The organism is Streptomyces sp. NPDC006365 (assembly GCF_042870755.1).
Lineage (GTDB): Bacteria > Actinomycetota > Actinomycetes > Streptomycetales > Streptomycetaceae > Streptomyces > Streptomyces xiangluensis.
Genome location: NZ_JBIAHS010000002.1, coordinates 672847 through 730517, shown reverse-complemented (window position 1 = coordinate 730517; position 57671 = coordinate 672847). Strand labels below are relative to the sequence as shown.

General features: G+C 69.2%; 42 protein-coding genes and 2 pseudogenes (2 of these 44 only partly in view). 24 read left to right on the top strand and 20 right to left on the bottom strand.

What is annotated here, in order from left to right:
• Positions 1–1562 carry the 5' portion of an N-6 DNA methylase gene (locus ACFYO0_RS08340; protein ID WP_388672492.1) on the bottom strand. It extends 448 nt beyond the left edge of the window, so 1562 of the gene's 2010 nt are visible here — the first part of the coding sequence; the start codon lies at positions 1560–1562; the stop codon falls past the left edge of the window.
• Positions 1563–1652: 90 nt separating this feature from the next.
• A complete protein-coding gene (locus tag ACFYO0_RS08335; RefSeq protein WP_388672774.1) occupies positions 1653–3887 on the bottom strand; it encodes an N-6 DNA methylase in 2235 nt (744 codons plus the stop codon).
• A 365-nt stretch (positions 3888–4252) separates the two neighbouring features.
• On the opposite strand from ACFYO0_RS08335, the gene ACFYO0_RS08330 reads away from it, so the two are divergent.
• From ACFYO0_RS08330 to ACFYO0_RS08320, 3 genes are all read left to right on the top strand, one after another.
• Complete coding sequence (locus tag ACFYO0_RS08330; RefSeq protein ID WP_388672490.1) at positions 4253–4864, top strand: hypothetical protein; 612 nt, start codon at positions 4253–4255, stop codon at positions 4862–4864.
• Between the two features lie 223 nt (positions 4865–5087).
• A complete protein-coding gene (locus ACFYO0_RS08325) occupies positions 5088–6731 on the top strand; it encodes a ribonuclease HI (RefSeq protein WP_388672488.1) in 1644 nt (547 codons plus the stop codon).
• A 129-nt stretch (positions 6732–6860) separates the two neighbouring features.
• Positions 6861–10241 (top strand): HelD family protein, encoded by a 3381-nt coding sequence (locus ACFYO0_RS08320; RefSeq protein WP_388672486.1) that lies wholly within the window; start codon positions 6861–6863, stop codon positions 10239–10241.
• A gap of 170 nt (positions 10242–10411) precedes the next feature.
• On the opposite strand, the gene ACFYO0_RS08315 is transcribed toward ACFYO0_RS08320, so the two are convergent.
• The 6 genes from ACFYO0_RS08315 to ACFYO0_RS08290 form a co-directional block, all read right to left on the bottom strand.
• Positions 10412–11152, bottom strand: coding sequence for a Tellurium resistance (locus ACFYO0_RS08315; RefSeq protein WP_388672484.1), 741 nt, complete (start codon positions 11150–11152; stop codon positions 10412–10414).
• 126 nt (positions 11153–11278) lie between these two features.
• Positions 11279–12421, bottom strand: a complete 1143-nt coding sequence (locus tag ACFYO0_RS08310; RefSeq protein ID WP_388672482.1) for a DUF475 domain-containing protein — start codon at positions 12419–12421, stop codon at positions 11279–11281.
• Between the two features lie 49 nt (positions 12422–12470).
• Positions 12471–13046 (bottom strand): TerD family protein, encoded by a 576-nt coding sequence (locus tag ACFYO0_RS08305; RefSeq protein ID WP_119104410.1) that lies wholly within the window; start codon positions 13044–13046, stop codon positions 12471–12473.
• 124 nt (positions 13047–13170) lie between these two features.
• Complete coding sequence (locus ACFYO0_RS08300; protein ID WP_386356559.1) at positions 13171–13746, bottom strand: TerD family protein; 576 nt, start codon at positions 13744–13746, stop codon at positions 13171–13173.
• A 113-nt stretch (positions 13747–13859) separates the two neighbouring features.
• Positions 13860–14318: a peroxiredoxin gene (locus ACFYO0_RS08295; RefSeq protein WP_388672479.1), complete on the bottom strand. Its 459-nt coding sequence runs from the start codon at positions 14316–14318 to the stop codon at positions 13860–13862.
• A 146-nt stretch (positions 14319–14464) separates the two neighbouring features.
• Positions 14465–14902 carry a DUF3052 domain-containing protein gene (locus ACFYO0_RS08290; protein WP_328771960.1) on the bottom strand — a complete coding sequence of 146 codons (438 nt, stop codon included), beginning with the start codon at positions 14900–14902 and terminating at the stop codon, positions 14465–14467.
• Between the two features lie 479 nt (positions 14903–15381).
• Here ACFYO0_RS08290 and aceE point away from each other — a divergent pair, with 479 nt between their 5' ends.
• Together aceE and ACFYO0_RS08280 are read left to right on the top strand one after the other, a co-directional pair.
• Positions 15382–18129, top strand: a complete 2748-nt coding sequence (aceE, locus tag ACFYO0_RS08285; RefSeq protein WP_388672476.1) for a pyruvate dehydrogenase (acetyl-transferring), homodimeric type — start codon at positions 15382–15384, stop codon at positions 18127–18129.
• 448 nt (positions 18130–18577) lie between these two features.
• Positions 18578–19333, top strand: a complete 756-nt coding sequence (locus ACFYO0_RS08280) for a potassium channel family protein (protein WP_388672474.1) — start codon at positions 18578–18580, stop codon at positions 19331–19333.
• 70 nt (positions 19334–19403) lie between these two features.
• On the opposite strand, the gene ACFYO0_RS08275 is transcribed toward ACFYO0_RS08280, so the two are convergent.
• Positions 19404–19712 (bottom strand): small hydrophobic protein, encoded by a 309-nt coding sequence (locus ACFYO0_RS08275; RefSeq protein ID WP_388672472.1) that lies wholly within the window; start codon positions 19710–19712, stop codon positions 19404–19406.
• A gap of 279 nt (positions 19713–19991) precedes the next feature.
• The gene (locus ACFYO0_RS08270; RefSeq protein WP_388672471.1) at positions 19992–21614 is read right to left on the bottom strand and encodes an MFS transporter; all 1623 of its coding nucleotides are present in this window, start codon (positions 21612–21614) and stop codon (positions 19992–19994) included.
• Positions 21615–21769: 155 nt separating this feature from the next.
• Here ACFYO0_RS08270 and ACFYO0_RS08265 point away from each other — a divergent pair, with 155 nt between their 5' ends.
• The 4 genes and pseudogenes from ACFYO0_RS08265 (at position 21770) to ACFYO0_RS08250 (ending at position 25397) form a co-directional block, all read left to right on the top strand.
• Positions 21770–22408: a TetR family transcriptional regulator gene (locus ACFYO0_RS08265; protein WP_388672468.1), complete on the top strand. Its 639-nt coding sequence runs from the start codon at positions 21770–21772 to the stop codon at positions 22406–22408.
• Positions 22409–22569: 161 nt separating this feature from the next.
• Positions 22570–23790, top strand: coding sequence for an alpha/beta hydrolase (locus ACFYO0_RS08260; protein WP_388672466.1), 1221 nt, complete (start codon positions 22570–22572; stop codon positions 23788–23790).
• A gap of 58 nt (positions 23791–23848) precedes the next feature.
• Positions 23849–24721, top strand: coding sequence for a DUF4429 domain-containing protein (locus ACFYO0_RS08255; RefSeq protein WP_388672772.1), 873 nt, complete (start codon positions 23849–23851; stop codon positions 24719–24721).
• A 21-nt stretch (positions 24722–24742) separates the two neighbouring features.
• Positions 24743–25397: pseudogene (locus tag ACFYO0_RS08250) on the top strand (LuxR C-terminal-related transcriptional regulator).
• Positions 25398–25634: 237 nt separating this feature from the next.
• Here the strand turns inward: ACFYO0_RS08250 and ACFYO0_RS08245 are convergent.
• Together ACFYO0_RS08245 and ACFYO0_RS08240 are read right to left on the bottom strand one after the other, a co-directional pair.
• Positions 25635–26651: an aldo/keto reductase gene (locus tag ACFYO0_RS08245; protein ID WP_388672464.1), complete on the bottom strand. Its 1017-nt coding sequence runs from the start codon at positions 26649–26651 to the stop codon at positions 25635–25637.
• Entirely contained in the window at positions 26651–27115 is a 465-nt protein-coding gene (locus ACFYO0_RS08240; RefSeq protein WP_388672462.1) for a MerR family transcriptional regulator, read from the bottom strand. The genes ACFYO0_RS08245 and ACFYO0_RS08240 overlap by 1 nt, the downstream gene beginning before the upstream one ends.
• Before the next feature lie 97 nt (positions 27116–27212).
• On the opposite strand from ACFYO0_RS08240, the gene ACFYO0_RS08235 reads away from it, so the two are divergent.
• Both ACFYO0_RS08235 and ACFYO0_RS08230 read left to right on the top strand, forming a co-directional pair.
• Complete coding sequence (locus tag ACFYO0_RS08235) at positions 27213–27683, top strand: GNAT family N-acetyltransferase (RefSeq protein ID WP_388672460.1); 471 nt, start codon at positions 27213–27215, stop codon at positions 27681–27683.
• A gap of 19 nt (positions 27684–27702) precedes the next feature.
• Positions 27703–28518, top strand: a complete 816-nt coding sequence (locus ACFYO0_RS08230) for a serine hydrolase domain-containing protein (protein ID WP_388672458.1) — start codon at positions 27703–27705, stop codon at positions 28516–28518.
• Here ACFYO0_RS08230 and ACFYO0_RS08225 read toward each other — a convergent pair.
• The 4 genes and pseudogenes from ACFYO0_RS08225 to ACFYO0_RS08210 form a co-directional block, all read right to left on the bottom strand.
• A complete protein-coding gene (locus ACFYO0_RS08225) occupies positions 28490–30757 on the bottom strand; it encodes an MMPL family transporter (protein WP_388672456.1) in 2268 nt (755 codons plus the stop codon). The genes ACFYO0_RS08230 and ACFYO0_RS08225 overlap by 29 nt on opposite strands.
• Positions 30758–30895: 138 nt before the next feature.
• Entirely contained in the window at positions 30896–31465 is a 570-nt protein-coding gene (locus ACFYO0_RS08220; RefSeq protein ID WP_194049506.1) for a maleylpyruvate isomerase N-terminal domain-containing protein, read from the bottom strand.
• Between the two features lie 53 nt (positions 31466–31518).
• Positions 31519–32620: pseudogene (locus ACFYO0_RS08215) on the bottom strand (IS630 family transposase).
• Positions 32621–32703: 83 nt separating this feature from the next.
• On the bottom strand, positions 32704–33357 hold the full coding sequence (locus ACFYO0_RS08210; RefSeq protein WP_388672454.1) for a pirin family protein: 654 nt from the start codon (positions 33355–33357) through the stop codon (positions 32704–32706).
• 197 nt (positions 33358–33554) lie between these two features.
• Here ACFYO0_RS08210 and ACFYO0_RS08205 point away from each other — a divergent pair, with 197 nt between their 5' ends.
• The 6 genes from ACFYO0_RS08205 (at position 33555) to ACFYO0_RS08180 (ending at position 39634) form a co-directional block, all read left to right on the top strand.
• Positions 33555–34622 (top strand): RNA-guided endonuclease TnpB family protein, encoded by a 1068-nt coding sequence (locus ACFYO0_RS08205; protein ID WP_388672770.1) that lies wholly within the window; start codon positions 33555–33557, stop codon positions 34620–34622.
• Between the two features lie 45 nt (positions 34623–34667).
• Positions 34668–35873: a fatty acid biosynthesis transcriptional regulator FasR gene (fasR, locus tag ACFYO0_RS08200; protein WP_388672452.1), complete on the top strand. Its 1206-nt coding sequence runs from the start codon at positions 34668–34670 to the stop codon at positions 35871–35873.
• An 89-nt stretch (positions 35874–35962) separates the two neighbouring features.
• Positions 35963–36877: an ACP S-malonyltransferase gene (locus tag ACFYO0_RS08195; protein ID WP_388672450.1), complete on the top strand. Its 915-nt coding sequence runs from the start codon at positions 35963–35965 to the stop codon at positions 36875–36877.
• Between the two features lie 16 nt (positions 36878–36893).
• Entirely contained in the window at positions 36894–37925 is a 1032-nt protein-coding gene (locus ACFYO0_RS08190; RefSeq protein WP_388672448.1) for a ketoacyl-ACP synthase III, read from the top strand.
• A 102-nt stretch (positions 37926–38027) separates the two neighbouring features.
• Positions 38028–38276, top strand: coding sequence for an acyl carrier protein (locus tag ACFYO0_RS08185; RefSeq protein ID WP_119106693.1), 249 nt, complete (start codon positions 38028–38030; stop codon positions 38274–38276).
• A gap of 86 nt (positions 38277–38362) precedes the next feature.
• Positions 38363–39634: a beta-ketoacyl-[acyl-carrier-protein] synthase family protein gene (locus ACFYO0_RS08180; RefSeq protein ID WP_388672446.1), complete on the top strand. Its 1272-nt coding sequence runs from the start codon at positions 38363–38365 to the stop codon at positions 39632–39634.
• Between the two features lie 118 nt (positions 39635–39752).
• Here the strand turns inward: ACFYO0_RS08180 and ACFYO0_RS08175 are convergent, their stop codons facing one another.
• Positions 39753–40247 carry a DUF3145 domain-containing protein gene (locus ACFYO0_RS08175; protein ID WP_386356620.1) on the bottom strand — a complete coding sequence of 165 codons (495 nt, stop codon included), beginning with the start codon at positions 40245–40247 and terminating at the stop codon, positions 39753–39755.
• A gap of 289 nt (positions 40248–40536) precedes the next feature.
• On the opposite strand from ACFYO0_RS08175, the gene ACFYO0_RS08170 reads away from it, so the two are divergent.
• Positions 40537–41466 carry an SGNH/GDSL hydrolase family protein gene (locus tag ACFYO0_RS08170; protein ID WP_388672444.1) on the top strand — a complete coding sequence of 310 codons (930 nt, stop codon included), beginning with the start codon at positions 40537–40539 and terminating at the stop codon, positions 41464–41466.
• A gap of 40 nt (positions 41467–41506) precedes the next feature.
• On the opposite strand, the gene ACFYO0_RS08165 is transcribed toward ACFYO0_RS08170, so the two are convergent.
• A complete protein-coding gene (locus ACFYO0_RS08165) occupies positions 41507–43951 on the bottom strand; it encodes a glycoside hydrolase family 3 protein (protein ID WP_388672768.1) in 2445 nt (814 codons plus the stop codon).
• A gap of 125 nt (positions 43952–44076) precedes the next feature.
• Here ACFYO0_RS08165 and ACFYO0_RS08160 point away from each other — a divergent pair, with 125 nt between their 5' ends.
• On the top strand, positions 44077–44664 hold the full coding sequence (locus ACFYO0_RS08160) for a TetR/AcrR family transcriptional regulator (protein ID WP_388672441.1): 588 nt from the start codon (positions 44077–44079) through the stop codon (positions 44662–44664).
• Positions 44665–44765: 101 nt separating this feature from the next.
• Positions 44766–46022 (top strand): pyroglutamyl peptidase, encoded by a 1257-nt coding sequence (locus ACFYO0_RS08155; RefSeq protein ID WP_388672438.1) that lies wholly within the window; start codon positions 44766–44768, stop codon positions 46020–46022.
• A gap of 21 nt (positions 46023–46043) precedes the next feature.
• On the opposite strand, the gene ACFYO0_RS08150 is transcribed toward ACFYO0_RS08155, so the two are convergent.
• Together ACFYO0_RS08150 and ACFYO0_RS08145 are read right to left on the bottom strand one after the other, a co-directional pair.
• On the bottom strand, positions 46044–46853 hold the full coding sequence (locus ACFYO0_RS08150; protein ID WP_388672434.1) for an EI24 domain-containing protein: 810 nt from the start codon (positions 46851–46853) through the stop codon (positions 46044–46046).
• 79 nt (positions 46854–46932) lie between these two features.
• A complete protein-coding gene (locus ACFYO0_RS08145; protein WP_388672431.1) occupies positions 46933–47796 on the bottom strand; it encodes a hypothetical protein in 864 nt (287 codons plus the stop codon).
• Between the two features lie 154 nt (positions 47797–47950).
• Here ACFYO0_RS08145 and ACFYO0_RS08140 point away from each other — a divergent pair, with 154 nt between their 5' ends.
• The 4 genes from ACFYO0_RS08140 to ACFYO0_RS08125 form a co-directional block, all read left to right on the top strand.
• Positions 47951–50497 (top strand): M14 family zinc carboxypeptidase, encoded by a 2547-nt coding sequence (locus ACFYO0_RS08140; protein WP_388672428.1) that lies wholly within the window; start codon positions 47951–47953, stop codon positions 50495–50497.
• Between the two features lie 49 nt (positions 50498–50546).
• On the top strand, positions 50547–51791 hold the full coding sequence (locus tag ACFYO0_RS08135) for a serine hydrolase domain-containing protein (RefSeq protein WP_388672425.1): 1245 nt from the start codon (positions 50547–50549) through the stop codon (positions 51789–51791).
• 112 nt (positions 51792–51903) lie between these two features.
• A complete protein-coding gene (locus ACFYO0_RS08130; RefSeq protein WP_388672422.1) occupies positions 51904–57087 on the top strand; it encodes a family 43 glycosylhydrolase in 5184 nt (1727 codons plus the stop codon).
• A gap of 205 nt (positions 57088–57292) precedes the next feature.
• Positions 57293–57671, top strand: the 5' portion of a protein-coding gene (locus tag ACFYO0_RS08125; protein WP_388672418.1) for a SpoIIE family protein phosphatase. Its footprint extends 2054 nt past the window's final position; 379 of the gene's 2433 nt are visible here — the first part of the coding sequence; the start codon lies at positions 57293–57295; its stop codon lies beyond the right edge, outside the window.

Genomic DNA, 57671 nt, shown 5'->3' with positions numbered 1-57671 from the left:
ACCGAAGCGGTCGGCAGCTTCTGGATTGGTTTGGACTCCTCCAGCGCCGCCAGACTCTCCTCCGTGACCTCGAAGCGCAGCTTCAGCGGCCGCTCAACCGTGATCCGCTGGTACCCGAAGTCCTCGTTGGCGAAGACCTTGACCTTGCCGTGGAGCGGGTGCTCGGGGTCCTTCGCGACCTGGACGGCCTCCGCGTACAGCCGAGTGATGTCGCCGATGTGGTCGGGGCGGCCGTTCGTCCCGTCGCCGAGCTCCTTGCGCTTGTCCCCGAGCGACTTGCGCATCTTCACCCACTGGTCGCGCGCGTCGAGCAGGACGACCTTGCCCTTGTGGTCGGCGTCCTTGCGGTTGGTGAGGATCCAGAAGTACGTGGAGATGCCGGTGTTGTAGAAGAGCTGGTCCGGGAGGGCGACGATCGCCTCCAGCCAGTCGTTCTCCAGGATCCAACGTCGGATCTCCGACTCACCAGACCCCGCCGCACCGCTGAACAGCGGGGAGCCGTTGAAGACGATGGCGATGCGGGAGCCGCCCCCGCCGTTCACGTCCACCGGCTTCATCTTCGAGATCATGTGCTGGAGGAAGAGCAGCGAGCCGTCGTTGATGCGCGGCAGGCCCGCGCCGAAGCGGCCGGCGTCGCCGAGCGACTTGTGCTCGTACTCGACCTCCTCCTTGACCTTCTTCCACTCCACGCCGAACGGCGGGTTGGCGAGGACGTAGTCGAACTTGCGGCGGGCGTGGCCGTCGTCGGAGAAGGAGTTGCCGAAGCGGATGTTCTCCGGGTCCTGGCCCTTGATCATGAGGTCGGAGCGGCAGATCGCCCAGGACTCGGGGTTGAGCTCCTGCCCGTACACCTCGACCGTCGCGTCCGGGTTGAGGGCCTTGATGCGGTCGTCGGCGGCGCTGAGCATGCCGCCCGTGCCGCAGGCCGGGTCCATGACCGTACGGACGACACCCGGCAGGCTGAGGGCGTCCGCGTCGGGCGCCACCAGCAGGTTGACCATCAGCTTGATGACCTCGCGCGGGGTGAAGTGCTCACCCGCGGTCTCGTTCGACTGCTCGGCGAAGCGGCGGATCAACTCCTCGAAGATGTAGCCCATGTTGTGGTTGGGCACGACGTCGGGGTGCAGGTCGAGGTCGGTGAACCTGCCGATGACCTGGTAGAGCAGGTTCGCGCTGTCGAGCTTCCTGACCTGCTGGTTGAACTCGTACTTGTCGAGGACCTCGCGGGCGTTGTCCGAGAAGGCGCCGACGTAGATCTGCAGGTTCTTCGCCGCGTTCTGCGGGTCGGCCGCGATCTTCCGCAGCGTGAGGTCGCTCTTGTTGTAGAAGGAGTGGCCCGAGGCCTTGCGCAGGAAGTGGTCGGTGTCGATGTCCTGGCCCGCGAACCTGGCGACGGTCTCGACGACCTTCTCGCGCGTCGGCTCCAGGACGCACTCCAGGCGTCGCAGCACGGTGAACGGCAGGATGACCTTGCCGTAGTCGGACTGCTTGTAGTCGCCGCGCAGGAGATCGGCGACGGACCAGGCGTGGTTCGCCAACTCCGTGTGCTTGCTGCTGTTCAAGAGGTCCCGGCTTCCTTCCGAAGAGCGCCGTCCGGGTGTGGGACGGCAGGAATCAAGTGTGGTCGTGTGCGGTCGGACGTGTGGGGCTTTTCAGGCGGAACGGCTGTCCGGCTCCGGGGTGTTCGAGGCATCCGGGGCGTCCGGTGGCAGGAGTACGCCGGCGGTGAGGCCGGTGGTGAGGGTGGCCGCGGTGTCGGCGGCGAGGTCGGCGGTTCGGCGGACGGCCGCGCGCAGCTCGTACACGCGGCGGAAGGCCTCCCCGTAGCGCCGCTGTTCCTCCAGGGGCAGCAGCGGTACCCGGAGTCGGCCCGGTGTGACGTGCACGAGGGTGCTGCCCGTGGACGCGGAGGCGATGTTGTCCTCGGCGCCGAGGAACCCGGCCAGGAACCACGGGTCGAGGCGGGCCGGGTCGGGGCGCAGGAGGTGGATGTGCGGGCCGAGCAGGGCTCCGGCGTCCCGGTCGTCGGCGACCCGGGTCATCGCGGCCCCGTCGCCGCCCGCGACGGCTCGTACGAGGACGTCCCCGGCGGCGACGGGCTGCGTGGCGTCCGCGTGGATGTCAACGGCCCCGCTGGACGGGGGGTTTGCGGCCGAGATGTCCTGGGCGGTGATGACTGGCCGGTCCACGGTGGGCGCGGCGCCGCCCTTGGAGCCTCGTGTGCCGGGCGTCGCCGCCCGCAGCACGGTCAGGGCCCCGCCGCGTGCCAGGTCGGAGACGGTCGCCGTACGCCACTCGCGGGCCGAGTCCCCGGACGGCAGCCACCCGCCGGACGCGGAGGCGGCCGCCAAGGCGGCGACCTGCTCTGCCAGTTGCTCGTGCAGGTCGTGGACGCGGCGGGCCAGGGCGGCCGGGTCGAGGTCGGCCGCGGTCGCCCGCACATGGCGGGCCGGGGTGACGTCGACGACGTCGTCGAGGAGGTCGACGAGCGGCACCGCGCGGGCGACGCCGGGCTCGTCGGCGTAGGTGTCGGGGGCGGCGGTGAACGCGGCCCACTGGGCGAGGACCCGGTCGGTCAGCCCCGCCCAGTCGAAGGAGGAGGCAGAGGCGGAAGGGGCAGGGGCAGAGGAGGCGGCGGAAGAGGAAGAGGCGGATCGGCGGGGGCGTGAGCCGCCGCGGGCACCGGCGCCGGCCGTGGCCGTATCGGTGGCGGACGGAGTGCCCGCGGCGCCGTCCCGCTGCTCGCCCTCCCCGTCGACGAACAGCACCGTCGTACGGTCCGTGCCGCCCGGCTCCGGGCGTTGGAACACCCAGATCTGCAGGCCGATGTGGAGCGGATACGCGGCACGCGCGGGAAGTGAGACGACGGCGCGCAGGGCCCCGCTGCGGATGAGTTCCGCGCGGACGCGGCGGCCGGAGGCGCGGAAGGCGAGCGCGGGCGGCAGCAGCATGACCGCGTAACCGCCGGGCTCCAGGTGCGCGAGGGCGTGCTGCACCCAGGCCAGTTCGGACTCGAAGCGCGGCGGGAGTCCGTACGCCCACCTCGGGTCGTAGGCCAGCTCGTCGTGACCCCAGTCGCGGTCGGCGAACGGCGGGTTGCACAGAACGGCGTCCACGGTGACGTCGGGGAAGGCGTCGGCACGCAGGCTGTCGCCGACGCGGATCGCCGTCTCGGCCTCGGGTGCGGCGAGCAGCAGCCGGACCGCGGTGCGCCGTCCCTGGACAGGGAGCGAGTCCTGCCCGAACAGCTCCTGTGCGCCCTGCCGGGCAGCGGCGGCGAGGAGCGTACCGCTGCCGCAGGCAGGGTCGAGGACGCGGGACGTGCCGGCGGGCAGGAGCCGAGCCATGAGCAGGGCCAAGCCCTCCGGGGTCTGGTACACGCCGCTGGCGGCGCCCTCGTCCAGTTCGCGTTCGGCGAGGACGTCGACGGCGGCCTGTGCCCCCGCCTCACGGACGCAACCCAGCAGCGCGCGGACCGCGCCCGCGTCGTCCGGGCCGTAGCGGACCGGCTGGGCCTCGGGAACGGCAGCCGGGAGCTCGCCCGCCGTCTTCTCCGCTCGGGCGATCAGCTGGTCGTCGGGCGCGGCGGCGAGTTCGGCCAGCTCCTCCGTCGTGCGGCGGGACGCGGCAGCCACCAGCGGGAACAGTCGCGCGGCCACACCCGAGCCGGGTCCCAGCAGCCGTAGCGCCGTACGCAGCTCCTCGGTCGGCGAGGCCGTGGAGGTGTGCCCGCGGCCCCGCAGCCATGCCTGCACGGCCGACAGGTCGTAGAGCGGGCTGGTTTCCGTGCCAGCGCTGGGGGCCGGGAAGTCGTCGTGGCGGCGGCGCCAGTTGCTGACGGTGGCGCGCGTGACCCCTGCGATGCGGGAGATCTCGGCGGCTGTCACGTGCGCGGAGGGCGCCAGTTGGGCTGGTGGCTGCTGGGGCATGGCGTGGGGTTCCGCACCTCTCGGGCCAGTCGGATAGTGGACGGTTAACAGATTACAACGGTCGTCAAGTCCGTCAAGCTGTTTGACGACGCTTTCAGTGTTGTGCTTATCTAGTTCTGCTTCCGAGTGGAAGCGGCGCGGCGCACTCTGTTGCCTCCGTTCCGCGCGTCCGATCTCTCCAGATCCCTGCTGATCTCTTCCATCGCAACTGCCACAGGTCAGGGCCGCACTCGTCCCGCCCCCGCAATCCATTCCGCATCGCTGTGGCCACTCACCGCGGCACCGCACACCGCACATCGCACTCGCAACAAGGAGGAACCCAGATGACCACCGAGCCCCCGCAGCAGCCCGGATTCCCGCAGCAGCCCGGCTATCCGCAGCACCCCGGATTCCCACAGCAGCCTGGCTATCCGCAGCCTCCCTCGCCACAGAAGCAGCGGCCCAAGGCCAAGCTGGGCTGCCTCGGTTGCGGTGGCATCCTGGCTGCCGCGCTCGTCATCGGTGGTATCGGGGCCGCGGTGGGGTCCGGCTCGGGCGACTCCTCGTCCAGCGCTGCGTCCTCCGCCGCGTCTGCCGACTCCCCCAAGGGCACCGGCCCCTCCAAGGCCACCGGCTCCCCCAAGGCCGCCGCGCCCCAGCAGTCCACCGTCGACGCCTTCAAGGCGTACGTGAAGAAGCACGAGTCCGCGAAGACGCGGGAGGCCGCGGCGCACGTCACCAAGGTCCAGGGCGCCGACGAAAACAACGACATCCTGGACACGGCTGACATCTACACGGACTACACCGGGGACATGGTCAGCGCGGATGCCGGCAACGCCAAGCTGCTCGCCTCGGCCTTCGCCGACTTCCAGTCCAGCCGGGGGAAGGACAGCAAGAACGGCCTCGTCACCGTCTACAACGCTGACAGCGACATCCTGAGCAACGGCAACTACTGATGTCGTAGCCGAACCCGCGCCGTCCCGAACCTGCCTGCCGCACCCGGCAGTTCCCCTCTCCTGGCACCGCCGCCTACCAACCTCGCCGGGAAATCCCAGCACGGCCGACGGCCCGCCAGAGGCGGCAATGACGACAGAAGGCCCTACGGAGGGTCGTTCCGGCTGGGGACAACACCCCACCTGCCCGTTACCAGTTACCCCGCTCGTGACTTGGAAGGTCACCGTGACGATCGCCACGCACACCGAGCTGGTCCACCACTTCACCGACGACTTCACCGCGCTGCAGGACGCCGTCCTCGCCCGCATGAACGGCATGGCTCCCCCGGAGACCGCCGCGGCCCTGGCCCACCCTGCGCTCGCCGGGCCCATCGCCATCGCTCTGGCCCACGCCGATGTCCTCGCCCGTGGGGACATCAGGCGCACCGAGCTCTCAGGGCTGCCGGCCGCACAGCGGCTGCGGCACCTGCGCGAGCACGCACGCAGGGTCCGCCGGGCACGGTCCGAGGCGGATGCCGTGTGCAAGGAGCAGCGTGCGCGCCGCATCGCCGATCGTCCTGGGCCCCCGCTGGAGCCGCTCGAGCTGCGCGTGGCGCGCGCTGTGGACCCGGAAGCGTACGGCCGGGCCCTTCGGGAAGTGCTCCTTGACCGCGGATCGCCGGCCGCCGATGTGCGGGCGGTGGACAACGATCTCGCCCTGTGGGCCCGGGAATGGGGCTCTGCGGCCGCCCAACTGCCGTTAGCCGTACGCGAACTGTTGGAGTGCCACGACGACGCCTTCGTCCAGGCCCTCCTGCACGACGCCCGGGAAGGGGAAAATCCGCACCTCGCGCACGACGCGGTGGTCGAACGGTGGGGGCGGCATGCCCGTACCGCGCTGGCCTGGGGCCGCTACGCCATCGCCCAGGCCGAACGCCACGTGCTCGCCCGTCCTTCCACCGCCCGCCGTGCGCAGCTCGACGCGCTCGACGACGCCTACCAGGACGCCGCGATCCTCGCGGCCCGCGCCCGCGAGGCCAGGCACCGGATCGCCGACCTCCATGACCGGATCCGGGACCGTGCGGCCGCCGGGCCCTTCGCGGAACTCATCGCGCGATGCCGTGCCGCAGCTCTCACACGCTTCGCCGCCGACAAGCCCCGGTTGTGGCAGCGGGCCTGTCGGCTGGCCACCGAGCACCGGGAAGACTGCGACGCACGAGCCGACGGCTGCCCGCGGTGCCACCGCACCCTCGCCGCCCTCCTCACCGAGCACACGTCCGCCGACACGTCGCAGGACGGCGAGGACGGCGGCGGGGGTTCGGAGGGTTCTGCCCCCGGCTACAAGGAGCGTTACGCCATCCTCGACGACTTCCCCAGCCGCGCCGCGGTGGCCGTCGCCGACGCCGCGATCGGCGACGAATCCGCACTGTGCGGCTACGGCTGGGCCGCCGAGGACGGCACAACCGGATACGGCGACTCCATGGCCTCGTGCAGCGGCGAGGCCGAGGTCATCGGTGTCTGCCAGGCCGCCCTCAACCTCCTGGGCCGCCACCCGGAAGCCCCCGTACTCGTCCTGTGCGACAGCACCGAGGCCGTCGAGGCAGTGAACCTGGCCCTGAAGAGCGCCGATCCGGCAGCTGCCCACCGCACCGTCCTCTTCCCCGAGGGCAGGGAACTCCTGGACCGCCTGTTGCCCCATCGCGACCGCTTCCAGGTCCGCTGGCTCAAGGGCCACATAGGGCATGACCTCAACGAAACCGCCGACGCCCTCGCCGGCCTCGCCGTGCGGCGCGCCACCGGCCGCGTCTCCGCCTCCGCCGCCGGCAAGGAAGTGACACGGATCCTGCGCTCTCTCAGCTCCGACCCGGATCCCGGTACGGCCGCCGCCTGACCCTGACCGACTCCGCCGTCGGCTTTCTGACCACTTGTCACCAGTCGGTCTCTGATAGTTATTTCACCCGTGTACGGGCACATGCCCGGCGCAGCACCCTTCGGGGCGCTGCATGGGAGGGGGATACACATGGGCACCACCACGCGCGAAGCGATCATCTCCATCGAGCAGAAGGCGGTGGACCGCGCCTACGAGTGCTACGCCGCGCGGCTGGCCGAACTGACCGGGGGGTCGGTCGCCTCGGCCTCCGCGAGCGGCAAGGACAGCGTCGCCAACCGTCTCGCGGCCGAGGAGCGAGCCGCGGCGTACGGAGGTCTCGGCAACGCGTCGCTGGTCATCAGCCGCGTAGACGTGCAGGACGGCCCTGGTGGGGAGACCGATACCTGGTACGTGGGCCGGCGTGCCGTTTCCGACGTTCAGACCCGCGACACCGTCGTCGTGGAGTGGACCAACGCGCTTGCGAAGAAGTGGCTCGACGCGCTGCCGGACGCCCCGGGGGAGGTGCTCCTGCGGCGGCGGCTGCACTGCACGCAGCGCGTCGTCGAAGGCTATGCGGACGACATCTCCGTCGCCGTCCCCGCCCCGCGGCCGACCACGGACGACGCCGCCCCGCAGTCCGCGGCGGCAGACTCCACCACCGACGTACAGCGGCCGGAGGAGGCACGGCCGCCCGTCCTCACCCCCGCCGACGTCGCCCGTCTCCATCACCAAGGGCCGCAGCAGCCCGACGACTTCCTCCTCCGCGAGCTTCAGCGCTCTCGCAGCGGCAGCATGCGGGACATCGTCGAGACCATCCGGCGTGACCAGATGGCTCTGGTCACCGGTTCGCCCTCCGACATCCTCGTCGTGCAGGGCGGCCCGGGTACCGGCAAGTCGGCGGTCGGCCTGCACCGCGTGACCTGGCTCGTCAACAACGGGCACTTCAAAGCCCAGGATGTCCTCGTCATCGGCCCCCATCAGCGGTTCCTGGACTACGTGAGCCAGGTGCTGCCCACGCTCGGCACCCGAAACGTCAACGCCGTGCAGGTGACCCGCCTGTGGGACGGCGAGATCCTCGGCACCGACACCCCCACGGCGCGGGTGGTGAAGTCCGACGAGCGCATGGCGGCCGTCCTGCGGCGGCGCGTCGAGATCGAGTGCCGTCCCGAGGCCGTCGACGAGTTCACCACCACTCCCTCCTACGAGGGGGCCAAGCCGGAGCTCACCGTCATCGTCGGCAGCACGACCCTGCGTGTCCCGCGCACCGACGTGCTCGCCCTCCTAGAAGACGTGCGCCAAGGCGACGGCTCCTACCGTGAGCGCCGCGACCGCTTCCGCGGCCTGCTCGTCGACCGCCTGCTGCGGGAACTCGTCGCCGTCGCCCCTCGCCGCAGCCGTGACGACACGATCCGCCGCGACCTGGAACGCAACCGTCAGGTCGAGCGCCTCATCGAACGTGTCTGGCCCTCGCCCGGCGCCAGGGAAGCCCTCCGCACCCTCTACGACTCGGAAGATCTCCTGCGTAGCTGTGCCGAGGGCATTCTCGACGCCGCGGAGCAGGCCGCTGTGCACCGCCCTCGGGCCGACAAGGCCGACGCCGATCCCTGGACCCTCGACGACCAGGTCTGCCTCGAAGAACTGCGGTATCTCATTACCGGGGAGACCCCGCAACGGTACGGGCACATCGTCGTCGACGAGGCACAGGACCTGACACCCATGCAGGCCCGCTCCCTGCGCAGGCGCTCCGCGGCGCAGGGCTCCATGACCATCCTGGGCGACCTGGCCCAGGCCACGGGCCCCCACACCCACACCGACTGGGACCGCCTCGGCACCCTCCTGTCCGACCACGGCGACTGGCGCGTGGCCGAGCTGAACACCAGCTACCGCGTGCCTGCCGAAATCATGGAGTTCGTCGCCCCCCTGGCCCGTACCGTCGCCCCCACACTGCCGTACCCGCAGGCCGTGCGCGCAGCGGGTGAGGACGCCGTACGGACGGTCGCGACCGAGCCGTGGAAACTCCTCGACGACACCGTGGCCCAAGCCACGCGCCTCATCGGCACCAGCGACGGACACACCCTGCGCTCCGTGGCGGTCATCGTCCCCGACGACTCCGGCTGGCTCGACGAGATCAGCCGCCACCTGGGCCTGGCCGACGGCATCACCGAGCAGGGACACGAGGCGGTGTCCGTGCTGGCTGCCGCCCAGGCCAAGGGCATGGAGTACGACCACGTCCTCGTCGTCGAACCCGCCACCATCGCCGACCGCGGCCCGGCCGGCCTGCGCCAGTTGTACGTCGCGCTCACCCGCAGCACCCAGAGCCTGACCGTCCTGCACACCTCCCCGCTCCCGGAGGCCCTCACGAACCCCGACGGCGGCAGTACCGAACCAGCACTCACCGAAGGCGAACCAGGCATGGCAGAAGGTGACGTCCCCGAGATCGGTACGGACATCCGAGTCCGCGTGACCGGCCGGGCACCCGGCGGCCGGTACAGGGTCAAGGCCCTCTCTCCCGCGATCGACGTCCCTCTGGTCCTGACCGTCCGCCACGGTTCGGTGCCCCCGCGGCCCGGCGCGGTACTGGACTGCTGGGTGTTCGCCCACGAGACCAACCACTGCCTGCTCACCGCGGACCAGCGTGGTCGCCAGCCCATCTCCCCCACCATGGCGGAACGCTACGTGGCGGCGCTCGGCGTTTTCGAGGAGCTGACCAACGGTGACGGAATCGTTCCGGATAACGCCCGTGATCGTCTGTCCGAGCTCAAGGGCATGGTCAACCGCGTCCTCCGCCGCGACCAGGCGGACTGGGTGGACGTGCGTCGTGTGCTCGGATCCCCGGACAAGCACCGCCTCAGCCTCCTGCGCGACCTCGCGGCGCACACCAACCGCATGCTCAAGGACAACAACCTGGACCTGAACCGACTCCAGGACGACCTGACACGCACCGGCTGGGCGCAGGCCCTGGACGAAGCCCGGGAGGCGCTCCAACACCGCCGGGCCGCCACGGGGGAACCCGAAACCGACCATGCGCCCGCCTCCACTGAACAGCAGTCCGAGCAGAAGGAAGCCGAGCCCGTGACCTCCGCCGAAGACATGCCCGCCACGCCGGCGCCCGTGAAGGGGCTTCTGCACTCGCTGGAGACCGCGGCGGCCGCCGACCGCACGTGCAAAAAGCACGAGGCAGTGCGCCATGCTCTCAAGGCGGCACTGCTCTGGGCGGACCTGCAGCCGACTGACTCCCCGGTCATCGATGTCAGCCGGATCGCGGAAGACGGCCACTTCCTCTACGAGGTTCTTGGTGCCGGCCGCTCCACTTACGCCGACCTCCGCTCGGGAGCCACCCGTCTCCTGGAGATCAACCACACCCTGCCCGCTCCTGCCGACCGCCTTTATCTGGTGCTTTCCGAACCGCCCGCTGAGGACTGGTCAGCCGACACCTTGTACGGCGTCTTCAGGGTTCACGTGCTGTGGCGCACCCCCGACAGCTGGGGCGGCCAGGACGCGGAAATCGCCCTGGGCTCCGGGCAGGCGTAACCGCTTCCGACAGGAGCGCGATCTTCCCGTCCGCTCCTTGCGCGCCCGAAGCGGAGCCAGATCCCGATGACGCGAGAAGCCCGGGCCGGGGTCCGTGCCGGATGATGCTTGTCTCTCTGTGCCCCGGCAGGATTCGAACCTGCGACACCCGCCTTAGGAGAGAGCGGTGCTCAACGGTCGGCCTTCGCCTTGTAACCGCGCCCCCACTGGAGCCCCCACCCATAGAGCCGGTCGAGTTCGGCCTGAAACCCGTACACGAACTTCACCTCGCGCCGCACGATCAGCTCGTTCTTGACGTTCTCGATCATGACCACCGCGCAGGAACGGGCCTGCGGGTGGCGCTCGTCGAGGCCGACCTCGATCCGCGGGCCGTTGCTGGGATAGAGCGTCACGATGGCGTGCGTACGGTCGAAGGCCGGGGTCTGGTCGTAGATGTAGACGAAGACCAGGAGCCGCTTGATCTGCTCCCGGTGGTCGAGGTTGATGAAGATCGTCTCGCCCGAGCCCGAGCCGAAGCGGTCGTCGCCGCTGAGTTTCACGTACGGCGCTGCGTTGAGCTCTCCGTAGAAGCCGCCCAGCGGCTGTACGACGCCCTTGGTGCCGTCCGTCAGCTCGTACAGGCACCCCAGGTCGAGGTCGACGTTGACCATGCTCTCGGTGTGCGCCTGTACCACTTCGGGCTTGAACGCCTGGAAGGGATGGCGCAGCAGGCTGTCGCGCCGGCCGCCGCTTATGTCGGAGGTGCGCATACGCCAGGACAGGTTGATCCGCAGATTGCCGGTGGCCGCGCCCTGTTTGGTGAGCGAGACCGTCTGGTTCCGCTTGGTCAGCGTGATGGCGTTGGTCGCCGCGCTCCCCGAATCGAACTGCGTCGATCGCCCACCACGCCACAGACCGTCCCAGAAGCTCATTCCACCCCCACGGTTAGGTGTCCACCCCGACGAATACAGACGAATACAGTAGATACGACGACGGGGCGGCCATGAGGACTTCCTCGTGGCCGCCCCGCCTCAGAGCGTTCCTCAACAGGAGGGTCGTCACACCCCGGACGAGATTTCGGCCTTGTCCGAGGCGTCAGCTTTTCCCTCGGCGGCCGCCAGTTCGCGGTTACGGCGGACCGAGGACCAGAAGGACCAGGCGATCAGGACGACGCCGATGAGACCGGTGATGATCTCGTTGATCTCGTACTGGATGGTGATCAGCAGGATCGTGGCGAGCGCGCCGATCGCGTAGTGCGCGCCGTGCTCCAGGTAGACGTAGTCGTCGAGCGTGCCCTCGCGGACCAGGTAGACCGTGAGCGACCGGACGTACATGGCGCCGATGCCGAGGCCGAGGGCCATCAGCACGATGTCGTTGGTGATGGCGAAGGCGCCGATGACACCGTCGAAGGAGAACGAGGCGTCCAGAACCTCCAGGTAGAGGAACATGAAGAAGGCCGCCTTGCCGGCCAGCGCCACCGCGGAGACCGGCTTCCCGGCCTTCTTGGCCTCCTCCTCCGCTTCGTGTTCGCGCTCCTCCGATTCCTCCAGGCGGTTCTCGAAGAAGCCGGAGAGACCGCCCACGACCAGGTACGTGACAAGACCGGCGACACCGGAGAGCAGTACCGTCTCCGCCTTGTCGGCGGTCCCGGCGTGCAGATGCGCGCTCTTGGCGAAGGTCAGCGAGGTGATCAGGAGGACGATCAGTGCGATGCAGGCCGAGAGCATGTCGACCTTGCCGAGCTTGGACAGCGGGCGCTCGATCCAGCCCAGCCACTTGATGTCACGGTCCTCGAAGATGAAGTCGAGGAAGATCATCAGGAGGAACATCCCGCCGAAGGCCGCGATCGACGGGTGGGCGTCGGTCACCAACTCCTCATAGTGGTCCGGTTCGTTCAACGCCAGGTCGACGGCCTCGATGGGGCCGAGCGAGGCGCTGACCGCCACGATCACCACGGGGAAGACCAGCCGCATTCCGAAGACGGCGATCAGAATGCCGATGGTGAGGAAGATCTTCTGCCAGAAGGCATTCATCTTCTTCAGGATCCCGGCGTTGACCACCGCGTTGTCGAAGGACAGCGAGATCTCGAGGATGGACAGGATCAGCACGATCCCGAACGCGCCCCATCCGCCGAACAGCACCGCTGCGACGAGGCCGAGCGCGGTGACCGCGAACGACCAGCCGAAGGTTTTCAGAACCACTGGCTACCCAATCATCTGTGTACGGGTCTCCCCCGCGCCGTGCGCGGCTTTACGAAACGTTGACTCCGAAGTCTAGAGCGATGCCTCGCAGCCCCGACGCGTACCCCTGACCCACGGCCCGGAACTTCCACTCCGCGCCATATCGGTAGACCTCACCGAAGATCATCGCGGTCTCCGTGGAGGCGTCCTCGGACAGGTCGTAGCGGGCCAGCTCCTGGCCGTCGGCCTGGTTGACGACACGGATGAAGGCGTTGCTGACCTGGCCGAAGGTCTGGCCGCGGTTGTCGGCATCATGGATCGAGACCGGAAAGATGATCTTGTCGACGTTGGCTGGCACCTTGGAGAGGTCGATCAGGATCGACTCGTCGTCGCCGTCGCCCTCGCCGGTGAGGTTGTCGCCGGTGTGCTCGACCGAGCCGTCCGGGCTCTTGAGCTGGTTGTAGAAGATGAACCACTCATCACCGAGCACCCGCCCCGAGTTGCACAGCAGCGCGCTGGCATCGAGGTCGAAGGGGGCTCCGGTGGTGGAGCGCGCATCCCAGCCGAGCCCGATCATCACCTGTGTGAGGTTCGGTGCGGCCTTGGAGAGGGAGACATTGCCCCCCTTGGCGAGCGTGACGCCCATGTTCCTGTTCCTCCCCGGTCAAGCCTTCGGTTGTCGAGCACGTCCGGCGCCGCACTCGTAGTGTGCGGCGCCGGACTGGAGGTGAAGCGGCAGGTCCTGCCCTGTGTGACAGCGACCGAAAGGCTCAGACGTTGACGCCGAAGTCCTGCGCGATACCGCGCAGGCCCGAGGCGTAACCCTGGCCGATGGCGCGGAACTTCCACTCCGCGCCGTGACGGTACAACTCGCCGAAGACCATCGCGGTCTCCGTCGAGGCATCCTCGGAGAGGTCGTACCGGGCGATCTCCGCCTCGCCCGCCTGGTTCACGACGCGGATGAACGCGTTGCGGACCTGGCCGAACGACTGCTGACGGTTCTCGGCGTCGTAGATCGAGACCGGGAACACGATCTTGTCGACGTCGGCCGGAACCGTGGCGAGGTTGACCTTGATCTGCTCGTCGTCACCCTCTCCCTCACCGGTGATGTTGTCACCGGTGTGCTCGACCGAGCCGTCCGGGCTCTTCAGGTTGTTGAAGAACACGAAGTTGGCGTCGCTGGTGACCTTGCCGTCCGTGCCCGCCAGGATGGCGCTGGCATCAAGGTCGAAGTCGGTGCCGGTGGTGGTACGGACGTCCCACCCCAGACCGATGATGACCGCGGTAAGGCCCGGCGCCTCCTTCGAAAGCGATACGTTGCCGCCCTTGCTGAGGCTGACTCCCACGAGTCCTCCCAATGGTGTCCAGGGGCGGGGAGCCCCGTAGTGCATTGCTATCGGATCAACGTGTCGATCCTAGTGAGGGGTTCCCTGTTGACGCAGGCCCTGCGCCCGAAGAATCAAAGAGTGTCTAGCGCCTTCACGTACTCGTTCAGATCACGCGCGTCCGGCAGACCGTTCACCACGGTCCAGCGGACGACGCCCTCCTTGTCGATGATGAAGGTCCCGCGCACCGCACAGCCCTTGTCCTCGTCGAAGACGCCGTAAGCCCGCGAGACCTCACCGTGCGGCCAGAAGTCGGACAGCAGCGGGTACTCCAGCCCCTCCTGCTCGCCGAAGACGCGCAGCGTGTGGATGGAGTCGTTGGACACCGCGAGCAGCTGGGTCTCACGGTCGGCGAACTTCGGCAGGTTGTCGCGCAGGGCACACAGCTCTCCGGTGCACACCCCGGTGAAGGCGAAGGGATAGAAGAGCAGAACGACGTTCTTGGCTCCGCGGAAGTCGGAGAGCATCACGGTGGCGCCGTGGTTGTCCTTGAGCTCGAAGTCCGGGGCCTTGTCGCCGACCTCGATCGCCATAGTCCTGCCATCCCTTCCTGGGGGTTAGTCGGGCAGGTCCACCTTACGATCACGGGGGCTCCGCCCCCAGGCCCCCCGAAAAACCCCGGAGGGGCCCGCGCAAGCGGGCCCCTCCGGTTTACGAGAACGCTCAGCCCAGCAGAGCGTCACCTCTTGGACTTGGCCGCCTTCGGCGTAGCCAAGCGGCTACCACTCCAGTCCTTGCCCACGCTGATGCTCTTGGTCTGGGACAGCCCCGCGGTCGTCGCGGCTTCGGCGATATCGCTCGGCTCCACGTAGCCGTCACGGCCGGTCTTCGGCGTCAGCAGCAGAATGCCGCCGCCCTCCTCGACGTACGTGGTGGCATCCACCAGCGCATCAGTCAGGTCGCCGTCGTCGTCACGGAACCAGAGCACCACGGCGTCGGCGACGTCGTCGTACTCCTCGTCCACGAGCTCGCTGCCGATCACTTCCTCAATGGCCTCGCGGAGCTCCTGGTCGACGTCGTCGTCGAAGCCGATCTCCTGGACCACCTGCTCGGGCTGGAATCCCAGCCTGGCGGCCAGGCTCGTCCGCTCCTCCGCGTGGTCCGCGGTCGCGCTCACGGGTTGCCTCCTGATCATGTTTGGTAAAGGTTCAAGCCACGCGCGTGCGCGAAGCATTGGCCGTAGTCCACACGGGCGGGACGGATCGCGCAAGTACCCGGCCGTCGAGACCGCCGAAACGGTGACGATCCTGGCGGTGTCGCCGCAACTCCAGACAGCCAATCACGACTCCAGGTGACGCACACCACGGCGATCTGCCCGCTTTGTGAATTTCGGAACCCTTCGAGGGTACGGGACTCGAATGGCTTTGCGGACCGCGTCGCGGGCCGGGCGTATTGTTGCGATTCGCCGGGCTCATCCCCGGGGAACCGGGTGAACGTCCCGGTTACCCCTCGGTAGAGGTGACGTTTCCGTTTCCGAGGTACACGATGGGGATCGGTGCGAGCCCCGAGGACAGCGGCGAGAACACCGAGCAAGGACCCAGCAGAGCCGAGCAGAAGAACCGAGAAGAACGGCCTCCCTGAAAGCGAAGGAACAGCGTGGCTTCCGGACCCGATCGCAACCCGATCATCATTGGCGGCCTTCCGAGTCAGGTACCTGACTTCGATCCCGAAGAGACCCAGGAGTGGCTCGATTCCCTCGATGCCGCTGTCGACCAGCGCGGCCGGGAGCGAGCCCGGTATCTGATGTTGCGCCTGATCGAGCGGGCCCGCGAGAAGCGCGTGGCCGTGCCCGAGATGCGCAGCACGGACTACGTCAACACCATCGCCACCAAGGACGAGCCGTTCTTCCCCGGTAACGAGGAGATCGAGCGCAAGATCCTGAACGCGACCCGGTGGAACGCGGCCGTGATGGTGTCCAGGGCCCAGCGCCCCGGCATCGGCGTCGGCGGTCACATCGCCACCTTCGCCTCCTCCGCCTCGCTGTACGACGTGGGCTTCAACCACTTCTTCCGCGGCAAGGACGAGGGCGACGGCGGCGACCAGGTCTTCTTCCAGGGCCATGCCTCGCCGGGCATCTACGCACGCGCGTTCATGCTCGACCGCCTCTCCGAGCGGCAGCTCGACGGCTTCCGCCAGGAGAAGTCGAAGTATCCGGACGGACTGTCCAGCTACCCGCACCCCCGCTCGATGCCCGACTTCTGGGAGTTCCCGACCGTCTCCATGGGCCTCGGCCCGCTGGGCGCGATCTTCCAGGCGCGGATGAACCGCTATATGGAGGCGCGCGGCATCGCGGACACGTCCAAGTCCCATGTGTGGGCCTTCCTCGGCGACGGCGAGATGGACGAGCCGGAGTCGCTCGGCCAGCTGTCGATCGCCGCACGCGAGGGTCTCGACAACCTGACCTTCGTCGTCAACTGCAACCTCCAGCGACTCGACGGGCCCGTACGCGGCAACGGCAAGATCATCCAGGAGCTGGAGTCGCAGTTCCGGGGCGCCGGCTGGAACGTGATCAAGCTGGTCTGGGACCGCACCTGGGACCCGCTGCTCGCCCAGGACCGCGACGGCGTGCTGGTCAACAAGCTGAACACCACGCCGGACGGCCAGTTCCAGACGTACGCGACCGAGACCGGTGCGTACATCCGCAAGCACTTCTTCGGCGACGACCACCGGCTGCGCGCGATGGTCGAGAACATGACCGACGACCAGATCCTGCACCTGGGCCGCGGCGGTCACGACCACAAAAAGATCTTCGCCGCGTACTCGGCTGCCCGTGCCCACAAGGGGCAGCCGACCGTGATCCTGGCGCAGACGGTCAAGGGCTGGACACTCGGCCCGAACTTCGAGGGCCGTAACGCCACGCACCAGATGAAGAAGCTGACGGTCGCCGACCTCAAGGGTTTCCGCGACCGGCTCCACCTGCCGATCTCCGACAAGGAACTGGAGGAGGGCCCGCCGCCCTACTACCACCCGGGCCGCGACTCGGAAGAGCTCCAGTACATGCACGACCGCCGCCAGGGCCTGGGCGGTTACGTCCCGACCCGCGTCGTGCGCTCGAAGCCGCTCGCGCTGCCCGAGGACAAGACGTACGCGAGCGTGAAGAAGGGCTCGGGTCAGCAGTCGATCGCCACGACCATGGCGTTCGTGCGACTGCTGAAGGACCTCATGCGGGACAAGGAAATCGGCAAGCGGTTCGTACTGATCGCGCCGGACGAGTACCGCACGTTCGGCATGGACTCGTTCTTCCCGAGCGCGAAGATCTACAACCCGCTGGGGCAGCAGTACGAGGCCGTCGACCGCGATCTGCTGCTCGCGTACAAGGAGTCGCCGACCGGGCAGATGCTGCACGACGGCATCTCCGAGGCGGGCTGTACGGCCTCGCTGATCGCGGCGGGTTCGGCGTACGCGACGCACGGTGAACCGCTGATCCCGGTGTACGTCTTCTACTCGATGTTCGGGTTCCAGCGCACCGGTGACCAGTTCTGGCAGATGGCCGACCAGTTGGCGCGCGGGTTCGTACTGGGTGCGACGGCCGGGCGTACGACGCTGACCGGTGAAGGCCTGCAGCACGCGGACGGGCACTCGCAGTTGCTGGCCTCGACGAATCCGGGCTGTGTCGCGTACGACCCGGCGTACGGCTTCGAGATCGCGCACATCGTGAAGGACGGGCTGCGCCGGATGTACGGCTCCTCCGAGGAGCACCCGCACGGCGAGGACGTCTTCTACTACCTCACCGTCTACAACGAGCCGATCCAGCACCCGTCCGAACCCGAGAACGTGGACGTCGAGGGCATCCTCAAGGGCATCCACCGCTTCTCGGCAGGCACTTCGGGCTCCATTCCGGCGCAGATCATGGCGTCCGGTGTCGCGGTGCCGTGGGCCGTCGAGGCGCAGAAGATCCTTGCCGAGGAGTGGAACGTCAAGGCGGACGTCTGGTCGGCGACCTCCTGGAACGAGCTGCGGCGCGATGCTGTGTCGGTGGAGGAGCACAATCTCCTCCACCCCGAGGAGGAGCAGCGAGTTCCGTATGTGACGCAGAAGTTGTCGGGCGCCGAGGGGCCGTTCGTGGCCGTTTCCGACTGGATGCGGTCGGTTCCGGACCAGATCTCGCGCTGGGTGCCCGGTACGTACCAGTCCCTGGGGGCGGACGGCTTCGGCTTCGCGGACACCCGCGGGGCGGCTCGCCGTTACTTCCACATCGACGCCCAGTCGATCGTGGTCGCGGTCCTCACGGAGCTCGCCCGCGAGGGGAAGGTCGATCGCTCGGCCCTCAAGCAGGCCGTCGACCGGTATCAGCTGCTGGATGTTTCGGCGGCGGATCCCGGGGCGGCGGGCGGCGACGCGTAAGCGCTCCGCTCGGGGTGCCGGTTCCAGGGTGCGTCCCTTGACCGGAGGTTCGTTGTGGCTGGTCGCGCAGTTCCCCGCGCCCCTGGCGGGGCGCTCCCGGAGCCGCCGGTCATCATGCTCACCAGCCACAACGGACCCGTCGCCCTCCCACCGGCGGGAGGGGACGTGGGTCGATGCGTCGTATGCCCGTCGCGTAGGTTCTGTCTCAGGCCGCCTGCGCCCTGTGTCAGCAAAGGGCCGTATGCCCTGTTGGCGACGGGCTGACGCACCGGCCCGCGGCCCCGACCCACCACGCACCCAAGGGGCGCGGGGCTGTGACATCAGCGGCTCCGCCGCGATGGGGGTCCCCCCGCTCGAGCGGAGCCGAGAGTGGGGGAGCGAGCAACCACAACACACCCGCACAAGACAACGAACCCCCCTACTCAACCGCCGGAGGCAACCCGCGGACATGGACGAGAGATCGGCCCAACTTCGTTGGGAGCGGCGTACTCAGCAGCCGTTGATGGGGATGGCGGTGGTGTTCGCCGTCGCCTATGCGGTGCCGATCGTGTGGCCCGATGCCAGTCGGGGCGTGACGGGCGCGTGTGACGTGGTCGAGTGGGTGGTGTGGGGAGCCTTCTCCCTCGACTACCTCGTACGGCTCGCACTGGCCGAGCAACGGGGCGAGTTCGTGCGTACGCACTGGCTCGACCTGTGCGCCGTACTGCTGCCGCTGATTCAGCCACTACGGCTGCTCAGGGTCGTGGCCACGGTGCTGCTCGTCGGGCAGCGGGCCAGGATGGCCACGCAGATCCGGCTCACCACGTACGTCGCGGGCGCCGTGGTGGCGCTGATGATGTTCGGCTCGCTCGCCGTACTGTCCGTCGAACGGGAGTCGCCGGACGGCAACATCAAGTCGATGGGTGACGCGATGTGGTGGTCGTTCACCACGATGACGACCGTCGGCTACGGCGACCACGCGCCGACGACCGGCCTCGGCCGCGTGATCGCGGTCGGGCTGATGCTCTCCGGGATCGCCCTGCTCGGTGTCGTCACCGCCAATATCGCGGCCTGGTTCATCGCCCGGTTCGAGTCGGACGACGTGGAGGAGCGACGGCAGACGGCCGCGATAGAGGCTCTCGCGGAGGAGGTAAGGGCGCTGCGCGCCCAGGTCGCCGCGCTGTCCGAGCCCTCGGGGAAGGTCCCCGAGAAAGGCCGTACATAGGGCCCGTATACAGGTGACCGCCCCGCGCCACTGACGGACGCGGGGCTCCCTCACGTCCCGCGGACCGCGATCAGAACATTCCGGCCGCGGGAGTGGCTGCCCCGGCGAGCCAGACGATCGCCAGGACCGTGTCGATCGTGCCCAGCACCACGGCGATCAGTGCCGGTACCGGGCGGGCGCCGCTCCAGCTGCGTCCCATGGCGAGCCAGCCGCAGGCGATCGCCACCGGGCCGAGAACGATGCCCAGTGTGAAGAAGCCGGCGACCGCGCAGATGGCTCCGATGATTCCGAGCGTCGCGCGATCCGGCCCACTCCGTGACCACGTCCGGCTACGTGAGCGGGGGTGCTTGCGCGTGGTGTGTCCGAAGCCCGCCATCATCAACTCCCTGGTATTTGCTGCCGGTTCGGGCTCGATGCGGCGAGTACCCCGGTACGTGGTCCCTAGACACGTTCCCTGGGACCAAAGTTGAATCCGCGGCGCGCCATCCCCCTCCGGCGGCGCGCCGCGGCCTGCCCCGACTGCCGTGGCGTACGGATCAGTTGGACCACTCTGACCGCCGAAAGGACCGTACGAAAGTCGTACGGACATCTGTCACCCTGATAGGCGAACACCCCACCGGGTGTACCCGACAAGGCGTCAGACACGGCGGACCGCTGCCTAGATGTGCCCCGCCCCCGGACCGGCGGCGTCCGCGTTGGCGCCGCGCTTGGTGAGGAAGGCGACGAGGACCGCGACGGCGGCGACTCCGGCGGCGACCAGGCTGGCCAAGCTCATACCGGAGATGAACGTGTCGTGGGCGACGTCCGTGATCTTCTCCGCGATCGGGGCCGGAGTGTCCGGCGGCACCGGCGCGGCACCGACCTGGACCGCCTCGGAGGCCTGGTGGAGCTGGGCCTCGTTGAGCGGCGGAAGCTTGGCGTCCGCCCAGTTGCCCGCGAGGTCGTTGTCGACCTTGGAGGCCATCACGGCGCCGAGAACCGCCGTACCGAGGCTGCCGCCGATCTGCATGGCCGCCTGCTGGAGACCGCCGGCGACACCGGAGAGCTCCATCGGCGCGTTGCCCACGATGACTTCGGTGGCGCCGACCATGACGGGCGCGAGTCCGAGGCCGAGGAGGGCGAACCAGATCGACATGACGGCGCTGCCGGTGCCCTTCTCCAGCGTCGACATGCCGTACATGGCGATGGCCGTGCACGCCATGCCGCCCGCGAGCGGGATGCGCGGCCCCACCTTGGTGATCATGGCGCCCGCGAGGGGCGAGCCGACGATCATCATGCCGGTGAGCGGAAGCAGGTGGAGGCCCGCATCGATGGGGCTCATGCCGTGCACGTTCTGCAGGTAGAAGGTGACGAAGAAGAGGCCGCCCATGAAGGCGATGGCCATCAGCACCATCAGGACCACACCGGCCGAGAGCGGTACGGAACGGAACAGGGCCAGCGGGATGAGCGGTTCCCTGACCTTCGTCTCCCAGAGCGCGAACAGGGCGAAGCCGAGCACGGAGACGCCCAGGAACGTCCACGTCATACCGTCACCCCAGCCCCACTCGGGGGCCTTGATGAGTGCCCAGACCAGGCAGAACATGGCGCCGGACAACAGCCCGATGCCGAGCAGGTCGAAGGAACGCGGCGCGTTCTTGGCGCGGTGGTCGGTGAGGATCACCACGCCGAGGACGACGGCCAGAATGCCGACGGGGACGTTGATGAAGAAGACGGACTGCCAGTTGACGTTCTCCACCAGCACGCCGCCGAGGATCGGACCGCCCGCGGTGGAGGCGCCGATCACCATGCCCCAGATACCGATGGCCATGTTCAGCTTCTCGGCGGGGAAGGTGGCCCTCAGCAGTCCGAGCGCGGCCGGCATCAGCAGTGCGCCGAACAGGCCCTGGAAGACGCGGAACGTCACGACCATGGCGATGGAGCTGGACAGTCCGATGACGCCCGAGGCCGCCGCGAAGCCCACGACGCCTATGAGGAAGGTCTGCCGGTGTCCGAACCGGTCGCCGAGCTTGCCCGCCGTGATCAGCGTGACGGCGAGCGCGAGGAAGTACGCGTTGGTGATCCACTGAACGTCGGCGAAGGTGGCGCCCAGGTCCGTGGCGATGGCCGGGTTGGCGATGGCCACGATGGTGCCGTCGAGGGCGACCATCATGACGCCTACGGCCACGGTGATGAGGGTCAACCAGGGGTGGCCGCGAAGCCCCCGGTCCGTTTTCCGGTCCGCCGGGACGACTGGCGTCTTGTCCCCCGAGCCCGTCGTGTCGACAGTGGTCTGACTAGTCATGCGTTCGAGGCTAATGACAGCCACTGACACTTGACAAACCAATTCACAAGTCGGTAACTGTCACGTCACTCACGGATAGGGTGAGCTGGACAAATAGGCTTGGGAGCGAACAAGGCTTGCTGCGATCAGTTCGGACAGTCCAGAAGGGAGGGCCCATGAACACGCTGCCCCGGCCCGGGCTGCGCGAGCGCAAGAAGCAGCGGACCAGGGACGCGCTGGTGCGGGCCGCTCTGGAGCTGTTCACGAGCAAGGGGTACGAGCGGACGACGGTCGACGAGATCGCCGAAGCCGTCGATGTGTCACAGCGCACGTTCTTCCGTTACTTCGCGGGCAAGGAGGAGGCAGCCTTCGCGGTCCTGGAGATGGCGGAGGCGCACTTCCTCGACCTGGTGCGCGAACGCCCGCCGCAGGAGAGCCCGTTGGAGGCGTTGCGCCGGGCCGTCCTGGAGAACTGGGACACCCTGAACGAGACCATCGAGAGCGTCATCCCGGTCGAACTGCACATGCGCGCTTTCCAGCTGATCGAGTCGACGCCCACCCTGCTCGCCGTCCATCTGCGCCGCACCGCGGAGTTGGAGGAGAAGCTCGCGCGACTGATCGCCGAGCGTGAGGGCCTGGACGTGGACGCCGATCCGCGACCGCGGGTGGCGGTGGCCGTGTTCTCGGGGGTGATGCGGGTCACCGGGCAGCGATGGAGCGCGGGCGACGACCTCAGCGTCGAGGCGATTCGCGCACTGACCACCGCTTATCTCGACCAGGTGGGGCCCGCATTGGCCAAAAACTGGAACATATAAGGCGAAACGGACGATAACGCGGCGTGACGCTTCAACTTCCCTACACAGCGTGACGCTTTAACTCCCTCTGATTCCGGATTGCCCCAAGTACCCACTGAGAAACGTGATCCCCCTCACTCGGTTAACGCGAGACACTCTTGTTCTCTTAGTGTGTCCTCCCAGTGACTTCCTTCGACTCCCCTCCTCAACTCAACGTCTGGCGCGCTCTCCTCGCTCTGGCCGTCGTCTTCGTCATGCTGGCGACCACCGGCTGGACCGTCGTACGCAACCACAGAGCTGCCGCGACGCCGCTCGAGGCCTCCCTCTCCGCCTGGGAACGCGGCAGCATCGGCGGACGCGCGCTGCCGGACCCGGGCGCCGCTCCGGCCCGCCTCGCCCGCTTCTTCGCCTCGCTCGACGTCCACCAGCGCTACCGGCTCGCCGCCCGCTATCCGCTCGCGGTCGGCAATATGAACGGGGCGCCGGTGAGACTTCGCTACCGCGCCAACCACATCGCGCTCGACGAGGCACGCGAGACCGAGCGACAACGCATGCACGACGAACGGCTCTCGCCCGCGGGCCAGCACGAGGCGGGCCGCCGTATGCATCGTTACGAGGACCTGTTGCACAAGGACCGTCAGATCCTCGCCTTCGACCCGCTGGGCGCGGGCCGGATCGCCGAGGTCTTCGGAGACCTGGGCAAAGCGCAGCGCGTCTCGGTCGTCGTTCCGGGCGTCGACACGGACGTACTGAACTTCCAGCGCACCGACCGCGAGTTCTCCGCGCCCGTCGGCATGGCGAGGTCCCTGTACCTGGAGGAGCGCGCGGCGAGCCCGAGTACGCGTACGGCCGTGATCGCCTGGGCCGACTACACGGCGCCCAGCGGGCTCGGTATGGAGGCGGCCACCGGCGTGCGCGCCGAGGAGGGCGCGGTCCGGCTCAACACGCTCGTACGGACGCTGCCGGGCCGCTCGCCCATCGCGCTGTACTGCCACAGCTACGGCTCCGTCGTCTGCGGCGTCGCCGCGGACACACTGCCGTCCCGGGTCTCCGACATAGCGGTCGCGGGCAGCCCCGGGATGCGAGTCGCGAACGCCTCGCAGCTGCACACCTCCGCACGGGTGTGGGCCACGCGGGACTCCGACGACTGGATCCAGGACGTGCCCTATATGGAGGTCGGCTGGCTCGGTCACGGCGCCGATCCGGTGTCCTCGGGATTCGGGGCGCGGGTGCTGTCCGCCTGGGGCGCGAAGGGCCACGCCGGCTATTTCGAGCCGGGTACGGAGAGCCTGCGCAACTTCGCCGAGATCGGCGTTGGCGCGTACCGGGCGGTGAGCTGCGCACACGAGGATGACGTGTGCCAGAAGGCTTTGTCCGACATGGCTGAAGCCGGACGCGCGTAGAGGACGAAGAAACCGCGGTTCGTACGGGGAGGGGACGAGGAAGCGCATGGCGCATACGATGGCCCGCATGGGTGACGTACTGGCCGGATTTCATGCCGCCTGGGAGTTCGAGTCCGACTCCGTGCTCATCCGCTTCGAACGGGGGATCCGTACGCCGAAGCTCTTCCAGGCGCTCGGCGAGCGCCGTATCCCCATCGAGGCGATCGCGGCGGTGACGCTGACCCCGGGCAGGCGGGGGACCGTCGTTCTGCGCGCCGAACCGAGACCGGGCGCGGATCCGCTGATGGAGGTGGCGGCGGGACAGCTCAAGGAAGCGTGCGACCCCTACCGTCTGGTGCTCCCCGGCGATCGCGAGACACTCGCCGAGTACTACGCCGACGAACTGCGGGCCCGGCTCGTGCCCGACGACGCGGCCGTGGCGGAGCGCTATCTGGTGAACGCGCCCGAGACGCCGCTGCAGTTCAAGGCGTACGACGGGAAGGCCTCCTTCGACGGCAAGTCGGTGTCCTTCCGCTGGTTCTGGACGGGTGCCTCGTCCGCCAAGTGGAAGGCCGGCGACCAGAGTTTCGCGGTCTCGGAGCTGAGCGGCGTCGAATGGCGCTCGCCCGAGGTCTTCGAGGGCCATCTGCGGCTGCTGCACCGCGAAACGTCCGTCGTCCAGCCCGCGCAGGCCGACCAGGACCCGGCGGCGGTCGTCTTCGGCCTCGGTTACGGGCCCGTGCACGAGTCGCTGCCCTTCGCGGCCTCGGTCCTCGCGGCGGTACGCGCGGCCGGGCCCCCGGCGAAGAGTGACGGCGCCCCGTCCGCCCGGCACCGCGATCCCGCGGACATCGCCGACCGGATCCGGCACCTTGGTGAGCTGCACCAGGCGGGGCTGGTGACGGACGAGGAGTTCACGTCGAAGAAGGCGGAGTTGCTGGCGGAGTTGTGACTCGTCGTCATACCGCTCGTCATGGTCCGCGCCGGTTTCGCGGCCCTGCCGGCAGCGCAGAGCGATATCGAAGTGGTGGGCGAGGCGGCGGACGGCAGCAAGGGCGTCGAACTGGCCCGTGGCACGCGCCCCGACGTCGTCCTCAGGGACGTACGGATGCCGGAGATGGACGGTCTGGCCGCGGCGCGCTGCTGGACCCGCGGGAGGGGCACGAGGATCGCGAGGACGCCGTGAGCCGGCCGAAGGTGCTGATGCTCACCACCTTCGACGCGGACGACTACGTCTACGAGGCCCTGCGCGCCGGAGCCTCCGGATTCCTGCTCAAGGACGCGCCGCCCGCCGATCTGATCGCGGCGGTGCGTGTGGTGGCCGCCGGGGACGCGTTGCTCGCCCCGAAGGTGACACGCCGTCTCTCGCGGACTTCGCGCAGCAGCGACCCGCGCCGCGCAGGAAACCGGCCGTCCAACCGGAGGGCCTGACGCCGCGTGAGACGGAGGTGCTGGAGCTGGTGGCCCGCGGGCTGTCCAACCAGGAGATAGCGGACCACCTGGTGCTGGCCGAGCAGACGGTGAAGACCCACATAGGCCGCGTACTGGCGAAGCTGGACCTCCGCGATCGCGCGCGGGCCGTGATCTTCGCCTATGAGTCGGGGCTGGTCACGCCCGGCGACCGGTAGGGCAGGCCGGGCGTGACCAGCGGTGCTGGACTCGTCCCGCGAAGTGGTGGAGCGCCTCGGAGTGTGTGACTCCGCAGGTCACGGCCCGCGCCGGTGGGCGCTCCGGCAGAGCGCCGCTTCCCCGCCGCTGCGAGCGGCGCGGAGGTGGCCGAGGAGCTCCTGACGGCGTTCACCGCGGAGTCGGTCAAAACAGCGGTGCGGATTCCTACGCCACTTCGCGGGACGCGACCGCGATGCTCACTCGCGGCCCGCCGAGGTGAACGTCATGTCGGCGTACCGGGTTCCGGCCACCTTGGAGGCGATCGGCTCCAGCAGAGCGATGTCATCCTCGCTGAGGACGATGCGGGTGGCCGCCACGTTCTCCTCGACGCGGCTGCGCTTGCGGGTGCCCGGGATCGGTACGACCGGCAGCCCGTGCATCTCCGCCTGCTGCTGCACCCACGCCAGCGCGATCTGCCCGAGCGAGGCGCTGTGGGAGTCGGCGACCGCCCGTATCGGCTCCAGGAGGGCCACATTGGCGGCCGCGTTCTCGCCCGTGAAGCGGGGCTGCATACGGCGGAAGTCGTCGGCGGTCAGGTCCTTCTCGGCGTTGGCGAAGGAGCCCGTGAGGAAACCGCGGCCGAGCGGCGAGTACGGCACCAGGGCCACGCCCAGCTCACGGGCGGCCGGTACGACGCCGGCCTCGATGTCGCGGCTGAACAACGACCACTCCGACTGCACGGCCGCGATCGGATGCACGGCCTGCGCCGCGCGCAGCTCGCCGCCCGTGACTTCGCTGAGCCCAAGGTGCTTGACCTTGCCCTCGCGCACCAGCTCGGCCATGACCCCGACGGTCTCCTCGATGGGGACGCTCGGGTCGCGGCGGTGCATGTAATAGAGGTCGATCACGTCGACGTCCAGGCGCTTCAGGCTCGCCTCGACCGCCTGGCGGATGTACGGCGGGTCATTGCGGATGATGCGCTTCGTCGGCTCGTCCGGCGGGATCGCCAGGGCGAACTTCGTCGCGATGACGACTTCGTCGCGGTGGGCCTTGAAGAACGGGGACAGGAACTTCTCGTTCTCGCCCTGGCCGTAGGCATCGGCGGTGTCATAGTGCGTCACGCCCAGTTCCAGCGCGCGCTCCAGGGTGGCCCGTGCCTCGTCGGCGTCCGTCGGGCCGTACGCGAAGCTCATCCCCATGCAGCCGAGGCCCTGTACGCCGACCTCGGGGCCGCCCGTGCCGAGTCCCACCTTCGCGATCTTGCTGTCCGTCATCAGGACCTCTCCGACGCCAGGGCACGCCCGGCGTCCGCGTAGAAATTGATCTTTCGGTCGAGTACCGCGAGCGTGTCCTGGAGTTCGGCGATCCGGGACAGGACGTCCTCCCGGGTCGCCTTCAGGAGCTCGAAGCGGTCGCCATAGGTGTGGTCGCCCTCGCGCACCAGCTCCGCGTACCGCACCATGTCGGCGACCGGCATGCCGGTCAGCCGGAGCTTGCCGACGAGGTCGAGCCAGTCCAGGTCGCGGTTGCTGTAGCGGCGCTGGCCGGTGTGCGAGCGGTCGATGTGCGGCATCAGCCCGATGCGCTCGTACCAGCGCAGGGTGTGCGCCGTCAGACCGGTGAAGGCGACGACCTCGCTGATCGTGTACTTGTCCTGTCCGTCCGCGCGTCGATCGACCTGCCGCGGGCCGGCGCAACTGTCGGTCCTGGTAGTACTCGTGGTCTCCATCACCGTCATGGCACCCACGCTAAAACCTTGGAGTGCGCTCCAAGCAAGCGAATATGGTGAGAAAACCGGAGGACGTGGCGTGAGCGCGGTGGTTAGCGTGCGGGACATGAGTCTCGTACGACGTGCCACGGTCGAGGACGCGGAGGAAGTGCTCCGGCTGCGTCAGGTGATGATCGACTCGGTCTTCACCGCGGACGGTTCAACCGAGTGGCACGCCGAGTCCCTGCCCACCGTACGCGCCAGACTCGCCGATGCGGACGGGGACTTCGCGGCCTTCGTCGTCGACCACCCCGACCGGCCGGACGCGCTCGCGGCGCTCGTCGTCGGGACCCTCGAGTACCGGATCGGGCGGGCGGGCAATCCGCGCGGCTGCGTGGGGTACGTCTTCAGCGTGGCCACCGACCCGGGCGCGCGGCGCCGCGGCTACGCGCGCGCGTGCATGGAGAGCCTCCTCGACTGGTTCCGCGAGAAGGGCGCCGCCCAGGTCGATCTGAACGCCTCCGCCGAGGCCGAGCCGCTGTACGCGTCGCTGGGCTTCGTACGCAAGCCCGACCCCTCGATGCGGCTGACGCTGTGAGCCGCATAACCTCGTACGCATGTCTCTGCACAGCCTGGCGTTGATCGAGAACTGGCCGGTGCCCTCCGCCGCCGCGGCCGTCGTACGCGCGGACGGCACCGTCCTCGGGTCGTACGGCGCGACCGGGCACCGCTTCCCACTGGCCTCGGTCACCAAGCCGCTCGCCGCGTACGCCGTGCTGGTCGCGTACGAGGAAGGGGCGATCGAGCTGGACGAACCAGCGGGCCCGCCCGGCTCCACGGTCCGCCATCTCCTCGCCCACACCTCCGGGCTCGCCTTCGACGAGCACCGGGTGACGACGGTGCCCGGGGAGCGGCGGCTGTACTCCAACGCGGGGTTCGAGGCGCTGGGAGACCACGTCGCCAAGGCGACGGACATCTCGTTCGCGGACTACGCCCGGCAGGCGGTGCTGGAGCCGCTGGGGATGACGTCGACGACGCTCGACGGCTCGCCCGCCAAGGACGGCGTCTCGACCGTCGACGACCTGGTCCGCTTCGCGGCCGAGGTGCAGGCGCCGCGTCTCCTCGACCCGCGGACGGTCGCCGAGGCGATGACGGTCCAGTACCCCGGCACGAAGGGCGTTCTTCCGGGGTACGGCCACCAGAACCCCAACGACTGGGGCCTGGGCTTCGAGATACGCGACTCCAAGTCCCCCCACTGGACGGGCAGTTCGTCCTCGCCGCGGACCTTCGGTCACTTCGGCCAGTCGGGCACGTTCCTGTGGATCGATCCGGACGCGCGCGCGGCCTGCGTCGCGCTGACGGACCGGGCGTTCGGGCCCTGGGCGATCGAGACGTGGCCGGTGTTCACGGACGCGGTACTGACTGAGGTGTAGCGCGGTCAGCGCGTTCAGCCGCGAGGGTCTCGCCCTCTCCCTCCATGTCGATGTGCGGCAGGATCTTGTCCAGCCACCGGGGCGTCCACCAGGCGTGCCGGCCCAGCAGGGTCAGTACCGCGGGCACCATGAGCAGGCGGACCACCGTGGCGTCGATGAGCACGCTGACTGCGAGGCCCAGGCCCAGCATCTTGACCACGATGTTGTCGCTGACGATGAAGGCCGCGAAGACGCTCACCATGATCAGTGCCGCGCAGGTGATCACGCGCGCGGTGATCTCCAGCGCATGGGCGACCGAGGCCTTGGCGTCCCCCGTGCGCAGCCACGCCTCGTGCACGCGGGACAGCAGGAAGATCTCGTAGTCCATGCTCAGTCCGAAGATGATGGCGAACATCATCATCGGCACATAGCTCTCGATGGGCACCTTGCCGTTGACGCCCAGCGCGGGCCCGCCCCAGCCCCACTGGAAGACGGCGACGACGACGCCGTACGAGGCCGCGATCGACAGGACGTTGAGAATGGCCGCCTTGAGGGCCACGAGCAGGCCGCGGAAGACCGCGAGGACGATCAGGAAGGCCAGGGCGACCACCACGCCGATGATCAGCGGCAGCCGGCTCGCGACGATGTCGCGGAAGTCGACCTGCACGGCCGTCGTCCCGGTGACGTAGCCCTTGGCGTCGGTGCCGGAGACCGCGGCGGGCAGGGTGTCGTCGACGAGTCGGTTGGTGAGGTCTGTGGTGTCCGCGTTCTGCGGGGACTCGGCGGAGTAGGCGGTGCCGACCAGGACGTCCCCGTCCTGCGTCGGCGTGAGCGGCGTGACGAAGGAGGTTCCGGACTCGTCGTTCAGGGCCTGCTGGGCCTTTGACGCGAGGTCGGAGCGCTCTGAGTCCGGTACGGAGGTCTGGTCGATGACGACGGTGAGGGGCCCGTTGGAGCCGGGGCCGAACGCGTCGGTCATCAGGTCGTAGGCCCGCCGGTCGGTGAAGGACGTGGGGTCGGCGCCGTCGCCGATGTGGCCGAGCTGGATCGAGAAGAGGGGGATGGCCAGCACCGCGACGGTGACGACGCCGGCGCTCAGGTACCGCAGCGGATGGCGCTCCACGCGCTGGGCGTAGCGGTGCCAGGTGCCCGTGACCTCGGCGCCCGGTTCGGCGTCGGTCTCGGCGATCGGGCGGCGCACGTGCCAGCGGTCGATATGGCGGCCGATCAGCCCCAGGAGGGCGGGCACCAGGGTCAGTGCGCCGAGGACGGCCGAGACGACCGTCACGGCCGCGGCGACGCCGAGTTTGCCGATGAAGCTCACGCCGGACACCCAAAGGCCCATGAGGGCGACGATCACCGTCGTACCGGACACGAGCACCGCGCGTCCGCTGGTGGCGTTCGCGTGGCCGGCGGCGCGCACCGGGTCCGCGCCGTCCATGAGGTTCTGCCGGTGACGGGTGATCAGGAAGAGCGCGTAGTCGATGCCGACGCCGAGGCCGATCATCGTGGCGAGGGTGGGTGACACCGTCGCGAACGTGAACGCGATGGCGAGCAGCCCGAGGCAGGCGAGTCCGCCGACCACGCCGACCAACGCGGTGATCAGCGGGAGTCCGGCGGCGATCACGCTGCCGAAGCCGATGAGCAGGACGACGATGGCGACCGCGAAGCCGATCAGCTCGCTCACCCGGTCGTCGGCGTCGGGTCGCGCCAGCTCGCCCAGCGATCCGCCGTACTCGACCTCGGCGCCGGCGTCCCTGAGCGGCTCAACGGCGTCGTCGACTCCGTCGAGGTAGCCGTCGCCGAGGAGGGACGGCTGCTCGTCGAAGCGGATGGTGACGTAGGCGGTCCTCCCGTCGGAGGACACCGGGCCGACCTTCGAGGAGGTGGCGTCCAGCGGGTTCTGCACGGACAGGACGTGCGGCAGTTTCTGCAGGTCGGCGACGGTGGCCGACATCTGCGAGCCGAGCGAGGTCAGGGCCTTGTCGTCGTCGTGCAGGACGATCTGGCTGCTGTAGCCGCCGGCCTGCGGATCATGCTCCTTCAGGACGTCCAGGCCCTCTTCGGACTGCACGTCGGACAGGGCGAAGTCGTCGGAGTACGTTCCGCCGTGGAAGTGGTTCAGCGCCTGCAGCCCGCCGAGGGCCACCAGCCAGGCGACGATCACGATCACGAAGTGGTGGGCGCACCACTCCCCCAGCCGTCGCAGGCCCCCCTTCGGTGCCTTGCCCCGTCCCTCTGCGCTTTCGCGGTTGGCCATGGCCTCGGTTCTCTGCCGAGCGGGTGTCCGACCCCTTCAGTGGACACCTCTTGGATCACTTCGGCATCTCAAGCCCCACGCCTGTCCACCAGCCGCTACTAGTGCTGTGACCGCATAGGTTCACCGAGTTGAGTGCGCTCAGTCGAGCAGTGCCGCCTTCCACACCCACGACGTCCGGCGGGGCAGACCGTCCAGGTCCCCGCGTCCGGTGCACCACAGCAGCACTCGGACGGGCTCGCCGGGCGGGGCGTCGGGGAACAGTCGGTCGAGCACGGCCGCGCATAGCGGTGCCGGCGGCAGCCAGTCCACGCCCAATCCGCGGGTGATGTCGTTGGTGTGCAGCAGGATCTCGGCGACGCCCATCGCCGCGAACCCCGTTGGGTCGCACGGGCCCCAGTGCCAGGCCCGCAGGGACCGGTCGGCGGTGGCCAGCGCGCTGCCGAGTAGCCCGCCGCAGGCGGCGGCCACCTGCAGCACCTCGGCAGGCGAGGCGGTGGGTCGCACGCGCAGATCGAAGGGGAGGTAGGCGTCGGCCGGGCTCGCGGCGAGCTGGCCCGCGTAGGCGAGCAGGTCGTGGCCGATGTGCGCGGCCGTCTGCTGGCAGCTCCACTCCAGCGGGCCGGCCGGAACCGTCCAGTCCTCGCCCGTGCGAGGCCCCAGTACCTCCAGCATCTCCGCCACCGCGGCCTGAACGTCTTGGTGGTCCATGCGGTGCTCCTCGCAAGGCAGGTTGTTGTGGTGCGGCTGTGCTGTTCGTTCGTTCAGGCCGAGGCGGTGATGGGTCTGCCGCCCCAGCGGATGCCCTTCTCGCTGCGGATCCGGGCACGTTCCTTGCGCTGGGCCGCGAGGACGTCCGGGTGGCGGGCGTTGGTGTTGCGCCAGCGCAGGTAGGCATGCAGGGCCCGAGTCTGAATGGTGTGGTTGGGGTGGTGGGAGTTGGCGACGGTGAATTGCCGCAGCGGTCCGAAGTGGGCCTCGATCGGGTTGGCCCAGGAGGCATAGGTCGGGGTGAAGGACAGATCGACCCGGTTCTTCTTCGCCCAGCGCCGGATCTGCTCGCCCTTGTGGGCGGACAGGTTGTCCAGGATGACGTAGATCGGGGCGCCGTCCGGGCGGGCCGCGCGGATTGATCTGAGCGCGGCCAGGGTGTTCGCAGCGCCCTTCTTGCGGCGGTTGCCGCCCCACAGGGTGTCGTCGCCGACCGAGTAGCAGCCGTGGAAATAGCGAACTCCGTGGGTGCGGTGGTAGGTCGCGGGGTGCCGCTCGGGCCGGCCCTGCTCAGCCCAGCACGCTGAGCGGGCCGAACTCATCAAATGCGAACACGCGGTCCGGGAAGCGCTCCAGCACCTCTTCGATGCGGTCGAGCTTGGCGTCGCGCTCGGGGTCGGGCGACTCCTTCCACGTCTTGGTGCGCTGGAAGGTGACGCCGCGGCGGGCGAGCATGCACCGTAACGCCTCCCGGCCGATCCGGATCACGCGGCCGTGCACTTTCCGCAGGTAAGCGGCGAGTTTGCGGATCGACCAGCAGGTGAAGGGCTGGCCGAGCTTGGTCGGGCGGGTGGTGGCCGTCTGGACGACGAAGTCCTCGTCGTCAGGGCTGAGCAGGCGGGGACGGCCTCCCGCCCATCGAGGGTCCAGACAGGCCAGGCCGATCTCGTTGAACCGGTGGATCACATCGCGGACGGTGTCCTCATCGGCCTGTATCAGCTTCGCGATCACCGGCACCCGGTTCCCGCCCGCAGAAGCCAGCAGCATCATCGCGCGCCGAAACCGCACCGAACTGGTGCTTCCCCGGCGCACGATCTGCTGCAGCTTCTGCCCTTCCTGGTCGGTCAACCTGCGCACACGGACAGGCTCAGCCACCACACCCCCAGCAGTCGAATCGAACGTCACCGCACATCCAACCGCCCGGACCACCTACCTGGCGAACCTATGCGGTCAGAGCATTAGCCGGCCATCTCCCAGATCAGCAGCTCCGCCGCGCTCACGCCCACCGCCTCCAGGTCTTTCGCGGCAGTGAGCCGCGCCGAGTCGCCGGGGCCCAGCTCCGTGCCGTCGAGCAGTACTCCGCCGCGTACAGCATGGACGTAGACGTGCGCCCCGTCCGGCACAGCCGTCCGCTCCCCCACCCCCAGCCGCCGCACATGCAGCATCGCCCCCGCCTCCGGAACCGCGTACGGCGTGGAGTCCGCGATGCCGTGGACGATCTCGTACGCGGGATCGCCGCCCGGCGACAGCGGGGCGAGCCACATCTGGACGAAGACCAGCGGCTCGGCGCCGTCGTTGCGCTCCACGTGCCGTACACCGCCGCCCGAGCTGAGCCGCTGCACATCCCCGGGCCGGACCACCGACTCGTGGCCCGCCGAGTCCCGGTGCGTGAGCTCGCCCGAGACGACCCAGGTCACGATCTCCGTGTGACTGTGCGGGTGCTCGTCGAAACCCGCGCCGGGCGCGAGCCGCTCCTCGTTGCAGGCGATGACCGCGCCGAAACGGAGATTGTCGGGGTCGTAGTGGGGCCCGAAGGAGAAGGCGTGCAGGGACTCGATCCCGGCCGCCGGGTCGCCTCCGCGGTAGCGCTCACTAGCGCGCCGTACGTCCATAAGTTTCCTTTCGAGGGGACCACAGGCTCTGGCCGGTGAGGCAATCGAATCTTGCTTGGTGGGCGGAGCCACGCAGCGCCGATCCTCGGACATTGAGCACACTACGTGCATAATTAGTTACGCAGGGTGTGTATAGTGATCGCGTGACCGTGACCGGGAAGGTTCGCCGGTTCTCCGGCGGCGTGTACGACCTCGGGCTGCACGTGGTGTGGTGCCCGAAGTACCGCCGCCCGGTGCTCGGCGGCCAGGTCGCGGTCCGGCACGGCGAGAAGCCAGGCCACCCGCGCTTCAAGGGCGTCGGCCACTTCGACACCGTCATCTTCCCCAAGGACGGCGACGGTTGCCGCTGGGACTCCACCCCGCACGATCCGCAGACCCGCGTCCGGCTGCAGGGCGTCGGCCACATCCGCGTGCACCAGCACCGGCCCGTCAGAGGCCGGGTGAAGACGGTCGCGGTCAAGCGTGAGGGCCACCGCTGGTACGTGGTCCTGTCCTGCGACGAGGTGCCCGCCGAGCCGCTGCCCGCTACCGGCCAAGTCCTTGGCATCGACCTGGGCGTCACGCACTTCCTGACCACCTCCACCGGTGAGCACATCGCCAATCCCCGCTTCCTCCAGGAAGCGGCCGAGGAACTCGCCGAAGCACAACGGCACCTGGCGACGTTCCCTAAGCGCACCAAGCAGCGCACCAAGGCCCACCGCGCCGCCGCCCGCAAGGTCGCCAAGATCCACGCGAAGATCCGCCGCCAGCGCCTGGACCACGCCCACAAGACCGCGCTCACCCTCGTACGCAACCACGACGCGATCGCACACGAGCAGCTGAACACCGCGGGCATGACCCGCACCCCCAAGCCGAAGCCCGACCCCGAACAGCCCGGCGTGTTCCTGCCGAACCAGCGGGCGGCAAAGGCCGGACTCAACCGGTCGATTCTCGACGCGGGTTGGGGGGTGTTCCTCGCTATCCTCGCAGGCAAGGCTGAAAGTGCCGGTCGGACCGTCGTCGCGGTGGACCCCCGCAACACCTCCCGTACCTGCCCGTCCTGCGGGCACGCCTCGAAGGAGAACCGCGCCACCCAAGCGAAGTTCCAGTGCACGACGTGCGGATTCGCGGCCAACGCGGACCACGTCGGCGCGCTCAACGTCCTCGACAGGGCCGGGCTGGCCCTCTGCAACGTGGCCGAGCCACCGACACAGGAAGCTCGCGCGTTCACGCGTGGGCGGAGTCACCACAGGGCCCACCGTAGACCCGCGGCCACCCTCTTCTGAGACCCGCCGCCGCACACTCCCGTCCGGATAAGGCAGTCTTGTCCCGTGCCCGAACCCGAATCCCACGCCACCAAAGCCGCTGCGCACGCCGCCCACGCGCACGCCGCGACCCTGAAACGGCTGGAGAAGTCCTCCGGAAGCCTCGCCGCGCAGGCCATCGCGCGCATGGACGAGACGCTGCCGTGGTACCGGGCGATGCCTCCGGAGAACCGGTCGTGGATCGGGCTCGTCGCCCAGGCCGGTATCGCCGCGTTCACCGAGTGGTTCCGGCATCCGGAGGCCCCGCAGGCCATCTCCACCGACGTCTTCGGCACCGCGCCCCGCGAGCTGACCAGGGCGATCACGCTGCGCCAGACCGTGGAGATGGTGCGTACGACCATCGAGGTCATGGAGTCCGCGATCGACGAGGTCGCGGCGCCCGGCGACGAGTCCCTTCTGCGCGAGGCCCTCCTCGTGTACGCCCGCGAGATCGCCTTCGCCACCGCCCAGGTGTACGCACAGGCCGCCGAGGCACGCGGCGCCTGGGACGCCCGGCTGGAGTCGCTGGTCGTCAACGCCGTCCTGTCCGGCGAGGCCGACGAGGGAGCCGTCAGCCGGGCCGCGGCCCTCGGCTGGAACTCGCCCGAGCATGTGTGCGTGGTGCTGGGCACGGCCCCCGACGGTGACAGCGAGCTGACCGTCGAGGCGATCCGGCGAGCCGCCCGGCACGCCAAGCTCCAGGTCCTCACCGGAGTCCTCGGCGACCGGCTCGTCGTCATCGCCGGTGGCAGTGACGATCCTCTGGGGGTCGCCAAGTCGCTGATCGGGCCGTATGCGGCGGGACCGGTCGTGGCGGGGCCCGTCGTGCCCGATCTGCTCGCCGCGACCCGGTCGGCGCAGGCCGCCGCCGCCGGGCTCAAGGCGTGTTTTGCCTGGCAGGACGCCCCGCGGCCGGTTCTGGCGGACGATCTGCTGCCGGAGCGCGCGATCGCCGGCGACCCCGCGGCGCGCGAGCAATTGGTGGAGGAGATCTACAGACCACTGGAGGAAGCCGGGTCCGCTCTCCTCGAGACTCTCAGCGTGTATCTGGAGCAGGCGAGCAGTCTGGAGGGCGCCGCACGGATGCTCTTCGTTCACCCGAACACCGTGCGCTACCGGCTTCGACGTGTGACTGACGTCACCGGTTGGTCACCCTCCGATGTACGATCCGCCTTCACACTCAGGATCGCGCTGATCCTGGGGCGTCTGGCCGATGGAGATCCCCAGCTCTAGGCTTTTGTCGGGGCTCCACAAAACCCCCTGCTGTTCTTCGTCCCTGTCCCCACGGGCGGCGTCGGCCGTCCACAAGAGAGAGTGTGAGAGTGCTCGTACTCGTCGCTCCCGGCCAGGGCGCCCAGACGCCCGGCTTCCTGACCCCCTGGCTCGAACTCCCCGGCGCCGCCGACCGTCTCGGCGCGTGGTCGGACGCCATCGGACTCGACCTCGCCCACTACGGCACGCGGGCCGACGCGGACGCGATCCGCGACACGGCGGTGGCGCAGCCGCTCCTCGTCGCGGCCGGACTCCTGTCGGCGTCCGCGCTCGGCGACGTGGCACCGAGTGCCGTCGCGGGCCACAGCGTCGGCGAGATCACGGCCGCCGCCTTCGCGGGCGTACTGGACGACACGGCCGCCCTGGAACTCGTACGCAAGCGCGGTCTGGCCATGGCCGAGGCCGCCGCGATCACCGAGACCGGTATGTCGGCGCTGCTCGGCGGTGACCCCGAGACGACGATCCCGCATCTGGAGAAGCTCGGCCTGACCCCGGCGAACGTGAACGGCGCCGGTCAGATCGTCGCCGCCGGCACCATGGAGGAACTGGCCGCTCTGGAGGCCGACAAGCCGGAGGGGGTACGACGCGTCGTGGCCCTCAAGGTCGCGGGCGCCTTCCACACGCACCACATGGCCCCCGCGGTCGCGAGCCTGGAGCAGGCCGCGGCGGAGCTGGCCCCGGCCGATCCGAAGATCACGTACATCTCGAACAAGGACGGCCAGGCCGTCGCCACCGGCGCCGAGGTGCTGTCCCGCCTGGTCGGCCAGGTCGCCAACCCGGTCCGCTGGGACCTGTGCATGGAGACGTTCAAGGAGCTGGGTGTGACCGCGCTGGTCGAGGTGTGCCCCGGCGGCACACTGACCGGTCTCGCCAAGCGCGCGCTGCCCGGTGTGAAGACGCTGGCGCTCAAGACCCCTGACGACCTCGACGCTGCTCGCGAGCTCATCGCCGAGCACGCTGCCTGACAAGGAGCCCGAGAGCATGTCGAAGATCAGGCCCAGCAAGGGCGCCCCGTACGCACGGATCATGGGCGTGGGCGGCTACCGTCCCACCCGGGTCGTGCCGAACGAGGTGATCCTCGAGACGATCGACTCCTCCGACGAGTGGATCCGCTCGCGCTCCGGCATCGAGACCCGTCACTGGGCCTCCGACGAGGAGACCGTCGCCGCGATGTCCATCGAGGCATCCGGCAAGGCGATCGCCGACTCCGGGATCACGGCCGAGCAGATCGGCGCCGTGATCGTCTCGACCGTCTCGCACTTCAGCCAGACCCCGGCCGTCGCCACCGAGATCGCCGACAAACTCGGCACGAACAAGGCCGCCGCCTTCGACATCTCGGCGGGCTGCGCGGGCTTCGGCTACGGCATCACGCTCGCCAAGGGCATGGTCGTCGAGGGCTCGGCGGAGTACGTACTCGTCATCGGCGTGGAGCGGCTGTCCGACCTCACCGACCTGGAGGACCGGGCGACGGCCTTCCTGTTCGGTGACGGCGCGGGCGCGGTCGTCGTCGGCCCCTCCCAGGAGCCGCACATCGGCCCGACCGTCTGGGGCTCCGAGGGCGACAAGGCCGACACGATCAAGCAGACCGTGCCCTGGGACCGTTTCCGGGTAGGCGATGTGTCCCAGCTTCCGCTCGACTCCAAGGGCGAGATCAAGTTCCCTGCGATCACGCAGGAGGGCCAGGCGGTGTTCCGCTGGGCCGTGTTCGAGATGGCGAAGGTCGCTCAGCAGGCGCTGGACGCGGCCGGAATCACCCCGGACGACCTGGACGTCTTCATTCCCCACCAGGCCAACGAGCGGATCATCGACTCGATGGTGAAGACACTCAAACTGCCGCAGCACGTCACGGTCGCGCGTGACGTGCGCACCACCGGCAACACCTCGGCCGCCTCGATCCCGCTCGCGATGGAGCGGCTCCTGGCGACCGGCGAGGCGAAGAGCGGCGACACCGCGCTCGTCATCGGCTTCGGGGCGGGTCTCGTGTACGCCGCGACGGTCGTTACCCTCCCCTAGGCACCCCGTGCCAGGTCCCCGGACCCGGCACGGACAACGCAACACCTGCCGCTGACGCGGCGGGCGCCACACCCTCTGGATATCTACGAAGGAGCGCCTCACATGGCCGCCACTCAGGAAGAGATCGTCGCCGGTCTCGCCGACATCGTGAACGAGATCGCCGGGATCCCCACCGAGGACGTCCAGCTGGACAAGTCCTTCACCGACGACCTGGACGTCGACTCGCTGTCCATGGTCGAGGTGGTCGTCGCCGCCGAAGAGCGCTTCGACGTCAAGATCCCGGACGACGACGTCAAGAACCTCAAGACGGTCGGCGACGCCACCGAGTACATCCTCAAGCACCAGGGCTGAGCAGGCCGCTGAGCCCCGGGCGCTGAAGGCCCCGCCACCCGGCGGTGGCGCCGCTGATCCTCGTAAACGTTGGAGAAAGAATTCCCGTGAGCCCGACCAATCGCACCGTGGTCGTCACCGGTATCGGCGCAACCACACCGCTGGGTGGCGACGCAGCCTCGACCTGGGAGGGTCTCGTCGCCGGTCGTTCCGGTGTCAAGCCCCTGGAACAGGAGTGGGCCGCCGAGCAGGCGGTCCGTATCGCGGCTCCGATTGCCGTGGAGCCGACCGAGGTCATCCCCCGGCCGCAGGCCCGCCGCCTCGACCGCTCGGCGCAGTTCGCGCTGATCGCGGCCAAGGAGGCCTGGGCGGACGCCGGTTACACCGACAAGGCGGGCGAGGGCGCTGACGTCGACCCGAACAGGCTGGGCGCGGTCATCGCCTCCGGCATCGGCGGCGTCACCACGCTCCTCGACCAGTACGACGTACTGAAGGAGAAGGGCGTACGCCGCGTCTCCCCGCACACCGTTCCGATGCTGATGCCGAACGGCCCGTCCGCCAACGTGGGTCTCCTCGTGGGTGCCCGCGCCGGCGTGCACACCCCGGTGTCCGCCTGCGCGTCGGGCGCCGAGGCCATCGGCTACGCGATCGAGATGATCCGCACCGGCCGCGCCGACGTAGTCGTCGCCGGTGGCACGGAGGCGGCCATCCATCCGCTGCCCATCGCCGCGTTCGGCAACATGATGGCGATGTCCAAGAACAACGACGACCCGCAGGGTGCCTCGCGCCCCTACGACACGGCGCGCGATGGCTTCGTGCTCGGTGAAGGTGCGGGCGTCATCGTCCTTGAGTCGGCCGAGCACGCCGCCAAGCGCGGTGCCCGCGTCTACGCGGAGGCGGTCGGCCAGGGCATCTCCGCCGACGGCCACGACATCGTGCAGCCGGAGCCCGAGGGCCTCGGCATCTCGCACGCCCTGCAGAACCTGCTCGACAACACCGACCTCAACCCGGCCGAGATCGTGCATGTGAACGCGCACGCCACCTCGACCCCGGCCGGCGACGTCGCCGAACTGAAGGCGCTGCGCAAGGTCTTCGGTGACGAGGCCGACCACTTCGCGGTCTCCGGCACCAAGTCGATGACGGGTCACCTCCTCGGTGGCGCGGGCGGCGTGGAGTCGGTCGCGACGGTGCTCGCCCTGTACCACCGGGTGGCCCCGCCGACCATCAACATCGAGAACCTCGACCCGGAGGCCGAGGCCAACGCCGATGTCGTCCGCGGCGAGGCCCGCAAGCTCCCCGTCGAGGGCCGCATCGCCGCGCTGAACGACTCGTTCGGCTTCGGCGGACACAACGTGGTACTGGCGTTCCGAACCGTCTGATCGGGCGGATTCCAGCCGCCGGAGAGCGATTTCCGGTCGTACGCAGTGTGATGTGCGTCTACGTGACGAAGGGCGCCCACCGATTGGTGGGCGCCCTTCGCACGTGTGTGAGCAGGCGTCAGACCACCTGGTGGAGCCAGCGCACCGGGGCGCCCTCGCCCGCGTACCGGAAGGGCTCCAGTTCGTCGTCCCAGGGCTTGCCGAGGAGCTTGGTGAGTTCGGACTCCAGTTCCGTCTCGCCGCTCTGGGCGCGGACGAGGGCGGCGCGCAGCCGGTCCTCGGGGATCAGGATGTCGCCGTGGATACCGGTGACGGCGTGGAAGATGCCCAGGTCAGGGGTGCAGCTGTAGCGCTCGCCCTCGGCGGTGGCGGACGGCTCGGCGGTGACCTCGAAGCGCAGCATCTGCCAGCCGCGCAGTGCCGAGGCCAGTTTGGAGGCGGTGCCGGCCTCTGCCTGCCAGGAGAACTCGGATCTCCAGGTGCCTGGCGCCGCGGGCTGCCGGATCCAGTCCAGGTTGACGCGTGTGCCGAGCACGCCCGCGACTGCCCATTCGACGTGTGGGCACAGCGCACGCGGCGCGGAGTGCACGTAGAGAACTCCACGTGTCGTCACTGGGACCTCCGGGCAGAGCGGGACATCTTGTAACTTGGCGGAACCTCGGTGGCGGGCAGCCACTTGGCGAGGCTACCGCGCGAGGGCGCAAGGAGTGTGACGTACCGTCGGTCCCAGCGCCCCGAAACACGTATGTTTCACCCGGCGGGACGCGCGTTCGGAGCCTCGGCCGGGGGTCCGGCCCGCGGCGTAGCCGCACATGGATTACGCGTCCTCCGGAAGAACACAGCTACTCGGAGGACGCCAGAACGACGGGTTACCGTTGCACGACTAGCGAGGAGATCCGGGAATGCGGAAACGTGGCTACCGATCACGTGCCGTTGCCGTCACAGCGGCGGCGGCGCTTCTCGGCATCGTGGGAACAGCCGGCTGTGACGCGGTAGGCGGCAACGAAGCAGCCCCCACCGGTAGCACCTCGCGGTCGAAGCCGTCCTCGAAACCCGCCCCCACCTGGGACCGCGCCCCGAACTCGATCGCCGCGGTCGGCGACTCCATCACGCGTGCCTTCGACGCCTGCGAGGCACTGTCCGACTGCCCCGAGGTCTCTTGGGCGACCGGCACCGACGCGAAGGTCAGCAGCCTCGCGCTGCGGCTGCTCGGGAAGTCCGGGGCCGCCCAGCGGAGCTGGAACTACGCGAAGACCGGCGCCCAGATGGCCGAGCTGGACGACCAGATGTCTCAGGCGGCGACGAGGAAGCCGGAACTGGTGACGGTGCTGGCCGGCGCCAATGACGCCTGCCAGCCGACGGTGGCCGCCATGACACCGGTGCCGGAGTTCCGCGCCCAGTTCGAGGACGCGATGAGCACGCTGCGCGAGGCGTCGCCCAAGACCCAGGTGTTTGTGGCGAGCGTGCCCGATCTGAAGCGGCTGTGGTCGATCGGCCGGACCAGCGAGGCCAGCAAGCGCCTGTGGAAGCTGGGCATCTGTCCCTCGATGCTGGCGGACCCGGACGACCTGGGCGCGGTGTCGACGTCGCGGCGCGACAGCGTGCAGGACCGGGTCAAGGAGTACAACGCCGTACTGGAAGATGTGTGCGCGAAGGACAAGCTGTGCCGCTTCGACACCGGGGCCGTATACAAGTACCGCTTCGACGCTGCGCAGTTGAGCACCGTGGACTGGTTCCACCCGAGCACCAGTGGCCAGAAACTCCTGGCGGAGATGGCGTATCGCGTGGTGACGGCCCCGAAGCCGGCCGACTTGAAACTGCCGACCGGCTGACGGACGCGGCGCGCAGGGGCCCGCAGGGGTCCCTCTGCCGTCACACGTCGATCGTCGTCGTGACCCGAAGGTCCGCGATCGACCGCCCCGCCTCCACCTCGTACGAACCCTTCACGAACGCCCACGAGTTCGCGTTCTCGTCCCAGATCTCGAAGGCCCGGCGCGGAAGTTCGACACCGACCTCGACGCTTTCGCCGGGCCCGGCCTCGACACCCGCGAACCCGGCGAGCCACCGGACCGGACGCTCGGAGTCGGCCCCCGTCGGCGCGAGGTAGACCTGGACGACCTCGCGGCCCGCGCGCGTACCGGAGTTGGTGACGCGGACGGTGGCCGTGCTGCCCTCGACCTTGACCGACTCGTAGGTCCAGTCGGTGTAGCCGAGGCCGTGGCCGAAGGCGTACGAGGGGGTCCTGCTTTCCTTCTGCCAGGCGCGGTAGCCGATGAACACGCCCTCGGTGTAAGGGAGTTCACCGTCCACCGGAGTGACCTGGGTGACCGGGGCGTCCGTCAGCGAGCCCCAGGTGGTGGGCAGTCGGCCGCCCGGTTCGTATGCGCCGGTGAGCACGTCCGCCAGCGCGGCGCCACCCTCCTGGCCCGGGAACCAGTCGAGCAGTACGGCGGCGACCTCGTCACGCCAGGGCAGTTCCACCGGGGAGCCGGAGTTGACGACCACGACGGTGTTCGGGTTGGCGGCCGCGACCGCGCGGACGAGGTCGTCCTGGCGGCCGGGGAGCCGCAGGTCCTTCCGGTCGAAGCCCTCGGACTCCACGCGCTCGGTGGTGGCGACCACGACGACGGCGGTGTCGGCGGCGCGGGCGGCCTCGGCCGCCTCGGCGATCAGCTCGTCGGGGTCGCGCTGCGGCTCCTGGTGGGCGAACGTGAAGGCGATGGCCCTCATGGCGACGCCCTCGGGCAGGGTCACGGCGTGCTTGAGGGACACCTCCACCGGTTCGCCCGCCCGCAGTTCGGCCTCGGCGCGCGGCACCGGGGGCGCGAAGTAGGCCTGGAACGGGTCGGCGTCCTCGGCTGGGAGCTGGGGTCCGTCGAAGTAGGTGGTGCCGTCCACCGTCAGCGTGAACTCGCCCAGGCCCCGGACGCCGAACGTGTGCGGGCCGCTCTCACGCGGGGTGAAGGTGCCGGTCAGCTCGACGCTGTGCAGGGTGTCGTAGGTGACGCCTTCGGGGAGGTCGTTGCCCATCCACTGGAGGTGGCCGCCGGCTGCCGGCGTCGTCCCGATGACGTTGCCGTCGCCGTCCCGGCAGATGACGCGCAGCTCGAAACCCTGGTCGGCGGGGGTGAGTTCCTCGTTCGGGTCGGCGCCGACCGCGTACGTGACGGCGCCCTCGGGCAAGGCGGCGGTGAGTCCGTCGAGCGGGGAGACGATCCGGGCGGGGAAGACGGTGGCGGACCCGCCGCCGAGGACGCGGGCGTCGCGGGCGGCGGCGCCGATCAGGGCGACCCGGTGTCCTTCGGGCAGCGGAAGGCCGCCTTCATTGCGTACGAGGACGAAGGAGCGGCGGGCGATCTCGCGGGCCAGGGTCTCGCCGTCAGCTGTCCCGGGCAGCTCGGTGACGGCGGGCTCGGCGCCCTCCAGGATGCCGGTGCGGGCGGCGAGCCGCAGCACGTTCCGTACCGCCGCGTCGATCTTGGCCTCCGCGACCTGCCCCTCCCGTACTGCCTGGGCGAGAGCCTCGCCGTACACGGTCTGTGGGCCGGGCATCGCGATGTCGAGGCCGCTGTCGATGGCGGCGACGGTGGACCGGGCGGCGGTCCAGTCGGAGACGTTGATGCCGTCGAAGCCCCATTCACCACGCAGGACTTCGTCGACGAGCCGGCGGTGCTCGGTCATCGTCGTGCCGTTGACCGAGTTGTAGGCGGTCATGACCCCCCAGGGGCGGGCGCCGGCGACGATGGCCTCGAAGGGGGCCAAGTAGAGCTCTCGCAGGGCGCGTTCGGAGATCAGGTTGTTCACCGTGAAGCGGTCGGTCTCGGCGTCGTTCGCGACGAAGTGCTTGACGGTGGTGCCGACGCCGCCCTCCTGCACACCGCTGACGTACCCGGTGCCGATCCGCCCTGTCAGATACGGGTCCTCGCTGTACGCCTCGAAGTGGCGCCCGCCGAGCGGCGACCGGTGGAGGTTGACGGTGGGCGCGAGCAGGACGTGCACGCCCTTGCGGCGGGCTTCCTGGGCGAGCAACACCCCTGCCCTGCGGGCGAGTTCAGGATCCCAGGTGGCGGCGAGCGCGGTCGGGGAGGGCAGCGCGACGGACGGGTCGTCGGCGGTCCAGCGCACGCCTCGTACGCCGATCGGGCCATCGGACATGACCAGGGACTTCAGGCCGATCTCGGGCAGGGCGGGCAGGGACCAGGTGTCCTGGCCTGCGAGCAACCGCACCTTCGCGTCGAGGTCGAGCCTGTCGAGCGCGGCTTCGACCACGGCCTCGCGCGCCTGGTCGGCCGACTGGTTGCCCTGATTGCCCTGCATTCCCGCCATGCCGGTGCCTCCTCATTGACGACCTCCGTCCCGTCCGTCCATCGTGCACCTGTCACCTGTAGATAGGTAGGTTTCGTTATCTGGCCGTTACGTGAATCTTCACGCACGTCGCGTGCATGTCGTACGGTGGCCATATGACGACGACCAGGGCAATCAAGGGTGCCGAGCGGCGCGCGGAGATTCTCCGGGCCGCCTTGGTGGTGATTGCCGAGCGTGGATACCGGGGGGCGAGCCTGGGTGCGGTCGCCGAACGGGTGGGGCTCACCCAGCAGGGGCTGCTGCACTACTTCCCGACGAAGGAGGCCATGCTCGTCGCCGTCCTGGAGGAGCGCGACCAGTGGGACGCGATGCCGGACTCCCAATGGCGCCTCGACCTGCTCGCCTCACTCGTCGACTACAACGCGATGCGTGCGGGCATCGTGCAGACCTTCTCGGCACTGCTCGGCGAGAGCGTGACTGAGGAGCATCCGGCACGCGAGTTCTTCACCGGCCGGTACGAGGCCGTGCGCGCGAACATGGCGGCAGTGCTGCGCTGCGAGTACGGCGAGCGACTGCCGAGCGGACTCACGCCGGAGCGTGCGGCTCCGCTGCTCGTCGCGGTGATGGACGGGCTTCAGTACCAGTGGCTGCTGGCTCCGGAGAAGGTGGACATGCCCGGTGCGTTCCGGGACTTCCTCACGCTGCTTGGTGAGAAGGGGAGTTGACGCAGGGGGCTCGGTGACCGTGCCCCATGGCGTACGCCCCATCCGTCACGCGATACTTCCGCCATCCTGGCGTTTCGCGTGACGGAAGGACCTGAACTCCCTTGACTTATATACGTGTTCGGCTCGGCGCCCTTGGAGTGGCGGCCGTCCTCGCAGGCCTCGCGACCCCGCCAGCGCTGGCCGCGCCCGCCGAGGAGCCCACGGCCCCGCTCACCGTGGAGGAACAGCGCCTCGACAGGGCGGCGCCCCAGGAGATCCTGCGCCGCTCCGGATTCGACGCGGTGGCACCGGAGTTGGCACGGGCGCTGGGCACGGCGCGGTCGTACACGCAGGCCGAGCGGTTGGTCGTACGACATGGTGGGGAGCTGTGGCGCCGGGCGGTGGACCGGGCACAGGGCAGGGGTTCAGCGGGCGGTGATCTGAGCCGGGACGACGATCGTCCGTTGTACTGGGCGCGGCTGGGCATGACGCGGGAAGTACGCCAGTGGGAGCCGGAGTTCGGCCTTACCGATACCCAACGCACCAAGCTGCTCACGTCACTTGAGCGAACGTCCCGAGGCCAGGACACCATCCGCTATCCGAATCGCAAGGGCGTCAAGCGGATCCTGGTCACCGGCTTCGACCCGTTCACGCTGGACCGCGACGTACGGATCTCCAACCCCTCCGGGGCCACCGCCCTCGCGCTCGACGGCACGGTGATCAAGACGGCGGATGGCCCGGCCCGTATCGAGACCGCGCTCTTCCCGGTCCGCTGGCAGGACTTCACCGAAGGCACCGTGGAGCGGACGCTGCGCCCGTACCTCCCCCGCGTCGACCTGTTCACCACGGTCAGCCAGGGGCGCGTGGGCCGTTTCGACATCGAGCGCACCAACGGCGCCTGGCGGGGCGGTTTCCCCGACAACGCGAACCTCTCGCGCACGGAGACCATCCCGGTGAAGGACCCGGACTCGCAGCCGCAATGGACGCCGACGACCCTGCCGTACAAGGAAATTGTGGCCGCGAGTACCGGTCGCTTCCCCGTGTACGACAACACGGAGGTGACCGAGATCCCGGCGGGCGGCACGGATCCGGTCGTACGTCCCGGGGGACCGACGCCGGGTTCGACGGCGCGGGCCGGAGGCGGCGGGAACTACCTCTCCAACGAGATCGCGTACCGCGCGACGCTACTGCGCGACCGCCTCGGCCTGCGCGGCTCGCTGCCCGGCGGGCATGTGCACACGCCGGTTCTCCAGTTCGGCACGGGCAACACGGATCCGGCGACGGGTACGGTCACGGATCCGCAGTTCGTCCAGAACCGGCTGGACATCATCGCGCAGGTCCGGGAGATCGTGAGGGTGGCGGCGGACGCGTCACGGTAGGTCAGGACGCGGATCGGCAGATCACCAGGTGACGGAGTCGCCCCGAACCTGCCCCCCGCCCTCTCCCTCGTCTTCTCCCTCTCCGGTCTGCTCGCCCAGCAGGTCGCGGGCCATCAGCGTGGCGCCCGCGACCGCTCCGGGCATCAGGAACACCGCGACGAACGGCACGACGAAGGCAAGGGCGAGGGGTGTGCCGAAGCCCCACACCAGGGCCTTCCGGGCGCGCAACAGACGGAGGCGTTCGCGGAGTTCGACGCGACGGCGCTGCATCGCGACCGCCGTCAGCTCCTCGGTCAGGAAGAACCCGGTGACGAAGAACCCGATCACCGGCACGACTGTCTGCCCGACAAAGGGAACGAACCCGAGCGCGAAGAGCAACACACCCCACCCCGCCGCCCTGACGACGATCCGCAGACTGTCGCGCCCGGAGATCACCAACTCCCGCCACAACGACAGCCCCGACTCGGGCGCCGTCCCGTCAGGCGAGACGTCCCGGTCCACCTTCTCGGAGAGGTTCTCGTAGAAGGGCTGCCCGATGAGCAGGGTCACGGCGGTGAAGGTGACGACGGCGAGGAGGAGGGCGAGCGCGAAGAGCACGACGGTAAGGAACCCGCGGAAGAGTCCCAGCCAGGGGCTGTCCCAGTCGTCGGCGAAGGGGGTGGCCCAGGAGACGAGGTCGCTCCCCCACAGCACCAGGGTGACCAGGGCGCCCATGTACAGCACAAGCGTGATGAGCCCAGGGATCAGCCCAACCCCGAACTGCTTCCCATGCCGGGCCACCCAACGCTGCCCTTGCCCCAAGTAGCTGAACCCCACGCGCAGATCATGCATGGGGGCACCCTATCGGGGTCCTCGCGCCCGGCCACCGGCGTCACTCGCCCGCGGCGGTGCTCGTACCGCCGCGCGCACCTCACACCGGTTGCACGGCCACCACGACTCCCGGCTCCGCCGCAGGCGACATCGCCGCGGAGGCCCGGATCGCCGCCTCCCGGGCCACCCGACCCGCCCGGGAGGCGGACGCCAGAAGCAGGGGCTGGAGGTGTTCCAGGCTGGACACCAGGAACTCCTCACCGGCGATCAGGAGCGGGCGGCCCGCCTTGAGCGCGGCGGCTGTCGCCTCTGTCAGGTCGGCCAGGGGCGGGAGTGTCGCGCGAACGACGCCCGCGCCCGCGGCAGCGGCTCGTTCCGCCAGGGCCACCTGCAAGGGCAGTAGCGGAGCCAGCGCGGCCGTCAGTGCGTCGGCTATGCGGCGGAGCTCGGGGGACGAGTCCCGGAGTACGTCTGCTGCGGTCCGTACCAGGGGGGCCAGGGCGAGGAGTGTGCCCGCCGCCAGCCCGGCCGCCGCGGGGAGCAGTGGCGACGTTGCCTCCACCAGTTCCCCCAACGCCTCCGCCGCCTCCTCCAGCGCCGGGCCCACCGCGTCGAGGACCGGCAGCAGGCTGTCGCCCAGCGCCGCGAGCAGCGCCTGTGCGGGTTCACTGACGGGGTGGGTGGCGAGCGGTGCCCCGCTCGTGCCGAGGCGCGTCAGCGTGTCCACGATGCGGTAGAAGGCTTCCTGCGCCTGCGGTGACGCGCTGGCCTCAGCCAGTTCGGCCGTGGTTTCCCGCAGTACTCGCAACGCCTCCGCCCCGGAACCGTCGCGCGGATCAAAGGTGTTGATGGCAATACGGGTGATATTGCCCGCGGTGTCCAGCAGTTGGCCGGTGATATCGGTCGTGTTCCGTGCGATACGCGCCACGTCATCCCTGCTGGGGAGCGACGGAATGGTTGCCATGGACTACTCCTCGCCTCACGCCCTGCGCTCCAGCGCCCGGCCCCCGTCGCGCCGACGCCCACTCACAGCATGCCCGCTCGCTCACGCCAACGCCCTCTTGTTGCAAGGGAATCGAACCGGTACACCTCCCGGTACCGATTAACAGGAGGTACGCGTGCGTCTACCGAGACCCGCCCTGATCGCCACCGCCACAGCCACCGCGGCGGCAGCGCTCCTGCTCAGCCCACACGGCGCCTTAGCCGACCCGGTGCCCCGGCCCCCGACCCGCGAGAGGGAGACCGGAGCCACCTCGGAGGAAGCCGACAGAGCTGCCAGAGTGCCCGAGAGCACCACCGACCGGGACCTCACCTCCCCCGCCCCCGACCTCACCACAGACGCCCGCGGTTACCCCCGCGAGCAGACCCTCACCCCGGACCCGCAGAACCCCGCGGACAAGTCCATCAAGCTCGGCCTCACCCCGTACCACGCCATCGCCCCGAAGCTGAACGCCCTCCAACAGCTCGGCGACCGCGTCAGCGTGGAGATCGCGGGCCGTTCGGCGGGCGGTCACCGCCTGTACCTGGTCACCGTCACCGCCCCGGAGTCGGCGAAGCAGGCCCGCGCTCAGGAACGTATGCGCGAACTCATCGAGAACGCACCCCAGGCCGCCGCCAGGGACCCCGCCTTAAAAGCCGCGTACAAAACGCCCGTCTTCTTCAACAACAACATCCACGGCAACGAATGGGAGGGCACCGACGCCGCCCTCAAGCTCATCGAACGGCTCGCGAAGGCCAAGGACAAGGACACCACCGGCCTTCTCGCCCAGCACCGCCTGTACTTCAACATCACCGCGAACCCCGACGGCCGCATCGCCGGCACCCGCGCCAACGCAGGCGGCTTCGACCTGAACCGCGACTTCGTCACCGCCTCGCAGCCCGAGACCCGCGCGATGCGGCAGATCGAGATCGACAAGCAGCCGGCCGTCATGCTCGACCTGCACGGCTACGTCAACGGCACGCTCATCGAGCCGACCACTCCCCCGCACGGCGAGAACTACGAGTACGACCTCTTCCTCAAGAACACCTACGCCAACGCCCTCGGCATGGAGTCCGCCGTCAACGGCCTCGGCTACACACCCGAGAAGGACGGCGTGGAGCCTGTCCAGATCCCCTTCCGCGACCAGGAGGAAGGCTGGGACGACTGGCCGCCGATCTTCACCCCGCAGTACGCGGCCTTCCACGGCACGGTCGCCGCGCACACGGTCGAGATCCCGCTCGCGGTGAACAACGAGGAGTACGACGAGCTCCCGGTCGCCGAACTGCGCCGTCGCTCGGCGATCAACGTGGATGTGGCGGGCGCGGCGATGGACGCCACTCTCAACTACGCCCAGAAGCACCGCGCTTCACTCATCGCCGACCAGATCGAGGCCTTCCGGCGCGGCGCGACGGGTGCCGCGCAAATCCCTGTCTCGCCCGAAACGGTGCCGGGCGTTCCGGGCATCGGACCCGAGGACGTCTACACGACCGACTTCCCACGCGCGTACGTCATTCCGTCCGGCGGCAATCAGCGTTCGGCCACCGCCGCGGCCCGTCTCGTCGACCATCTGCTCGCCAACGACGTCCAAGTCCGGCGCGCCACAAAGGGCTTCAGGCTGGGCGGCACGTCGTACGCGAAGGGCTCGTACGTCATCGACATGCGCCAGCCCAAGCGCGGTCTCGCCAATGTGATGCTGGCGGACGGGCGGGACATCAGCGACAAGGTGTCGACGATGTACGACATCTCCGGATGGAGCCTGGGCCGCCTGTGGGGCGCGACGGTCACGGACGTACGGACCGGCGGTTTCTCCGTCCCGTCCCGCAGGGTCCACGAGGCCGCGCGCGTCGGCTATGTCGCCCCGTACGGCAATCTCCGTCTGCGCCTGGACGACGCCCGTGAGATCGCGGCCCTCAACTCCCTTCTCGGAGAAGGGGTTTCGGTACGCCGGTCGAGCGACGGCAGTGCGATCGTTCCTGGGTCGGCCCGGACGAAGGCGGCAGCACTCGCCAAGAAGTACGACGTCGCCTTCGACGCGACGAAGGCCACCGGCGGCACCCCGCTCCACCGCGTACGCGTCGCCGCGGCCGTCACCCCCGGTGAGCTCCTCGCCCTCCGCGAGATGAACTTCGACGTCACCCCCGTCTCGACGGCGATCCTCAACGCGGGCTTCGACTGGTCGAAGGCGGACGTCCTGTTCGCGTCGGCCGGACTCGACCACGAGGACCTCAACACGGCCTCCCGTACCGCCCTGGACGGTTTCCTCGCCCGCGAGGGCCTCGTCGGCCGCGGAGCCACCGGAGCCGCGCTCAACGCCGCCGCGGATCTGCTCGCCGTCAAGCCGGTCGAGGGCAATGGAGATGCCAACGGCGTGGTGCGCGTGGTCAATTCACGCGGCGGCGTCACGCAGGGCGCTCCGGACCACAGCTTCGTCTACACCCCCATGTGGTTCACGGATCTCGGCTCCTCAGTCCGCGTGGAGCAGTCGTACGCTGTCGGAAACCCTCTGGTCTCCGGCCACTGGCGCCCCCTGGACGACGGCACCGGCGGCCCCGGGCAGGCAGCGGGCCAGGCCTCGGTCGTCAGCGGCCCGCACGCCGTCCTGTTCGGCACGGAACCCCTCTTCCGCGCCCATCCGAAGGGGGGATTCCCACAGGTGGCGCGAGCCTTGTTGACGGTGTCCCGCTGAACACCTGAGGCACGACAGGCACGACAGGCACAACGAATCGAGGATACGGATGACCCCTGAGATCCACGGCAGCGTCGCCGAGGGCTACGAAGCGGTGCGCGACGAGTTCGCGGCCGTCGTGGCCGCCGAACCCCCGGACTTCGCCGGCCAGTTGAGCGCGTACGTCCAAGAGCGGCGGGTCGTCGATCTCTGGGCCGGTGCGGAGACGGACGGTGAGACGCTGTTCGGTGTCTTCTCGTCCACGAAGGGGGCGGCCCATCTGGTGGTCGCCCTCCTCGTGCAGGACGGAACGCTGGAACTCGACCGTGAACTGGCCCGGTACTGGCCGGAGTTCGCGGCCGAGGGCAAATCGGCGATCACCCTGCGCGAGCTGCTCGCGCATCGCGCGGGCGTGGTCGGCTCCGACGCGGGCTTCACGGACGACGAGCTCGCCGACGACCGCGCGGTCGCCGAACGGCTCGCGGGCCAACGCCCGTTCTGGCGGCCGGGCACCGCCTTCGGCTATCACGCGCTCGTGATCGGTGCGCTGACGGGCGAGGTCGTACGGCGGGCCACGGGCCGTACGCTCCAGGAGGTGTACGAGGAGCGGATCCGCGCCCCGTACGAGCTGGACTTCTTCCTGGGGCTGCCCGAGGCGGAGGAGCCCCGCTTCCGCTCCGTACAGCCCTTGGTGCCCACGGCCGAGCAACAGGCCGTACTGGACGCCAGGCCCACCGGCCCGCACACGCTCACGTCGATCGCGTTCAACGAGCATGTGCCGGAGCCCGGAACGCTGGAGGGCTTCGCCAACTCCCGTACCGTGCGCGCCAAGGGCCAGGCGTCGGCGGGCGGTGTCGCCTCCGCGCGCGGGCTCGCGGGGATGTACGCGGCGGCGATCAGCCGGGTGGGCGGCCGGGCGCCACTGCTGAAGCCGGACACGATCGCCGAGGCCGGGCAGGTCCACTCGATCGGCTTCGACCTGGTGATGCGCGCCCACAAGGCGTACGGGCTCGGCTTCCAGGCCACGGCGGAGAACTGGTACCCGTTCCTCGGCGCCGGGGCCTTCGGCCACAGCGGCGCGGGCGGCACCCAGGCCTTCGCCGACCCGCGCAGCGGCCTGGCCTACGGCTACACCCGGCGCCGTATGTCGTTCCCGGGCGGCGCGGCTCCGGAGAACGAGCGGCTGGTGCGGGCGGTGCACAGGGCGGCTGTCGCCCAGAGAGGTCCACGGCGAGGAGACCGTGACACAGAACATTTCGTTCGGCCAGTCGGACGTCGTTCGAAAACTCTTGACGGTCCACCACACACCGGCTGACACTCTCGCAACACGACGTCACTCGGACGAAACAGCAGGGTGCTCAGGGTCAGGGCCCGCCACCCGCCCTCTCGTCGTGCCTTGAGCGATGTCTCAAAGAGGAGACTTGAATATGCCGCAGATCGAATGGCCTCGCAGCCGCGCGAGACGTTGGGCGGGCCGTCTCGCCGGACTGACCGCCGCGTCGCTGTTCCTGGGTCTAGCCGGACCCGTCGCCCCCGCGCAGGCGGCGGAGATCACCGATGGCCTGGCCCTCTGGTACAAGCTCGACGCCGCCTCCGGCACCACCGTGACCGACGCGTCCGGCAACGGGCGGACCGGCACGCTGAACGGTGCGGCCGGCTGGTCCGGCAACGGTGAGGGGCTCGCCTTCAACGGCTCCGACACCTACATCAAGGTGCCGGACAACATCATGAGCGGCATGGACTCGATCTCCGTCTCGATGGACGTGAAGATCGACTCCACCCAGACCACCCCGTACTTCATCTACGGCTTCGGCAACACCAGCAACGGCGTCGGCAACGGCTATCTGTTCACCACCGGCAACTCGTTCCGGACCTCCATCGCGTCCGGGAACTGGTCCACCGAGAAGACCACCACGGGCTCCGCCGCCCTGCAGCGCTCCGTCTGGAAGCACGTCACGTACACCCAGACCGGCACCACGGGCGTCTTGTACGAGGACGGCGTGGAGGTGGCCCGCAACACGTCGGTCTCCGTCACCCCCGGCTCCATCGGCTCCGGCACCACGACGGCCAACTACATCGGCAAGTCCGTCTACACCAGCGACAAGCTCTTCAAGGGCAAGATCCGCGACTTCCGGGTGTACGACAGGGCGCTGGCCGGCTCGGAGGTCGAGCAGCTCTCCCTCCCCGTCGCCACCGAGGGCGTCGCCGCCGACAAGGCCGCTCTCACCCTCGGCGACACCAGCGCCGTCGTCTCGGACCTGACGCTGCCGAAAGCCGGCGCGGCCGGCGGCTCCACGATCAGCTGGAAGAGCGACAACCCCTCCGTGGTCTCCGACTCCGGCGCCGTGACCCGCCCGGCCGCCGGCGAACCGGACGGCCACGCCACGCTCACGGCAACCCTGAAGAAGGGACCCGTGACCGACACCAAGACCTTCGACATCACGGTCCCCGCCGCCTTCGACGACGCCATGGCGACCCGGCAGGCCGCCGACGCGCTGTCCGTCCACAACCTCGACGACGTACGCGGCAACCTCACCCTCCCCGCGACCGGCGACTACGGCACGAAGGTCGCCTGGTCCTCCGCCAAGCCGGACATCGTGTCCGCCGACGGCGTGGTGAACCGCCCCGCGCACGGCGACGGCGACACCACCGTGGAGCTGACCGCCACCGTCACCAAGGGGGACGCCAAGGCGACCCGGGCGTTCACCGCCCAGGTGCACGAACTCCCCGCCAAGGAGCCCCTCAAGGGCTATATGTTCAGCTACTTCACCGGCGAGGGCACCTCGGACGGCGAACAGCTCTACGCCGCCCTCAGCAAGGGCAACGACCCGCTGAAATGGCGGGAGCTGAACGACGGCAAGCCCGTCCTGACGTCCACGCTCGGTGAGAAGGGTCTGCGCGACCCGTTCATCATCCGCTCCCCCGAGGGCGACAAGTTCTACCAGATAGCCACCGACCTGCGGATCTACGACGGCAACGGCTGGGACGCCTCGCAGCGCACCGGCAGCAAGTCCATCATGGTCTGGGAGTCCACCGACCTGGTGAACTGGACCGACCAGCGTCTGGTCAAGGTCTCGCCCGACGCGGCCGGCAACACCTGGGCGCCGGAGGCCTTCTACGACGCCGAGCGCGGCGAGTACGTCGTCTTCTGGGCGTCGAAGCTGTACGACAACGAGGCGCACTCCGGCGACACGTACAACCGCATGATGTACGCCACCACCCGCGACTTCCACACCTTCAGCGAGCCCAAGGTCTGGATCGACCGCGGCTACTCGGTCATCGACTCCACGGTGATCAAGCACGACGGGACGTACTACCGTCTGTCCAAGGACGAGCGGAACAACACGTCCTCCACCCCGTACAGCAAGTTCATCTTCGAGGAGAAGAGCGACTCGCTCCTCGACCTGTCCTGGGACTTCGTCAAGGAGGGCATCGGCAAGGACGCGATGAGCGCCGCCGAGGGACCGCTGGTCTTCAAGTCCAACACCGAGGAGAAGTGGTACGCGTTCCTCGACGAGTTCGGCGGCCGCGGCTACATCCCCTTCGAGACGACGGACCTCGCTTCGGGCAACTGGACTCCGTCCACGGGATATGACCTGCCGTCAAAGCCCCGCCACGGCACGGTGCTTCCGGTCACGCAGGCCGAGTACGACCGGCTGTTGCGCGCCTACCAGCCCGACCAGCTCGTCGAGTCCGTCGAGGACGTCTCGGTGAAGACGCGCGTCGGTGACGCCCCGGTCCTGCCGGGAACCGTGATCGCCGAGTACGCCGACGGGGTCAAGCGCCCGGTCTCCGTCACCTGGGACGACGTCCCGGCCTCGGCCTACGCGCAGGCCGGCACCTTCACGGTCACGGGCACCCTGCCCGACGGCGCCGCGCTCACGGCCAAGGCAGAGGTCACGGTCTCGGCGGAGGGCCCCGACGTGCCCGCCGACCTGCTGCTCCGCTACGACTTCGACGAGACCGGCGGCAACATCGCGCGTGACTCCAGCGGGCACGGCTACCACGGCACGTACGTCCGTACGCCCGACTTCGGAACGGGGGTGAAGGACGGCTCCTTCAGGATGTCCGGCGGTTCCAGCTCCTCCACCACCTCCCCGTACGTCAGGATCCCGAACGGCGTGCTGAAGGGCGCTGACAGCGTCACCGTCTCCACGTACGTGAAGTGGAAAGGCGGGGACAACTTCCAGTGGCTCTTCGGGCTGGGCCCGGACAGCAACAAGTACCTCTTCGCCACCCCGTCCAACGGCGCAGGCAAGGTCTTCTCCGCGATCACCAAGGCCACTTGGTCGGGTGAGAAGCAGATGATCGGCGGCTCGCAGCTCACCCCCGGTGCGTGGAAGCACGTCACCGTCACGGTGAACGGCGCGACCGAGACGGCGGTCCTCTACGTCGACGGCGCCGAGGCGGCCCGGGCGACCGGGGTCACCATCAAACCGTCCGAGATGTACGACGCGTCGAAGGGCTACTCCGGCTACATCGGCAGGTCCATGTACTCCCCCGACCCGTACTTCGGCGGCGAGGTGGACGACTTCCGGATCTACAACCGGGCCCTGTCGCCCGCCGAGATCCTGGAGCTCAGCGGAAACACCACGGGTATCGCCTCGGCGACCCACCCCGCGTTGAAGGTCGACGCGATCATCGACGACGCGGACAGCAGGATCACGCTCCCGCTGACCGAGGGCAGTGATGTGACCGCCCTGGCACCGGAGTTCGGCCTCGCCCACGGCGCGACCATCAGCCCCGCGTCCGGCTCGCTCCACGACTTCACCGAGCCGGTGACGTACGAGGTGACCGGCTCGGACGGCAAGAAGCGCACCTGGACGGTCCGGGCCCTCGAGATGAAGAGCCCGGTCCTGCCGGGACTCAACGCCGACCCGAACATCGTCAGGTTCGGCGACACCTTCTACATCTACCCGACCACCGACGGCTTCCCGGGCTGGAGCGGCACGCAGTTCAAGGCGTACTCCTCCAAGGACCTGGTGCACTGGAAGGACCACGGAGTCATCCTCGACCTCGGTCCGGACATCAGCTGGGCCGACAGCCGGGCCTGGGCGCCGACGATGGAGGAGAAGAACGGGAAGTACTACTTCTACTTCTCCGCCGACACCAACATCGGCGTCGCGGTCTCCGACTCGCCCACCGGCCCGTTCAAGGACCCCCTGGGCAAGCCGCTGGTCGCCCGCGGCGCCTACACCGGCCAGATGATCGACCCGGCGGTCTTCACCGACGACGACGGCCAGTCGTACCTCTACTGGGGCAACGGCCGGGCGTACGTCGTCCCCCTGAACGACGACATGGTCTCCTTCGACGCCTCGAAGGTCACCGACATCACCCCCAGCGGCTACAACGAGGGCACCTTCGTCATCAAGCGCAAGGGCACCTACTACTTCATGTGGTCGGAGAACGACACGCGGGACGAGAACTACCGCGTCGCCTACGCCACCGGATCCTCGCCGACCGGTCCCTGGACCAAGAAGGGCGTGATCCTGGAGAAGGACCTCTCGCTCGGCATCAAGGGGCCCGGCCACCACTCGGTGGTGAAGGTGCCGAACACCGACGACTGGTACATCGCCTACCACCGGTTCGCCATCCCCGGCGGTGACGGCACCCACCGTGAAACCACCATCGACAAGCTGGAGTTCGACTCCGACGGCCTGATCAAGAAGGTCGTACCGACACTGGCGAGCATCGACCCGGTCACCATCGTCCGCGCCGGGCCCGACGCCGCCGGCACCGAGGGCGGCGCGATCCCGCTCACCGGCACCATCTCCGGAGCCGGCGACCCGAAGTGGACGGTGGAGGACGGAGCGCCCTGCGCCTTCTCCGACCCCGACGCCATCCTGACCACGATCACCTGCGACGACGACGGCACGTACGAGGTCACGCTGACCGGCGGCCGCGGCAGTGACACGCTCACCGTCACGGTGGACAACGCGGCGCCGGTGATCACGGCGGGTACGGGCCCGAAGGACCCGGTGGCGGCGGGCAGGAGCGCGGTCGTCACGGCCGACTTCACCGACCTCGGCTCCGGCGACACCCAGACCTGCCGGGTCGACTGGAAGGACGGCACCGAACCGGCCACCGGAACGGTCAGCGGCTCCCGCTGCGAAGCCACCCACACCTACACCAAGGCGGGCATTCACCGCCCGGAGATCACGGTCACGGACGACGACGGTGGCTCGGACAGCGCCAAGCTCCCCGAACTGATCGTGTACGACCGGGCGGCCGGGCCGATCGCGGGCGTCGGCGTGATCTCCTCCCCGGCCGGCGCCTACCCCGCCAAGCCCACCCTGACCGGTCCGGCGGGCTTCTCCTTCGGCGCCACGTACAAGAAGGGGGCCACCGTCCCGAGCGGCGGCGCCACCTTCGACTACGCGGCCGCCAAGCTGAAGTTCCGTTCCACCTCCTCCGACTGGCTGGTGGTCACCGGCGCCGATGCCCAGTACCAGGGCTCCGGCACGGTCAACGGCACCAGCGGCTACGGCTTCCGTATCACCGTCACCAACTCCCCCGACACGTACCGCATCAAGATCTGGAAGAAGACCACCGGCGACGTCCTCTACGACAACCTCACCGGCAGCAAGGCCTACGGCATCATCTTCGGCTGACGGCCCAACTCCCCACGATGGAGCGGCGCCCGGGGCCTTGCCCCGGGCGCCGCTCGTTGCCGCGCGCGAAGGCAGCCAGTTCGGCCATACGGCTGCAGTGGCCCCGGCCCGCGTCTTAGTCTCAGAACGATAACTTTGTTCGCTGTGGGCACGTGCATTCCATGGCTCAACATCTCGGGGGCGGGAGAAACGAGACCGGCAAACGATGAGCTGGCACAAGGACGCAGCAGGCAAACGCCCGAAGGCCTCATACGACGAGGCCCGTTCGGCACAGGCACAGGACGAGGCCTGTTCGGCACAGGTGGTCATCGACAGCACCGGCACCATCGCCGAGTGGAGCGAGGGTGCCGAAAAACTGCTGGGTCACACAGCTCCGGACGTCGTCGGCCGGCCCGCGGGGCAGCTGCTGGCCCCAGGCAGCAAGGTCGTGCTCCCCGAGCCGGAGACCGAACGCTGGAGCGGCACGCTCACCCTGTCCCACCGCGACGGCCATGAGCTGTCCGTGTGGCTGCTCGCCCATCGCAGTCGGCCGGAACTCGGCGACAGCAGCGACTGGCTGGTCGTCTGCCCTCTTGAGGAGAGAG

Coding starts and splice junctions, on each gene's coding strand:
- ACFYO0_RS08330 (WP_388672490.1), top strand. CDS start 4,253: ATGACCACCGAGCCCCCGCAGCAGCCCGGATTCCCGCAGCAGCCCGGC.
- ACFYO0_RS08320 (WP_388672486.1), top strand. CDS start 6,861: ATGGGCACCACCACGCGCGAAGCGATCATCTCCATCGAGCAGAAGGCG.
- ACFYO0_RS08315 (WP_388672484.1), bottom strand. CDS start 11,152: ATGAGCTTCTGGGACGGTCTGTGGCGTGGTGGGCGATCGACGCAGTTC.
- ACFYO0_RS08305 (WP_119104410.1), bottom strand. CDS start 13,046: ATGGGCGTCACGCTCGCCAAGGGGGGCAATGTCTCCCTCTCCAAGGCC.
- ACFYO0_RS08295 (WP_388672479.1), bottom strand. CDS start 14,318: ATGGCGATCGAGGTCGGCGACAAGGCCCCGGACTTCGAGCTCAAGGAC.
- ACFYO0_RS08280 (WP_388672474.1), top strand. CDS start 18,578: ATGGACGAGAGATCGGCCCAACTTCGTTGGGAGCGGCGTACTCAGCAG.
- ACFYO0_RS08275 (WP_388672472.1), bottom strand. CDS start 19,712: ATGATGGCGGGCTTCGGACACACCACGCGCAAGCACCCCCGCTCACGT.
- ACFYO0_RS08270 (WP_388672471.1), bottom strand. CDS start 21,614: ATGACTAGTCAGACCACTGTCGACACGACGGGCTCGGGGGACAAGACG.
- ACFYO0_RS08265 (WP_388672468.1), top strand. CDS start 21,770: ATGAACACGCTGCCCCGGCCCGGGCTGCGCGAGCGCAAGAAGCAGCGG.
- ACFYO0_RS08255 (WP_388672772.1), top strand. CDS start 23,849: ATGGCCCGCATGGGTGACGTACTGGCCGGATTTCATGCCGCCTGGGAG.
- ACFYO0_RS08245 (WP_388672464.1), bottom strand. CDS start 26,651: ATGACGGACAGCAAGATCGCGAAGGTGGGACTCGGCACGGGCGGCCCC.
- ACFYO0_RS08240 (WP_388672462.1), bottom strand. CDS start 27,115: ATGACGGTGATGGAGACCACGAGTACTACCAGGACCGACAGTTGCGCC.
- ACFYO0_RS08235 (WP_388672460.1), top strand. CDS start 27,213: ATGAGTCTCGTACGACGTGCCACGGTCGAGGACGCGGAGGAAGTGCTC.
- ACFYO0_RS08230 (WP_388672458.1), top strand. CDS start 27,703: ATGTCTCTGCACAGCCTGGCGTTGATCGAGAACTGGCCGGTGCCCTCC.
- ACFYO0_RS08225 (WP_388672456.1), bottom strand. CDS start 30,757: ATGGCCAACCGCGAAAGCGCAGAGGGACGGGGCAAGGCACCGAAGGGG.
- ACFYO0_RS08220 (WP_194049506.1), bottom strand. CDS start 31,465: ATGGACCACCAAGACGTTCAGGCCGCGGTGGCGGAGATGCTGGAGGTA.
- ACFYO0_RS08210 (WP_388672454.1), bottom strand. CDS start 33,357: ATGGACGTACGGCGCGCTAGTGAGCGCTACCGCGGAGGCGACCCGGCG.
- ACFYO0_RS08190 (WP_388672448.1), top strand. CDS start 36,894: ATGTCGAAGATCAGGCCCAGCAAGGGCGCCCCGTACGCACGGATCATG.
- ACFYO0_RS08185 (WP_119106693.1), top strand. CDS start 38,028: ATGGCCGCCACTCAGGAAGAGATCGTCGCCGGTCTCGCCGACATCGTG.
- ACFYO0_RS08170 (WP_388672444.1), top strand. CDS start 40,537: ATGCGGAAACGTGGCTACCGATCACGTGCCGTTGCCGTCACAGCGGCG.
- ACFYO0_RS08165 (WP_388672768.1), bottom strand. CDS start 43,951: ATGCAGGGCAATCAGGGCAACCAGTCGGCCGACCAGGCGCGCGAGGCC.
- ACFYO0_RS08160 (WP_388672441.1), top strand. CDS start 44,077: ATGTCGTACGGTGGCCATATGACGACGACCAGGGCAATCAAGGGTGCC.
- ACFYO0_RS08150 (WP_388672434.1), bottom strand. CDS start 46,853: ATGCATGATCTGCGCGTGGGGTTCAGCTACTTGGGGCAAGGGCAGCGT.
- ACFYO0_RS08145 (WP_388672431.1), bottom strand. CDS start 47,796: ATGGCAACCATTCCGTCGCTCCCCAGCAGGGATGACGTGGCGCGTATC.
- ACFYO0_RS08135 (WP_388672425.1), top strand. CDS start 50,547: ATGACCCCTGAGATCCACGGCAGCGTCGCCGAGGGCTACGAAGCGGTG.
- ACFYO0_RS08130 (WP_388672422.1), top strand. CDS start 51,904: ATGCCGCAGATCGAATGGCCTCGCAGCCGCGCGAGACGTTGGGCGGGC.